Below are 54889 nucleotides of genomic sequence, written 5' to 3'. Positions count from 1 at the left end.
GTAACACCCTGACCGGCCCGCGCACCTCCGATCTCCGCCGCGCGCAATTCGTAATGCTGGCGACTGTGCTCGCTGGCTTCTGGAGCCTGATGTCCGGAACGGTGGTGCTGATGGCGCTGCAGACTCTCGGTGTGTTCGCCTGAAAACCATTGCGTCGCCGGCTTCGCGTTGTCATGACGGAGCCGAAGACAGGAGACTGCGATGGCGATCTACGAACTCGACGGGCAGCGGCCCGAGCTTCCGGCGGATGGAAATTACTTCATTGCCGATAGCGCGTCGGTCATCGGCAAGGTCCGGCTCGGCGCTTCGGTGTCGGTCTGGTTCGGTGCTGTGATGCGCGGCGACAACGAGTGGATCGAAATCGGCGAGGGCTCCAACATCCAGGACGGCACCACCTGCCACACCGACCCCGGCTTTCCGCTCAAAGTCGGCAAGGGCTGCACCATCGGGCACAACGTCATCCTGCACGGCTGCACCATCGAAGACAGCGTGCTGATCGGGATGGGCGCGATCGTGATGAACGGCGCCAAATTGGCGCGCGGCTGCGTCGTCGGAGCCGGTGCCGTGGTTACCGAAGGCAAATCGTTCCCGGAGAATTCACTGATCCTCGGCGCGCCCGCCAAAGTCGCGCGAACGCTGACACCGGAACAAGTCCAGGCGATGCTGGCTGGAGCCGGGTTCTACGTCGCCAACGGCCAGCGTTATGCCAAGGTCCTGAAGAAGGTCGGGTGAGCGAGCGCGGGCGCAGCGCTCACGTTCCTTCCGCTTCGCGGGCCTCAATCGCGGTTGCGATCCGCTCGTGGCCGGCGGCCCACAGCGCGTGCTCTTCGCTGCCGTCGTGATACGGGTTCGCCTCGGCAGGAATGTTCTGGCGCGCGGCGCGTTCGCCCAGCATGAACGGGTCCGGATCGGCTGACATCGACTGCTCCTCAATGTTTGCGATGCGGAGCGGTCGCCGCGCTCTTGCGCAGCGCGTCCTTCAAATCGATCGGAACGCCGTGCTTCTTCAGCAGGTCGGCGAAGGCTTCGTCGGCGAGCTCCTGAAGCGTCGCCATCCGATCGCGGCCGAGCTGAGTCAGCTTGTCGAGAGTGTCGTCGTCGAAGCCGATCAGCTTGCGCATCGCGTGGTCTCCGCGACGTCAAGTTCCGACGCGGAAAAACGTTCCGGGAGCGCAACGGCGGAGCTGCGAGGTGAGGTGATTGTTGACCAAGGGCGCGGCCGCGACCGTCGAAGCGTGGAAACCAGCTCGACGCACTGAGTGATGCTCAAAAAGGAAAACCTCCGGCGGGGCATCGCCGGAGGTTCCTTGGAGGTTTACAAGTTTCGTAGGACTTAGAAGGTGCGCTGAACGCGAACCGCGCCCACCACAGTGTCCTGATCCTTGAACTGGTAAACCGCGGCCGGCTTTGTGCCGCCCGGCGACACCGGGGTAGTCGCGTTGGTGAAGCCAGTGTAGTTCTGATCGAGATGCATCCACATCACTTCGCCCGAGAACGTCAGGTTCTTGACCGGGGTCCACGAGGTGCGGGTACCGATCTGAGCGATGCTGAAGTTCGGGTTGCCGGTGAAGGCACCACCAACCCGATTGAACAGCGCGGCGGTATAAAGCGCGCCACCTGTGCTGCCGTAGTCAACGGAAGAATAGGCACCGAAGATCGAGGTCGCCCAGTTCTTGTTCCAGTTGTGGTTGAACGCACCACGGATACCCCAGGCCTTGGTGGTCTCGATGCCGCCGCCATTGACGAACACGCCGTCGACGGCCGTACCGAGGGCTACGCTCTGATAAGCAATGCCGTCGGCGTTGTTGCCGAACATCGAGAAGTAGTTCGGGCTGGTTCCGCCGATCACGTAACGGATCGCGCCGTCGGCGTAGGTGGCGTCGAGGTTGATCGAATCGCCCGGGCCGGTCGGTAGATTCTTGAGTGACAGGCCAGCAAGAACCGCGTAGCCCCACTTATCGCTCGGGTGGCCAGACCATTCGTTGGACGGGTTGTAGTAGCCGGCGCGGATCTGGTGCGCCGCAGCCGACACCTGGAACAGACCCCAGGCTTGGTCGACGCGGATCTTGCCGACGATGTCCGGAATGCTGGTGCCGGCCGCGTAGCTGGTGCCGGTGTAGCTGCCAAGGCCGCCCAGCCAGGACGCCGGAGTGCCGTTGCCGGGCGTAACGTTCAGCACGGAAATGTTGCCGTTCGAATTGCCCTGCGCCCAGCGATAGCTGCTCTGGTCTTCAAGGCTGAACGACGCCGAAACGCCGTTGCCGAATTCGGCAGTGTAGCTCACCTGATTGATGCCGGTCGAGGTGTCGTCGCCGCCGAGCAGGTTCGAGGTGATGTTGCCCGGACCGCCGTGCCACGGGGTCGAGAACGCCGAGACCGCCTTACCGAAGGTGAAGCCGGCAAACTGCACGAACGCGAAATACACGCCAACATTGCCCGCAGCCGTAGTGTCGCTGCCAGTGGTCCAGGTGAACACAGAGTCGAAGTAGGTGCGGACCACGCCGTATTCGGTCGCCGTGCGGGTGTCGATGTTCAGGTCGGCGCGCGAACGATAGATGGTGTTGTTCGACAGCCGGTTGCCCTGACCGGCGGGGCCGTTCCACGACGGGGTTTCCGTCATCCCGCCGGCATTGAACGCGTACTCGGCGCGGATGTAGCCGCCGAGCTTGATGCAGGTGTCGGTGCCCGGGATGTAGTAGAAGCCGGCGCCGTACAGCGAGCAGACCTTCACATACTCGACCGCCTTGGCCTTGAGCGGAAGATCGGCCGCCTGCGCACCAGCGGTGGCGACGAGAAGCGCCGCACCACCGAGCATAAGGCTCTTCGCAAAATTCATCGTAAACCTCCAAGTTTGCCTAGAAGGGCATGCCGACCGGTGCTGAGCGCCGGAAATGGCCCGCCCGTGAACCCGACTGTCCGTTGCCTTGGCGCCGGACAGCTTTGAGCCGGGACGACTTCGAGGTTGCCCCCCTCCGTCAGGGAACTAGATACATAACAAAAATAGCTAACGAAAGGATCGAACGATGATGCGTCGCGTCATCGGCCGAAGCTGTGGTATTGCAGCAACAGAGCGTCATGATTCTGTCATGACCAAATTCCGTGTGTCGGACTTGCTCGACGCCGCTACGGCTCGGGTCGGAAAACGGCGACAGGTTTGAATCCAATGAGCTTTCCGGCCGCCGGAAGACCTATTCGAGACGTTTGCGATGAACAACGGTACGACAGGAACAGAAATTGGTACCTTTGGTCCCAGCTCAGGATTGCGTACATAGCGCAGTCCCGGCTGCGCCGCGATTTCGGGTTCGTCCGAGTCGACAAACAACAAAAGACTGTTCGGGCATGATTCGGAGGGCGCGGCATGCCGCATCGGAGCAGGGAGCAGCGTCACGGCGAGCCCGCTGGGCGGGCGTCGGCAGTGCCATCGTCATCTCAGGAGGCTGAGGCTGCCGAGCCGTTCGAATCTCTGCAGCCCTGTGCGCATCGGGATTTCGGGCTATCTTACCAGGTGATCTGGGATTTCGTCTCGATCAGCAACAATCTCGAGGACATGCGACGGGCGTGGGCCAAGCTGTTCGGGATCAGCGGCTCGCAATGGCTGATTCTGATGGCGATCGCCGATCTCGATCAGGGCAATGGAGTTTCGGTCGGCGAGGTGTCGCAGAAGATCCACGCGGTCTCGACCTTCGTGACCACCCAAACCAAGATCCTGGAGCGGCTCGGGCTGCTCAATCGCGTGCCCTCGACCGCGGATGCCCGCGTCGTGCTGATGTCGCTGTCCTGTGAGGCGCGGGCCAAGATCGAACGTCTTTCGCCGCGCTGGGAAGCGTTGCACGAATACATCTTCAGCGACTTCGACGCCGAGGCGCTCAACGACGTCAAAGCCAAGCTCGAGCGGCTGAAGCACCGCACCAAGCAGGCGATGCAGCGCGTGGTCGACGAGTCCTGAGCCAGCCTTTCGCGCCGCTTTCTCAGGTCCCCCAAAAAGTTGTGGCCAGCCTTGGGGGAGGCTGGCCACGCACGATCCGGTCTGGGACGGGGAGGGGTGGGGATTCGACCGGGTCGCGTTTCTCCTGGTGTGTCGTTCGTGGTCAGCGCTGTCTGGCGCTGGCGGTTGCCACTGCCGGACGGCCGTCGCCGAGTGCGACCCAGGTGTTCGGATCGCTCTGAGACTGCCGCTTGACGAAGCGGTAGCCGGTCTCGGTCCAGGCGACGACGTCCTCGTTCTGGTTGTCGAGGATGAATTCGCCCTTGTCGGTCTTCACCGTTAGCACCGCGTGGCCTTCGTTCTTCTTGTCGCGGACCACGGTGATCAGCAGAGCTTCGCGCGGCCAGCCGGCATCGATCAGCATCTTGCGCTTCAGCAGCACGTAGTCTTCGCAATCGCCGTAACCGTCGGTCGGCAACGACCACTTTTCGATCACGCCCCAATGGTCCATGTCGGTCAGCGGTTTGACGTTGTCGTTGACCCAGCGATTGACCTTCAGCAGATCCTGCCAGGCGGTCTGCGTGAGAACGATGTCGCGAGCCTGGCTGCGGCCGCCCCGGCACTCCACCGGATTGTCCGAGCAGAAATCGATCCAACCGATCGGCGCGCGCGCCTCGTCGCCGACGCTGGCGTAGCGAACTCTGTTTTCAGCTTGCGCCGTCGCGGTCAGCGCGACGACGGCGGCGATCACCGCAAGCCCCCGAAATCCCCTGTTGCCCGACATTGTGGCCCCCGTTTTCTTGTTGGGACCATCATTTGCACAGACGATTTGCAGGGCCGCTAAGTCGACTAAGTAAAGTCGAGGCGAATACTCGTAAAACTAGCCGCGAATTCGATCTATACTTGAATCGAATTTGACTAAAATTCGAGATATCGGGATTTGATTCAAATTTGAGGAATTAACGCGGAAATTGCTGCGGGACACGGTTTGGTCACACGTCCAATTGCACGCGTTAACCGTGTCGCTTAGCGCGCATACGGGTCCGATGATGGCGTCGAGGGGGAATTATCGCTCTGCTGGAGCGCCGAAACGGCGTCCGCCGCGGGTGATTTCGTTCACCGCGCGGTAACGTTGTCTTCGAGGGTTTCCTCGAGCTGCTCGTGAGTGAACTCCAGCGCAAAGCCGTCGTCGAGATGACGGACGACGTGAGCGGCGACACGGCCGAGCAGGACTTGTGAGTTCAGCGCCGGGCGTTGCTCGGCGGCGATCGCCGCGCCGGAGCGCGACATATCGATGATGCGGCAGCTCATCCGGCTGCCGTCGTCGAGCGTGAGCACGGCAATCGGGTTGCGCGGCACGATGCGGTCGTGACGACGGTCTTCCGGCAGATTGAGAATGTCGCGATTGGCGAGCCAGGTAAGTTGCGCGGCGAGCTTGTCGCGCTTGCGTGGGGTCGCCGCCAACGTCATCGCGAAGCCGTTGTCGATGATGCGTGTGATCTTCCCTTCGACGCGACCGATGTGGTCGAGATAAGCGATCACCCGGTCCCCGACATTGCCGATCCCCGGTGCCAGCAACGCCAATCCGCCGGGCGACATGTTGACGACCTGGCACGGAAACTCGCGGCGATCGGGCAGCATGTAGCGGCCGAGCAGGTGAACTTTCACCCGCTGGAAGCGGCGCCGCTCGAGCGAGGCCGGCTGAACCGTTGGTTTTTGCCACAACAAAACTGAAATTCCGATAGCCGGTCGCGCTGCCGTCACATGCAGCCTACGGCCGTCACGGTTAACGCCCCGTTAGCTCTCTGCCGCGCTGGTTGCAGACGCGGCGCCGGTCGCGCTGCGCTGAGTGCTGCGGTGCGGGAGAAATCTCGCGGCGCACCGCATTGCGATGCAGCTCAGCGCGTAGTTGTACGAAGTGGACTTTGCTCGTGTCTCAACCGATTAAGGTGCATCGGGTGCCGCATTTGCAGCGGCGGAGTCGAGGAAACGGGGCGGAGGGCGTCGCGCGGTGTCGTGCGTAGTCCCGGGGCGGGGATCATGGCGATCAGTCAACCAGCCAACGAATTGCTTGCGGCGTTACAGGTTGCGGATCTGGATCTGCTGCGGCCGCATTTGCGGACGATCGATCTGAAGTTCGGTCAGGTCCTGGTCGAGTCCGGGGCACCGCTGGAGCGGGTGATTTTCCCTCATGGCGGCATCGTGTCCAGCATGATTCACCTGAGCAAGGGGCAGGACATCGAGGTCGCGGCGATCGGTCGGGACGGAGTCATCGGCGCCGAGGCGGTGAACGAGACGGTGGCGGTAGCCACGGCGGTCGTTCGATATCCGGCGACGGCATCGGTGATCGACTGCGCGCATTTCCGGCATGTCGTCGACGTCAGCCCGACGCTCCGCAGTTTGTTGCTTCGCTATCACTGGGTGCGATCGGTCAGGGCCGAACAGATCGCAGGATGCAATGCGGCGCATTCCGCCGAGTCGCGGCTGTGCCGCCGTCTGCTGCAATCACGCGACCTCGCCGGCAGCGACTGTATGCAGCTCGGCCAGGACCTGATGGCGCAGATGCTCGGCGTGAAGCGCAACACGATCTCGCTGATTGCGCACGCTCTGCAGCAACAGGGGCTGATCCGCTACAGTCGTGGCCGGCTGGCGATCACCGACGTCAACGGACTGATCCAGCGCTCCTGCGAGTGCTACCGGGCCGATCGCGGCGGGTTTGCAGCCTCGCCGGTCGAACGTCGTTCCAGCGTGATGATGCCCCGGATGGGAACGGATTGCGCCGAGTCTCAGCGGCTGCCTTCATAAACCGTCAGGCCGCGTACTACCTGCAGCTTGCGCAATTGGCGCGGCGCGAAGCGGCGCGGCTGCTCGCCGGCGGTTCGCCATGAGTTCAACCGCAGGCCGGTGAGCGGCCCGATCACCCGGTCACCGAGCGGCGCAAGCAATCCTGTCATGCTCAGCGGCGTATGGGCGCGCGGCGCGAACGGCAGAAGCAGGAGTTCCAGCGCGACCGGCGTGGTGTTGGGCGCAGTGGCGGTGACGCCGGCGACCACCGCAATGGTGTCGCCGGCAACGATATCCAGCACCTGCTGCACTGCGAGCCGCTGCTCGAGCACGAACTGCGTCGTCAGCTTTTCGCCCTTCAGGTCCTGGCCGAGCAGGGCATTCAGCCGGGTGCCGGCGAACCGGAACGGATAGCCGGTGGCGTCGCAGGACACCACGAACATGTCCCCGAGCAGGCTGCGCAGAGCGTCGGGCTCGACCGCGCTGCGATCCGGGGCGGGGGCGCCGTCGCGTTGCTTGTCCCAATAGGCGAAGAACGCTTGGCTCGACGGATGCTTCATGGACGACCTTGGTTCGCGGTTGTCGCGACCGGACGGCATTGGGACAGGACTGTCCTGAATTCGCCCGGCGCGACGCTCCTGGAGTGTTGTGCAGGAGGCTCGTTGCAGCGTCCATGCCGGCCAGCGAGAACGGCGGCGTCATGCCCGGCTTTGCGTCGTTAAGGTTAAATTAACTATGGCGTTGCCCCCGGAGGAACGGCGGCTAGGGTATCCGCATTGCTGCGTCGGACGGACTCCAGACCTCCGGCGCTGGTGATGACAGGGTGGCCGAAAAACAGGCCGGCCGCGCACCGGAGAGGCGAATGCCGTCGTGGTGCGAACGATGTCGGCACGGACCAGGGGAGGGCTTTCTCAGAGCCCTCCCTTTTCCGTTGATGCGAATGCATCCTATCCTCAAATCTTTGAAATTGCGTGATTATTGACCCTCGCGGGTGGACGAACTACCGTCGCGGCATCGGGGAGTAGCGGCGCGCTGAGGCGCGCGGTCGTATCAACAGACTCGCGACAAGGTTCGCGTGGTGCGATCAACCGGATGAATCCGGTGCAGCGAGACCGTGACGGCAGGCGGCTGTTCCGGACAAGGCCCCAATTCCGTCCGGTCTCGACGTCCGCTGATGGGGCTCACCGATGTCTCCCGTATCTATTGCGGTGCTCGCCGTGGGCATGTCTGTCGATGCCCTGCTCGCATCGCTCGGCCGCGGCGCCGCGATGCGGCAGGCGCGGTGGTCCGAAGCGCTGCGCACCGGCGTCGTTTTCGGCATTGTCGAAGCGATCACCCCGCTGATTGGCTGGGCTGCGGGATTCGCCGCCAGCCAGTATGTCGCCGCGATCGACCATTGGATCGCGTTCGGTCTGCTGGCGATCGTCGGCGGCCGGATGATGTTGCATTCGTTCAAGCCGGCGAACGAGCGCGCCGCCGCTGTGGCCGGCGGTTCGCTGTGGGTGCTGATGGCCACGGCCGTCGGCACCAGCATCGACGCGATGGCGGTCGGCGTGTCCCTGGCGTTCTTGGACGTGAACATCCTCGTGATCGCCGCGGCGATCGGGTGCGCCACCTTCGTGATGTCGACCGGCGGCATGCTGGCGGGCAGGCTGATCAGCGGATCGTTCGGGCGCTGGGCCGAGCGGGCCGGGGGGCTGGCGCTGGTCGGCCTCGGGTTGTCGATTCTGGTGAACCACCTGAGCGCCGGGTGAAGTCCGCGACCTTGCCTCTCGCGCTTGGTGCCGGTTTTCCGTGTTTGCGAAAAGTGCTCTAAGGGATCGGCGCCTCCGTCCCGCGTCTCGCATCAGGTCGTCTGCTTTGGAAGCTCCGCTCGAACAGAACCAATTGTCGCCGCCGCAGCCGCCACGCGAGCCCATCCTGACCCTGCCAGGGGCGGTCACGGCCTATATCGCGTTGCTGGCGGTGATCCATCTGCGCACGCTGCTGTCGCCGGAATTCGAATACTGGACGATCGAAGTCTTCGGGTTCATCCCGATGCGCTACGATCAGACGCTGCTGGACTCGCCGTTTCCCGGTGGCACCGGCGCCAAGATCTGGACTTTCGTCACCTATTCGCTGCTTCACGCCAATCTCAGCCACATCCTGTTCAACGTGCTGTGGCTGCTGCCGTTCGGCAGCGCGTTGGCGCGGCGGTTCGGCGCCGTGCGGTTCTTCGTGTTCATGGCGGTGACCGCCGTGGCCGGAGCGTTCGCGCATCTGCTGACGCACGCGCACGAGATCGCGCCGATGATCGGGGCTTCCGCGTCGGTGTCGGGCGCGATGGCGGCGGCGATCCGCTTCGCCTTTGTCCGCGGCAGCTTCCTGTCGCTGCGACGGGGCGATGCCGATGCCGCGGCGCGGGTGCCGGCGCAGCCGCTGACCCGCGCGCTGCGCGACCCGCGGGTGCTCGCCTTCCTTGGTATCTGGTTCGGCATCAACATCATCTTCGGTGTCGGGTCGATCGCGATCGGTAACGAAGGCGCCAGCGTCGCCTGGCAGGCGCATATTGGCGGCTTCTTCGCCGGCCTCTTGTTGTTCTCGTTGTTCGATCCGGTGCCGCGCGCGCCCGATGCCGCGACCCCGTGATGCGCTGCGGTCATCGTTCGCAGTTGCGAGAGTTTTGATTCATCGCTGAAACGCCGCAATCTTGCGGTGTCATTGCACCCGGCGCCGTTGAGCGCCGGGCTCGGAATGGGGATTGGCGTGAAGAGTACGCCGATCTGGTCGAGCGCCCGTTCCGCCCATCGCCGTGACTGATCCGCTGCAAGTGTCACAACGAGAGCCGCCCGGCTCGGCCGGCGGCCTATGGGAGGCGACCATGACCGTGCTTGCGATTCTGGAATCCAAGGGGCGTTACATTCACACTGTCGAGGCCGATGCTCGGCTCGCGGTCGCGGTGAAAACGTTGGCCGAGCGCCGCATTGGGGCGGTGCTGGTCATGAACGGCGCTCGGCTCGAAGGAATCTTGTCGGAGCGCGACGTGGTTCGCGTACTCGCCGACCGCGGCGCTGCGATGCTGGATGCGCCGGTCGGCGCGGTGATGACGCGGGACGTGATGACCTGCCGCCAGGACGACACCGTCGGTCAGATCATGGAGCGGATGACGGCGGGCAAGTTCCGGCATCTGCCGGTGATGGAGCAAGACCGCGTCGTCGGACTGATCTCGATCGGCGACATCGTCAAATCGCGACTGACCGAATACGAGCACGAGCAGCAGGCGCTGCACGACTATATCAAATCGGCCTGACGGCAGCGGCCTGACTGTGGCTCAGGCGCGCGCGCCGTCGAGAAACAGCGTCCAGGCCTTGTCGAAATAAGCGTTCTGGGCGCGGGACGACGCATAGGTCGTGCCGCCCAGCATGGCGTTGAGCATCGGCCCGACCGCGATGCAGTTGATGAGCTGTGCTGCGAGAAAGCGCGCGTCGCCGCGGGCGAGGGCGCCGGCGTTCTGTGCGTCGTCGATCAACCAGAGCAACCGATCCATGATCGGATCATCGGTCCGGCTTGCGACGGCCTGTCCGACCACCAGCGCCTCGCTGAACGCGATCCGCTTGAACGCGATTAGCGTCGGATCGAGATTGACGGCCAGTAGCCAGCGCGCCGCGGCGCGGAGCTGCGTCAGCGCGTCGCCGGTCTGTGTCGCCATCGCGGTCTGGAAATGCGCCAGCGTTTGCACGCGGGCATGCTCGACCACGCCCTCGAACAACGCCAGTTTCGACGGGAAGCGCCGATACACCGTGTCCTTGCCGACGCCGCATGCGGCCACGACCTGCTCGACCGAGGTCGCGGCGAAACCCTGCTGCGCGAACAGCCGCGACGCCGTCTCGATGATGTGAAGCGACTTGGCTTCGACATCGCTTTTGCGCGGGCGGCCGCCTTTGGAAGTGATCGTCGAAGTCGGCATCGAGGTCCTTGATCGTCGGTGCGACGAGGCGAGTCTTTCGAGCAATTCCAATCCCAGATTTGCAATCGGTTGGCAATCGATCTGGACAGGACGGTCCCGTCCCGTTTATTTCCCCGCCCGCCTGTGAAGGCGAGGTATCTGGGGGAGAGCGGATGGGACACCAAAATAAGATCGTCGCCGGAGTCGCGGTTGCGCTATCGCTGTCGGGCGGACCGGAGGCGATGGCGCAGAGCGCCCAGGAGACGTCGGTGGCGTTGCCGCCGGTCACCGTGCAGTCCTCCGAACGTCGCGCGGTACGCCGGGCGCAGCCGACTCCCGCGGCTTCGCGCGCGGTGCCGGCGCGAACATCGGCGCGAGAACCTGCGGCGCCCGCGGCGCGGCCGGTCAACGCGAGCAACACGTCCGATCGCTATGCCGCCCGGACCTCGGCGACCGCCACCAAGACCGACACGCCGGTGCTGGAAACCCCGCAGTCGATCTCGACCGTCACCCGCCGCCAGATGGACGACCAGAACGTTCAGACAGTGGCCAACGCGCTGCGCTACAGCGCCGGGGTGCTGTCGGATGCCGACACCAATTCCCGCTACGACAGCGTCTTCATCCGTGGCTTCGGCGCGTTCGGCACCGCGACCAACTACGTCGGCTTCCTCGACGGGCTGAAGCTGCCGCGCGGCCAGGCCTTCGCCAACACCGCGATCGATCCGTTTCTGCTCGACCGCGTCGAGGTGCTGAAAGGGCCTTCGGCGGTGCTGTACGGGCAGACCAGCCCGGGCGGTCTCGTCAATCAGATCAGCCGGATGCCGAGCGCAGTGCCCTACAATGAAGTTCGCGTTGAAGGCGGCAGCTATGGCCGCTTCCAGTCCGGCATCACCAGCCAGGGCGCGCTCGATAAGGATGGGCATTGGCTGTACAGCCTGAGCGCGATCGGCCGCACCTCCGGCACGCGGTATGACAATGTCGACGAGCAGCGTTTCGCCGTCGCGCCGGCGCTGACCTGGGCGCCGGACATGGACACGCGTTTCACCATCCAGAGCTACTACCAAAAGGACCCGAAGGGCGGCTACTTCAACTCGCTGTATCCGACCTCGCTGGCGCCGCTGCAGTACCGGCCATACCTGAACTCCAAGCTCAATGTTGACGATCCCGGCTTCGACTCGTTCGAGCGCGAGCAGTACGGCATCGGCTATCAGTTCGACAAACGGCTCAACGAGGTCGTCAGCGTCAAGTCGAGCCTGCGCTATTCGCACGTCGACATCGATTTCAAGTCGCTGCAGATGAGCGGACCGCTCACCGCCACCGGCACGATCCCGCGCTGGGCGCTGCGCTCGATCGAGGACGTCGGCGGCCTCTCCACCGACAATCGCGTCCAGTTCGATTTCGCCACCGGCGCCCTGCAGCACAAGGTCATCACCGGCGTCGATTATCAGAACACGCTCAGCAACTGGACCTACCAGCTCGGCGGCGCGACTTCGCTCGACGTTGTCAATCCGCAGTACAATCAGCCGGTCGGTCCGCTCGCGTCGTTGATCGACAGCGGTCAGAAGCTCACGCAGACCGGGCTGTATGCGCAGGACCAGATCAGCCTGGGCGGCTGGCGCGCCACGCTAGGTGTTCGCCACGATTGGGCCGAGCAGAGCACCGAGAGCCGTCTTGCCGGATCGCGCTCCAATCAGTCGGACGACAAGACCACCTATCGGGCCGGCCTGCTGTATCTGTTCGATAACGGCGTCGCGCCCTATGTCAGCTATTCGACGTCGTTCGAGCCGGTCACCGGCGTCGGTGCCGACGGGCAGCCGTTCATCCCGACCACCGCCGAGCAATACGAAGGCGGCATCAAATATCAGCCGACTTTCCTGCCGATCCTGTTCACCGCGTCGGTGTTCGACATTCGCCAGCAGAACGTGCTGACGCCGTCATCGGTGCCGGGCTTCAATGTTCAGCAGGGCGAGATCCGCTCGAAGGGCGTTGAACTCGAAGCCCGCGGCAACGTCACCGACAGCCTCGAGCTGATCGGCGCCTTGACCTTCCTCGATACCCGTGTGGCGAAATCCACGACTGTGTCGATCATCGGCAACCGGCCGCAGGCCGTGCCGGACTTCTTCGGCTCGATGTGGGCGAACTACACGTTCCGGTCAGGCCAGGTCAGCGGTCTGACCTTCGGCGGCGGCATCCGCCATGTCGGCGCCAGCTACGGCGACGATGCCAACACGCTGCGCACACCGGCCTATACGGTGGTGGATGCGGCGTTGAAATACGACCTCGCGAACGTCGCGCCGCGTCTGAAGGGCACGACCCTGACGCTCAACGTCAACAACCTGTTCGACAAGGAATACTATTCGAGCTGCTCGTCGGGATTCTACTGCCAGTTCGGCAATCGCCGCACGGTTCTGGCGGGGATCAAGTACCGGTGGTGAGGATCGACGCCAGAGGGGCGCGCCGCCGATGACGCGGCGCGCCGTTAGGCTGTGGGTGTGGGTGCATCGCTGGAGCAGCCTTGTCTGCACGCTGTTCGCGCTGCTGCTTTGCCTCACGGGCCTGCCGCTGATCTTCAAGGACGAGCTTGGTCCTGATCTGCAGCTGGCGGCCACGACGGCGGCGCCCGGCACGGTCTCGGTGGATTCGATGATCGCGCGGGCCTTGGCGGCGCGGCCCGGCGAGGTGGTGCCGTATCTGTTCTACGATCGTGATCATCCGATTCTGAAGGTGCCGACCGCAGTCTCGATGACGGCCGATCCGGCCACGTTTCACTATCAGGTGTTCGACACCCGCACCGGGCGGCAGATCGAGATCCCGCAGCCGAACGAGGGCTTCCTCTATGTGATGACGCGGCTGCATCTTGATCTATTCGGCGGTGTGCCGGGCACGCTGTTTCTCGGCTCCATGGGCCTGCTGCTGGTGATCGCGATCGTCTCCGGCGTCGTGCTGTACGGTCCGTTCACGCGGCGTCTTGCGTTCGGCGTCGTCCGGACGGACGGCAGCCGCCGGCGCACATGGCTCGACCTGCACAATCTGCTCGGCATCGTGACGCTCGCCTGGTTCGGCGTCGTCAGCTTCACCGGCGTCATCAACACGCTGGCGGCGCCGATCGAACTCGCCTGGCAGGCCAATCAGCTCGTCGAGATGGCGGCGCAGGCGAAGCCGGCCGAGATCGAAGGACAGCGTGCATCGATCGACGCGGTGCTGCGCGACGTGCGCGCCGCGGTGCCCGGCATGAACGTGATGACGGTGGCGTTTCCGGGAACGCCGTTCGCCACCCCGTCGCACGTCGCGATCTTTCTCACCGGCAACACGCCGATCACGAGCCGCATCCTCAAGCCGGCGCTGGCGGATGCGTCGACCGGGCAGGTGGTTTCGGTGCGCGACATGCCGTGGTACGCGACCGCACTGTTCATGTCGCAGCCGCTGCATTTCGGCGACTATGGCGGGCTGCCGCTGAAGATCATCTGGGCGTTGTTCGACGTCGCCACCATCGTGGTCCTGATCAGCGGCCTGTATCTGTGGTGGGCGAAGCGCCCGCGCCGCGGCGATGTCGAGCCTGCCGGAAGCGCCGCATCATGAGCGCATTGCGACGACAATGGCTGTGGCCGCTCGCGCTCGCGGCTTCGACCGTATTCGGATTGCTGTCCGCCCTGATCGGGGAGGGCGGCCTGTGGTGGCTGCTGTGCTGGGGCGCGCTGGCGTTGCCGCTGGTGACGATCGCGCTGTGCGTCGTCAGGCGTGGCCCCTGCGGCGGCCATTGATCGGGTCGCCGCTCAGGTTTCCACCGGCACCGTCGCCTTGGGCTGCGGAACGGCTTCCTCGATCGTCTCGCGGATCGAGTCGATCGCCCGCTCGGCGGCGCGGGCACCGTGCGCGATGATCTCGTCGGCACGGTGGAAATCGAACCAGCCGATCCGGCCGACCCGCGGCGAGATCAAGAGATCCGGCGGATCGCCAGCGAGCCTGGCCCGGGTGATGCGGTCCTGCATGATGTTGAACGCGTCGGTCATCACCTTGGAGATGCCCGGACGTTCGGGGCTGCCGAACAATTCCTGTTTGACGAACCGTTCCGGCGAAAAGAACCGCGTGAAGCCGCGCTTCGGCGATACCGGTTCCTCGGGTTCGGGCTCCGGCGGTGCCGGCATCGCGTTGCCGTGAGAGAAGATCGTGGTGCCGTGGCCGAACACGTCGCTGGAGACGTTGGCGGCGATCACGATTTCGGCGCCGAGCGCGCGAGCCGCCGACACCGGCACCGGATTGACAAGTGCCCCGTCGACCAGCCAGCGGTCGCCGATCAACACCGGCGAGAAGATGCCGGGCAGGGCGTAAGAGGCGCGCACTGCGTCGACGATGCGGCCATGCGTCAGCCAGATCTCGTGACCGGTCGCCACCTCGGTCGCGACGCTGGCGAATTTCTGCGTCAGATCCTGAATCAGGATCTGGCCGAGCGTGGCGTCGAGCTGCGCGGCCAGTTTGCTGCCGCCGATCAGGCCGGAGCCATTGAGCCGGATGTCGAGATAGCCGAAGATGTTGCGCGGCTGCAGTCGCCGTGCCCATTCCTCCAGCGTGTCGAGATGACCGGCGACATACGCGCCACCGACCACCGCGCCGATCGACGTGCCGACCACCACGTCGGGCGTAATGCCATTGGCCAGCAGGGTGCGCAGGATCCCGATATGAGCGAAGCCCCGTGCCGCGCCGCCGCCCAGCGCCAGCCCGATCACCGGCCTGCGGATGCTGTCGAGGCCGACCTTGTCCTGTGCCGGCGGGTTCGCATGCCCGCGTCCGATCAGATTTTCCAGCACGGCTCTCTCCTGAACTCGTCGTCCATTGCAGTCATTGCAGTCCGGGCCGATCCGGCTCGCGACTCGCGTCGCTTCATCGTGCCACGGCGTTCTGAAAGCATGAATAATGCCTTGGGCGGCTGGGACTAGGGGAGAATCGTGACGCAATCACGAGCAACACGCCCATACCGCCCAGTTCAGTGCCGGCTCGGCCCGGCACCGGACCGGCTTGAATTTGCCGCGTTTTCGGTGAAAACCATCGCGATGGATTTCAGGGGTAACATCATCGGGAGCTGGCTGCGCAGGGCGGCCCGTTGGGGAATGGTCGGCGTGTGCGTGCTGGCGCTCACCCAGCCCGCCGCCGCGCAATTGTTCGGTGAACGGCCGCCGCCGGTGCCGCCGGCCTCGGTCCCCGAGCCGCCCGCCGGTGGAGCGATCAGCCTGGCGCCGCAGGGCGGCCCGGCCGCGGTGCCGAATCTTCCGGCGCCGCTCACCCAGCCGCCGGTCGCCGCGGTCACGCCCCCGGCGGTGTCTCCGCTGCCTCCGGTTACCGCCGCGCCGCAGGGCGTCTTGGCGCTGACCGCGCGCTACGGCAAGGACCAGCCGGTGATCAACAGCGGCTTGGTGTGGCGGGTGTACTCCGATCGTCCCGACGAGAGCGGTTCGATCAAGCTGGTGCGCGAGGACCACGGCGCCAACCCGAACATCCTGCTGCCGCCGGGCAACTATGTCGTGCACGTCGCGCTCGGACTGGTCAGCGCGGTGCGGCCGGTGACGGTGAAGGCCGATACCGAACGTGAGAATTTTGTGCTTCCCGCCGGCGGTCTTCGGATCGAAGGCAAGGTCGGCAGCTCGCGAATTCCGTCCAATCAGATCTCGTTCACGATCTACAAGGGCAGCCAGTTCGACAACGCCCAGCGCGCGCCGCTGCTGCCGAACGTCGCCGCCGGCGACGTCGCGCTGGTGCCCGAAGGCACCTATTACATCGTCTCCAACTATGGCGACGCGAATTCGGTGGTGCGCTCCGACATCCGCGTCCAGGCCGGCAAGCTCACCGATGTCACCATCACGCACCGCGCCGCGGTGATCACCTTGAAGCTGGTGGGCGAGAAGGGCGGCGAGGCGCTCGCCAACACCTCCTGGTCGGTGCTGACGCCGGGCGGCGACGTCATCAAGGAATCGATCGGCGCCTTCCCGCGCGTGGTGCTGTCGGAAGGCGAGTACCGCGCCATCGCCAAGAACGAAGGCAAGGTGTTCGAACGCGGCTTCAACGTCGTCAACGGCGTCGACGGCGAAGTCGAGGTGCTGGCGCGCTGAGACCTCGCGGCCACAATGGGCGCAGCGTCACAGTCCTGAACGCGAAATAACCATTCCGCGACTTAAAACCTTCATAATCAGGGGTTTGCGCCTCGCGGCGCGCTGCGTTTACATCGTCTTAATCGGGAATAGCTCGACTGCGCCGCAGTTCTCATCCGCGGGGCGCTACTCGTGTCGGCTGCCGTCACTCAACTTTCCGAAAATTCGACCAGTCAGCTTGCTGCCGATTTAACCGTGCTGCAGCGCAAGTGGTATGCTGCGATCCAGCCCGGACAGTCGCTGCCGAGCTACGAGGAGGTGATGCTCGGCAGTCTCGGCCGGCTCGCCGATCATCTGGTGCTGCTGGAGATCGACGGCGAGACACCCGAAGTCTCGCGCACCGGCCGCTACGCGCAGCAATGGCTCGGGGACGAGCGCTGGGACATTCCGCTCGATGCGCTGTCACCGGATTGCGGCACCGCGCTGGCGCAGGCCGCCTCGGGCGCGCTGCAGAACAAGCGGCCGCATATCGGCACCGCGCATTGCGTTCGCGACGGCATCGTGCAGCGCTACACGCTGCTCGCGCTGCCGACCGCCTCGCGCTGGGGCGGCACGCTAGTCGGCGTCTATGTCAACGAAGAGGCGCAGCGCTACAATCTCTTGGATGCGATCTTCTCCTCCACCGACGACGGCATCGTCGCGTTGACCGCGATCCGCGGAGCCGATCGCCGCCCGTTCGATTTTCAGATTGTGCACGTCAACCAAGGCGCGTCGCAATTGCTGCGGCGAACGGTGAGCGAGCTGCGCTGGAGCCGGCTGTCGGTCGGGCATCATCTGCTTTGCACCCCCGACGTCGCCGGCCGACTGATCGACCTGGTCGATGCCGACGCCTGCATCACCTTCGCGGTCGACAGCGGCGATCGCAATCTCAGCCTCAGCGCCACCGCGTTCGGCGACGTGGTGTCGGTGACGATCTCGGACGTCACCTCGCTGAAGAAGCGTGAGGAGTCGTTCCGTCTGCTATTCGACGGCAATCCGATGCCGATGTGGGTGTTCGACGCCCAGACCTTCGAATTCCTCAGCGTCAACGACGCCGCGGTGGCGCATTACGGCTATCCGCGCGAGCGGTTCCTGCGGATGTCGCTGCGCGAGATCTGGCCGCGCGAGGAGTGGATCGCGCACGGCCAGACGCTGCTGGAGATGCGCGACAGCTATCAGTCCGAGGGCAATTGGCGCCATATCAAAGCCGACGGCTCCGAGATCCATGTGCTGACGTTCGGTCGCCGCGTGATGTTCGACGGCCGCGACGGCTTTCTGGTCGCCGTGGTCGACGTCACCGAACGCCGCAAGGCCGAGGCCAAGATCGCCCACATGGCCCATCACGACGGGCTCACCAATCTGCCGAACCGCGCGCTCTATCAGCAGCGGCTGGAGCAGGCGCTGGCGCAGGCGCGCGGCAGCGGCACGATAGTCGCGGTGATGTGCGTCGACCTCGATCTGTTCAAGAACGTCAACGACTCGTTCGGCCATCCGATGGGAGACCGGCTGCTGCGCTGCGTCGCCGAACGGCTGCGGCAACAGGTCGGCGACGGCGATCTGGTGGCGCGGCTCGGCGGCGACGAGTTCGCGATCGTGCTGACCTCGCTGCCGACGCCGAACGAAGCCAGCAGTTTCGCGGCGCGACTGATCGAGATCCTCAGTGCCCCTTACGACATGGACGGCCTCGAAGTGGTGATCGGTGCATCGGTCGGCATCGCGCTGGCGCCGTCCGACGGCGACGAATGCGAGGCGCTGTCGCGCAATGCCGACATGGCGCTGTACCGGGCCAAGGCCGCGGGCGGCGGCTGCCATCATTTCTTCGAGAAGGAGATGGACCGCCAGGCGCAGATCCGGCGCGATATGGAGCTCGACCTGCGGCAGGCGTTCGCGCGCGGCGAGTTCGAACTGCACTATCAACCGCTGATCGACCTGGCCGAAGACCGCATCGGCGGCTTCGAGACGCTGCTGCGCTGGCGCCATCCCGAGCGCGGCATGATCTCGCCGTCCGACTTCATCCCGGTGGCCGAAGACATCGGACTGATCGTCGGCCTCGGCGAATGGGTGCTGCGGCAGGCGTGTCTGGAAGCCGCGTCGTGGCCGTCCGACGTCAAGGTCGCGGTCAATCTGTCGCCGGTGCAATTCCGCAGCCGCAACCTGGTGCAGGTTGTGATCTCGGCGCTGGCGCAATCGAGCCTGGTGCCGCACCGGCTCGAGCTGGAGATCACCGAGTCGCTGTTTCTCGCCGACAGCGAGGCGAACCTTGCGACCCTGCATCAGCTCCGCAGCCTCGGGGTGCGGATCTCGATGGACGATTTCGGTACCGGCTATTCGTCGCTCAGCTACTTACGCAGTTTCCCGTTCGACAAGATCAAGATCGACCGTTCGTTCGTGAAGGATCTGACCGAGCGGCCGGATTGCCTGGCGATCGTCCGGGCCATTGCCGGCCTCGGGCGGAGCCTCGACATCACCACGCTCGCCGAAGGTGTCGAGACCATCGAGCAGCTCGATGCGCTGCGCGCTGAAGGCTGCCACGAGGTGCAAGGATTCCTGTTCAGTCCGGCGCGGCCGGCTGCGGAGATCTCCGGGCTGCTGATGCGGTTTGGACGACGGGCCTCGCAGGCGGCGTAGAACTCACCAAACCGTCAGCCGACGCCGTCGCCCTCTTTGCCTGCGCGCGGGGAGGGGTGCCGTCGAGGCTCAGAACCTCGTCACCACCTCCGACAGCGTCGGGCGCGGCCGATCCTCGATGTCTTTCTGACGGGTGCCGATGTGGATGAAGCCGGCGAGCTTTTCGTCGCCGCGCAGGCCGAGGCCGCTCAGCACTTCGGGATCGAACGCGATCCAGCCGGTCAGCCAGTTGGCGCCGTAACCGAGCGCGGTGGCGGCCGAGACGATGTTCATGCAGCTCGCGCCGGCGGACAGCTCCTGCTCCCAGACCGGCACCTTGGGGTGCGGCTTCGGCGACGACACCACCGCGATCACCAGCGGAGCTTCCAACAGTCGCGCCTTCTCGGCGGCGATCTCGGCCGCGGTTGCGCCAGGGTTCTTGCGGGCGAACACGTCGGCGATCACCTCGCCGGCGCGGGCGCGGGCATCGCCTTCGAATACGATGAACCGCCACGGCGCGATCTTGCCGTGGTCCGGCACCCGTGCGCCGATCGTCAGGATCGTTTCGAGCTGGTCGGGCGAGGGACCAGGGCCAGTCATCTCGCGCGGTTTCACCGAGCGGCGGGTTTCGAGGAAGGAAATGACGTCCGACATGGCGTGGCTCCGGCGATCGGGTCGCATGATGATCGGTGGACCTTCTAGCAGAGAATACGCGTCCGATCGACTGTCGGAGCGCGTTTCAGAGAGCTTCCAACAAGTCGCGATGCCGTTTCACGGATCGCGCGCGGTGGTTGGCAGTGCCTGCGGCACAAGGATTTCCGAAGTTTAATGAAACGCGGCCGGTCGTCCGGCCGTTGTCCGGGCGAACTCGACATCGTGGGTTCTGCCGACCGATCACCGGAAGTCGATGACCGCGTTCGACAGCTAATTTGAGGAGAAACGATCATGCTTCGTGTCAGAACAACGCTCATCGCCATCGCTCTCGCAACCACCGCCCTCTGCGGCGCCGTCTATGCGGCGGATCACCAGGCTGCTCCGGATCAGGTCGCCGCGCAGGACTTCTCCAAGCTGTCGAAGGACGGCTTCAACGCATTCCAGGACATCCGCGAGGCGCGGCTGGCGCTGTTCAACGGCAAGCCCGAGGCGGCGCGCAAGGACGTCAACAAGGCGATGGAGTCGCTCGAGAAGAGCAAGACCGACGACTCGGTGTTTCTGAAGGCCGAGGCCGACATGAAGCTGATCCCGCCGAACGCCGACAAGTCGCAGCAATCCGATCATCAGAGCACGGCCTCGACCACGCCGGTGAAGTGGCTGCCGATCAACGGCACCATCACGGTGCAGGAGGACTACTCGGCCGTACCCGCCAAGGTGGCCGCGATGAAGACCGCGAATTCGCAGCTCAAGGCCGGTAAGCAGAAGGAGGCGCTCGAGACGTTGAAGATGAACGACGTCAACGTCGCGGTCTCGCTCGAAGTTGCTCCGGTCGACGCCACCCTGAAGGGTGTCGATCAGGCGTCCAAGCTGCTCGATGCCGGCAAGTACTACGCGGCTAACGGCGCGCTGATGCAGGTCGAGAACGGCGTCCGCTACTCGGTGGTCGATATCCAGGACAAGGCGCAACCGCATACGGCGGCCAACAGTTCGGCTCCGGCCGCGAAGGCCGCGCCGACCACCAGCGGCCAAGCGAGCGCCAAGCCCGCGGCGGCTAGCCCGTCCGCGACCACGCCGTCGCCGGCAAGCTCGCCGACCCATTGATGATCGTTACGGTCGAAGCGACGGATGATCTCCGGCCGTCGCTTCGGCCGGCCCCGGCAGGCGGCGGCATTTGCAGGGACGCGAATTGCTTCTGCAATGCCGCTGCCGCCGGTCGGGTGAGCGAGGGCAGGTCGCCCCCGCTCGAGGCAGTCGGCCTACTCGGCCGCGACGGCAGGTGAGGCGTGCATCCGCTTGACGTCCGGCGGGGTCGCCTCGTCCACCAGCGCGGCGATGGCTTCGTCGGTGGGCATCACCTTCTGACCCTCGCTGCCGAGCCGGCGGACGGAGACCGAGTGGCTCTCGGCTTCCTTCTTGCCGACCACCAAGAGGGCGGGGACCTTGGCGAGCGAATGCTCGCGCACCTTGAAGTTGATCTTCTCGTTGCGCAGATCGATGTCGGCGCGCAGGCCGGCCTTGCGCAGTGCCGCCAGCACTTTCTTGGCGTAGTCGTCGCCTTCCGACGTAATCGTGGTGACGACGACCTGCACCGGCGCCAGCCAGAGCGGGAAGTTGCCGGCGTAGTGCTCGATCAGGATGCCGGTGAAGCGCTCCATCGAGCCGCAGATCGCGCGATGCACCATCACCGGCGCCTTCTTGGCGCCGTCGGCGTCGATGTAGAACGCGCCGAACCGCTCCGGCAGGTTGAAGTCGACCTGCGTGGTGCCGCACTGCCAGTCGCGGCCGATCGCGTCGCGCAGCACGTATTCGAACTTCGGCCCGTAGAACGCGCCTTCGCCCGGGTTGATCTCGGTCTTGATCCGGTTGCCGCCCTTGGCCTTGATCTCGCTCAGCACCGTGGCCATCACGCGCTCGGCGTGATCCCACATCTCGTCGGTGCCGACGCGCTTCTCGGGGCGGGTCGACAGCTTCACCGTCAGTTCGCCTTCGAAGCCGAAGTCGGAGTAGGTCGACAGGATCAGGTCGTTGATCTTGATGCATTCCTCGGCGAGCTGCGCCTCGGTGCAGAACACATGCGCGTCGTCCTGGGTGAAGCCGCGCACCCGCATCAGGCCGTGCATCGCGCCCGACGGCTCGTAGCGATGCACCACGCCGAACTCGGCCATCCGCAGCGGCAGGTCGCGGTAGCTCTTCAGGCCGTGCTTGAAGATCTGGACGTGGCCCGGGCAGTTCATCGGCTTCAGCGCGAACCAGCGCTTGTCCTCGGCGTCCTCGCCGGCGGACTGCGCTGCGAACATGTTCTCGCGGTACCACTCCCAATGGCCCGAGGTCTCCCACAGCACCTTGTCGAGGATCTGCGGCGCGTTGACCTCGTCGTAGTCGCCGGCGAGGCGGCGGCGCATATAGCCGACCAGCGACTGGAACAGGCTCCAGCCCTTGGCGTGCCAGAACACCACGCCCGGACCTTCCTCCTGGAAGTGGAACAGGTCGAGTTCACGGCCGAGCTTACGGTGGTCGCGCTTCTCGGCTTCCTCGATCTGATGCAGGTAGGCGTCGAGGTCTTCCTGCTTGGCCCAGGCAGTGCCGTAGATGCGGGTCAGCATCGGGTTGTTGCTGTCGCCGCGCCAATAGGCGCCGGCCACCTTCATCAGCTTGAAGGCGGTGCCGATCTTGCCGGTCGACGTCATGTGCGGGCCGCGGCACAGATCGAACCACTCGCCCTGCTTGTAGATCTTGATGGTCTGGTCTTCGGGAATGGCGTCGACCAGCTCGACCTTGAACGCTTCGCCGTTGTCGGCGAACACCTTCTTGGCTTCGTCGCGGGTCCAGACTTCCTTGGTGAACGGTTTGTCGCGCGCGATGATCTCGCGCATCTTCTTCTCGATCGCGGCGAAGTCTTCCGGGGTGAACGGCTCGTTGCGGAAGAAGTCGTAGTAGAAGCCGTTCTCGATGGTCGGGCCGATGGTCACCTGGGTGCCCGGCCACAGGCTCTGCACCGCTTCGGCGAGCACATGGGCGCAGTCGTGCCGGATCAATTCCAGCGCGCGCGAATCGTCACGGGCCACGAAATCGATCGCGGCGTTGTCGTCGATCGGATCGGCGAGATCGGTCAATGCGCCGTTCAGCGCCATCACGACGGTGCGCTTGGCGAGTGAGGGCGAAATGCCCTTAGCGATATCGAGCCCGGTGGTGCCGCGCGGATATTCGCGGGTTTTGCCGTCGGGGAAGGTGATGGTGATCTGGTCCATGGGGGCTACCGGCTTGAGGTTGGAGAGGGTGTATTGGAAGCCGGAGGTGGACGCGGAAGGCTTGTCGCCCGAAAGCTTGTCGCCCGAAGTCTTATCGGTCATCGGAAGGCTCCTCTGGCTCACTCCTGCGTACGAGCGCAGGTAAGCGGAAAGAGGCTGTATAGCAGGGGAATCGGACGATTCAAGGAACCAGGTCCGGTCGCCGGTTCGCAACGGCCGGGCCGATCCCGCGCGTGATGCCCACACGCTTGCGAAATTTTAATGCATCTGCATGAAAATCCTGCTAGCGTTTGCAGGGTGTCCCGCTCGTTCGCCCCCACCGCCCTGATGCTCGGCAATTTCGTCACCGGAACCTCGGTTCTGGCGCCGGCCGGCATGTTGCCGGATCTGGCGTCCGGGCTCGGGGTGACGATCCGTGACGCCGGGCTGCTGATCACCTTCGGGGCGATCGTGCTGTGCATTGGCTCGCCGCTCACCGCTTGGCTGACCAGCCGGATCGATCGCCGGCTGCTCTTGACCACGACGCTGGCGGTGCTGGCGCTCGGCAATCTCGCTTCGGCGTTTGCGCCGAACTATGCGGTGCTGCTGGTGCTGCGGCTGGCGATGCTGTCGGTCGGGGCGCTGTACACGCCGCAGGCCGCCGGCGCGGTGGCGCTGATCGTGCCGGCCGAGAAGCGCGGCGGCACGATGGCCTATGTGTTTCTCGGCTGGTCGCTGGCGGTGGCGCTCGGCGTGCCGCTGGTCACCTTCGCGGCCGATCATGCCGGCTGGCGCGGCGCCTATCTGACGGTGGGCTGCATCGGCCTGATCAGTTTCATTTTGCTGTGGTTGCGATTGCCGGGCGGCTTGACCGCATCGCCGGTGAGTCTGCGCACCTGGGCCGCCGTGGGGCGCAGCCGCCGCATCCTGACGCTGCTCGGGGTATCGTCACTGCAGACCTCCGGGCAGTTCGTGGTGTTCACCTTCTTCGGGCCGCTGCTCACCGGCTTGACCGGCGCCGGGCCGGGGGCGATCGCGTTGGTGTTCGCGATCTACGGCGTCTGCGGCTTCGCCGGCAACGTCATTGCCAGCCGCATCGTCGATGGCTGGGGCGCGTATCGCACCTCGGCGCTGTTCACCTCGCTGATGCTGGCGGGCGTCGCCGGTTGGACCTTCGGGGCCGGGCATTTTGCCGTGATGGCGGCGGCTGTCGCGGTGTGGGGGCTCGGCTTTGCGGCGTCGAATTCGATGCAGCAGGTCCGCCTGGTGACGGCCGATCCGATGCTCGCCGGCGCGACGGTGTCACTCAACACCTCGGTGCTGTATGTCGGCCAGGCCGTTGGTTCGGCGATCGGCGGCGCGCTGTTCGCGGCCGGGCTGCTGCACGTCAACGGTTACGTCTCCACCGCAGTGCTGGGGCTGGCGCTGTGCATGGTGGTGCTTGCGACGCGCGACCGCAACGCTTGAGTGCGCAGAAGCCGCATTTCCTCGCGATCCGCATTCGCACGTAGTTCGCTCCGGTCAGCAGCAGGCGGGTGCCGATCAGCATCGGTGCGCTGGTCGGCGAAGCGTGGGGCGGGATCAGCGCCGCGATCGCAGTGAACAACAGGCAGGTGTGCAGCGCCAGCCTGTGGTGCAGCGGCAGCGCGGAGGCGGGCGGGGCGTCGATCGAACGGGCGGCCATGAGATTCTCCAGGCGGATCCGTGATCGGCGGCGTCATCAGCGCACGCCGATCGCGATGTATCGGGACGTGCGTTGATTGACGTTGAACGCTTACGGCCGGCGGCACCGGCGCAGGACGGCGGGGCACGCGGCCCCGTCGGGGTCTCAGGCGAGTCGCATCGACAGCTCGACATCGCCGGCGAACGGCACAGACAGATAACCGTTCGCCGGATCGCGCACGCGGGCGAGGTAGTCCGGGCAGTGATCGGCATTGTCGGCCACGATCAATGCGCCCGTCGCGAGTCGGCTTTCGAGCCGGTCGAGGACGTCGGCATACAGCGCCTTGGCGCCGTCGAGCAGCACGAGGTCGATGCGATCCGGCAGATCTCTGCTGAGCGTCTGCAGCGCATCGCCTTCGCGGAACTCGACCAGATCGACAAGGTCGCCGGCTTCGAGGTTGGCCTCGGCTCGGACCAGCTTGGCGTGTTCGAACTCGGTGGTGATCAGCCGGCCGCCGCCATTGTCGCGCAGCGCTGCGGCCAGATGCAGTGTCGAAATTCCGAACGAGGTGCCGAACTCGACGATCGTCCGGGCGCGGCAGCTTCGCGCCAGCATGTAGAGCAGCACGCCGGTCTCGGGCGACACCGCCAGCGCATAGTCTTTCAGCCGGCCGTACAAGGTGGCGTAGTCGGTCTTGCTGCGCATCATCTGCATTGTGCCCGGCGGGAGCTGGTCGAGCTGCGGTGGGGCCGCGTCGGCTTCGTCGAACAGCCGCGCCAGCAGCGGTGCCAGCGGTGGGGTGGTGAGGGTGGTCATTCCGAACTCCGAGGAGAGTGGTCCGCGCGATATTGCGCGCTCTCAGAAATACGAATAATTATTCGCATTCGCTAATCGCATTCCCCGAGGGGCCGATGGCCGAACGCCGAAGTGGTTCAATTTTCTCGCGAAAACAGCCGAAACAGGCGCGCTCGACCGAGCTGGTCGCGGCCATTCTGCAAGCCGCTGTTCAGGTTTTGGCGAAGGAGGGCGCGCAGCGTTTCACCACCGCGCGGGTCGCCGACAAGGCCGGCGTCAGCGTCGGTTCGCTGTATCAGTACTTCCCCAACAAGGCCGCGATCCTGTTCAGGCTGCAGAGCGACGAGTGGCGGCAGACCTCGCAGATGCTGTGCGACATTCTGGAGGACCGCAGCGATCCGCCGCCGCAGCGGCTCCGCCGGCTGGTACACGCCTTCATCCGCTCCGAGTGCGAGGAGGCCGAAGTGCGCGGCGCGCTCGACGACGCCGCGCCGCTGTATCGCGACGCGCCGGAAGCCCGCGCGGCGCGCAGCGCGATGGACGGCACCATGGCGGCATTTTTGCTCGAGGCGGCGCCGCACAGCTCAGAGGCCGCACGCCTGCGGGCGGCGGAGCTGATCAGCCGCACGATCGCCGCGCTCGGCAAGGACTTCTCCAGCCGCCCGCGCACGGCGGCCGAGATCACGGCGTATGCCGACGCCGTTGCCGATATGCTGTGCGCTTATCTGAAAACCCTGCGGCGAGGTTGAGATGACAGCGACATCGATGCTCGTGCGGCTGTCGATCGCTTGCGGGACCGCGGCGACGCTCGCCGGCTGCGCGGCGATGCCGGCGCCGACCTGTGTGCCGCCGTCGCGACCGATGCTGAGCGCGGAGCTGGCGTTCGGCCGCAATATCGGCGACCGGCTCGGCGTCAGCGATGCGGAGTTCACGCGCTTCACCGCCGAGGAAATCACCCCGCGGTTTCCGGATGGGCTGACGGTGGTCGACGGCGCTGGGCAGTGGCGCGACAGCGAACGCGGCGCCATCGTCCGCGAGAAAGCCAAGCTGGTGACGCTGGTGTTCGGGGAAGATCCGGCCAAGCGCGTCGCGCTGCGCGAAATCACCGAGGCCTATAAGCAGCGCTTCAAGCAGCAGGCCGTGATGGTGGCGGTGCGGCCGAGCTGCGTCAGCTTCTGAGCGCAGCGGCGGTGCCGCGGTCGGTGATCTGATAATGCGTCGCGCGGGAATCGACCGAGGAGCGTTTCAGCCAGCCGAGCGTGACGAGGTCTTCGAACGGCTTCTGCTCGCGCGTGCCGAACACCTGACGGCGGCCGCCGGTCGTATGGATGTCGCGGATGAGCTTGAAATCGTCGGCGGTCGCCATCGTCGTCTCCAGCCGGGACCGCGCAGCCAGCGCTCCGCACGCTTCAAGTTGTGGAGGTCTTGCGGGCTCGCTTCTTCGGCGCTGCCGGCGGGGCGGCCAGAGCCGCGGCGGCCTGTTCGGCTTCGCGCGCGAGTCGCAGTTCGCGCAGCCGCGCCATGTTCTTGCGCGCGGCAACCGCCTCGCGTTCGATCTCGGCCATCCGTTGTGCGCCGTCCTGCTGCTCGACGAGCTTGCGGCGGGCCCGTTCGATGCTGGTCGGGGAGGGCCCGGTGGTCTTGTTTTCGCTCATATCCGCCTCGTTTCGGTACGCGCGACAAAACCCGCTCGATCGCAAGGATCGAACGGGCCCATCTTCCGTTTCAGTACATCCGTGAAACGGAGACGCTGGATCAAGCCAGCGTGAGGTTCTCGGCGCTGCTCTTGCCGCGCATCTTGTCGACCTTGACTTCGAACGAGACCTTCTGGCCTTCGGCGAGGCCCGACAGTCCGGCGCGCTCAACTGCGCTGATGTGCACGAACACGTCGTTGCTGCCGTCGCTCGGCGCGATGAAGCCAAAACCCTTTTGGCCGTTGAACCACTTTACGGTACCTGTCGTCATTTCCGTTCTCCAAAGCATATCGCCCGCGCCAACATGGCCCGTGACGTTTCAACTAATCGATGACTTTGGGAAGGAGCCCGCGGGCGCATTCAGAAAGGCACAGCGGCTAATCGAATGATCAGCACCGTATAGCATATGCGCCCGGCATACAAGGACTATATTGCCGCGCGCCGTGTGGATGGGCTGCAACCGTACCGATAGAGACAATCGCAGCGTCTTCGCCTATCGGTTAGTTCCGCTTCCACAGCACGCGTTTCACCTCGCTATGCCAAGCTTCATGCTGTCCCACGATCCGATTTTGACCTGGAGTATCGTCGCTCTCGCCACCGCAGGCGTGATCATTCGTCCGCTGCGCTGGCCCGAGGCGGTGTGGGCGGTGGCGGGCGCGCTGGCGCTTGTCGTGCTCGGCCTGCTGTCCTGGCAGGATGCGCTCGCCGGCGTGCGCAACGGCATCGACGTGTATCTGTTTCTGATCGGCATGATGCTGATTGCGGAACTGGCGCAGCGCGAGGGGCTTTTCGATTACCTCGCGGCCTACGCGGTCGAGCACGCCAAGGGCTCGCCGCAACGTTTGTTCCTGCTGGTCTATGCGGTCGGCGTTCTGGTCACGGTGCTGCTGTCCAACGACGCCACCGCGATCGTGCTGACGCCGGCGGTGTACGCCGCGACGCGTGCTGCCGGCGCGACGCCGCTGCCGTATCTGTTCGTCTGCGCCTTCATCGCCAATGCGGCGAGCTTCGTACTGCCGATCTCCAATCCGGCCAATCTCGTGGTGTTCGGCGAACACATGCCGCATCTCGGCGGCTGGCTGCAGCAGTTCACGCTGCCGTCGCTGGCGGCGATCGTCGTCACCTATCTGACGCTACGGTTCGCGCTGAGCCGTGCGCTCGCCGGTCAGACGATCGAAACCCAGGTGGCGACGCCGCATCTGTCGCGCGGCGGCAAGCTCGCCGCGGTGGGTATCGGCGCGATCGCGATCGTGCTGCTCACCGCCTCGGCGCTCGACGTCGCGCTCGGCCTGCCGACCTTCGTCTGTGGTCTCGTCACCACCGCCGCCGTCCTCGCAGTGGCGCGACAATCGCCTGTTCCCTTGCTGAAGGGGGTGTCGTGGAGTGTGGTGCCTTTGGTCGCTGGTCTGTTCGTGATGGTCGAGGCCCTGAGCCGCACCGGGGTGATCGGCGCGCTCGGCGGCCTGCTGCGCGAGGCCGTCGCCGACGCGCCGCGGCTCGGCTCGTGGGTGGCCGGCATCGTCACCGCGATCGCCTGCAACATCGGCAACAACCTGCCGGTCGGCCTCGTCGCCGGCTCGGTCGCGGCCGACAACCACCTGCCGCGCGAGACCATCGCGGCGCTGCTGATCGGCGTCGATCTCGGGCCGAACTTCTCGGTCACCGGTTCGCTCGCCACCATCCTGTGGCTGGTGGTGCTGCGGCGGAACCAGATCGAAGTCACTGCCTGGCGGTTCCTCAAGCTGGGTCTGATCGTGACGCCGCCGGCGTTGATCGCCGCGCTCGCCGCGGCCGTGTGGTGAGCGTAGTGCCGCGCTGATGACGTCGCGCGCCGTTCCAGCACGAGCGCGTGATCGGTTCTGGCGAGGGCAGGGGGGGTATCTATATTCCCAGCATCCTCCGTCGTACCGACCATTCCCGCGTGAGACGTTTTGTGCTGATCCTGTTGGTGTTGCTGGTCGTGCCGATCGCCGTGTCGGCCGGAAAATACTGGGTGGGCGATCGCGGCGTCGATTGGCAGAGTGCCGACCGCTCCAGCGCAGGGCTGTTGCCGCCGGCCGTGCAGCATCCGGACGCGATGGTGCGGGTGTTCGCCGCGCGCACCGTGCGGTGGCGCGGCATCTTCGCGGTGCATAGTTGGATCGTGGTCAAGCCGGCGGGCGCGTCGCGTTACACCCGCTACGACTACACCGCGTGGGGCATGCCGATCCGCGTCAACGGCTTCGTCGCCGATGGTCGCTGGTTCGGTGACGAGCCGCAACTGATCGCGGCGGCCGATGGCGAAGCGGCGGCGGTGATGATCCCGAAGATCGAAGCCGCGGTGAAAGGCTACAGGCTCGCCGCCTATGGCGACTATCGAGCCTGGCCGGGACCGAACTCCAACACCTTCGTCGCCGCGGTGCTGGCGGCGGTGCCGGAGCTGCGAACGACACTGCCGCCCACCGCGATCGGAAAGGACTATCCGTGGGACGGCGATTGGATCGCTGTGACGCCGTCCGGCACCGGCATTCGCGCTACGCTCGGCGGTTATTTCGGGCTGACGCTCGGCTGGATCGAAGGCGTCGAACTCAACGTGCTCGGCGCGGTGCTCGGGCTGGACCTGCGCCGGCCGGCGATCAAGCTGCCGGGGCTCGGCCGGATCGGCCTCAGTCCGGCCTAACCGGCGGATGCGCGTCGCAGCCGCATGACGGGGCATGCTCCGGTGGCGGCGCGTTGACGCCGCGCCAGCGGGCATAGCGCCAGGGCAGATACCAGCGCGCGCCGGGCGGTGTGGCCTGCGGAACTAAGTCGATTCCCGAGGTGCCGAACGGCTGGCAGCGCAGCAGCCGCGCCAGCGTCATCCAGCCGCCGGCCCACAACCCGAACCGGCTGATCGCCTCGTCGCCGTACATCGAGCACGTTGGCCAGTGCCGGCAATTGTAACCGACCAGCGGCGACAGCGTGTGGCGGTACAGCCAGATCAAGCCACGGCCGGCGTTGCGCGGCAGTCGCAGCAGGGCGTCGATCCAGTTAGTTGCGCCAGTTGGTAGTTGCATGAGCAGATGCCGTTTCGACGAGCGGCGCTTTGCCTGGTTCCTTTGCGGGGAACTGCAGCGCACCGACATTTGCGCAACACTTCACCTGAAACTCGCGCCCAGTTGAGCGCAACGCAGCAAAACGCGGTGGTGTTTGGGTCTGAACGAAGTTAGCTTTTTCACAACGGTTCGGTAACAGAGGCGTGACAGATTCGGGTTGGAACTTGTCACGCGGTGCTGCTGGAGACGAGGGAAGCTAGGTTGGAACGCGTGGTTCTCTCCTGTTTGACCGGTTCGGCGCTGTGGCGGGTCGCAGTGCTCGGGCTCGTTCTACTGGGGTTCGCGGCCGACAGCAGCATTCCCGTCACGGCAGGCGCCGCGAGTCTCGAAGCCCGGCGGCAGCCGATGAAGTTCGGCTGGGTCGCCTGCGATCCGGATTGCGGCGGCTGGATCAGCGCCGTCGGCATCGTCACCACCGACACCCCCAAGGATTTCGAGGACTTCGCCCGCGACCGCAATCTGACCGGCGCGACCGTGGTTTTGGATTCGAGCGGCGGCTCGGTCAACGACGCGATCACGCTGGGGCGGCGCTGGCGCAAGCTGGGGCTGGCGACCACGGTCGGGACCAGCGTGCCGGCGGCGTCGCCGCTCGGCAACCGGCCGCGGATCGACGGCAAAGCCTATTGCGAATCCATGTGCGTGTTCCTGCTGTTGTCCGGGCAGGCCCGATACGTGCCGGAAGGCGCCCGCGTCCGGGTGCATCAGATATGGATGGGGGACCGCGCCGAGGATGCGCGTGGCGCCAGCTACACCGCGCAGGACATGTCGATCGTCGAACGCGACATCGGCCGGCTGGCTAAGTTCACCTTCGAGATGGGCGGCACCGGCGATCTTCTGTCGCTCGCGCTCAGCGTGCCGCCGTGGGAAGATCTGCACGAATTGTCGCGGGCCGAGCTGCAAGATACCAATCTGATCACCACACAGGCGATCGCCGATCTGTTGCCCGGGCTCGGCAGCGAACCGGCCAGGACGGTTGCCTCGACCATGCCGAAGCCGGTGCAGGACCGGTTCGCGTCCCAGCCGGCCCCTGCCACCAAGACCGCCGAAGCGCTGCCCACCGGCGGCACGGCCGCCGCGCAGCCGGGGCACTGATCCCGAAACGTCATTCCGGGCGCGCGAAGCGCGAACCCGGAATCCCGAGATTGTTGTGCGTTGTTTTTCACAACGTCGAGATTCCGGGTTCGCGAGCTGCGCTCGCGCCCCGGAATGACGCTTGTGGTTCGAGATCGTTGGGGCTGAAGAGCCTCCGCCGAGCAGCGATTTAAGCCGTCGCCTTGGCGCCGTCGCGCTCGGCTTCGATCTGGCCGATCGCGTCGACCACGGCGTCGAAGGTCAGCAGCGTCGAGGCATGGCGGGCCTTGTAGTCGCGGACCGGCTCCAGCATCGCGATGTCGGCCCATTTGCCGTCGGGCGGAGCGCCGTTCTCTTTCAGCATCTTGCGCACGGTCTCGCGCAACGCTCTGAGTTCGTTCGCGCTCGAGCCGACCACATGGCTCGCCATGATGGACGACGAGGCCTGGCCGAGCGCGCAGGCCTTCACGATGTGGGCGAAGTCGGTGACGGTGTCGCCGTCCATTTTGAGGTCGATCGTCACCGTGGAGCCGCACAATTTCGAATGCGCGGTCGCGCTGGCGTCGGGATGCTCCAGTCGTCCGATCCGCGGAATATTACCGGCCAGTTCGATGATGCGCTTGTTGTAGACGTCGTTGAGCATGCCGCGAATTCCGTGCCGGCGCTCGACACGCCGGTCGCCCGGAGGCGGCGACCTTGGCGGTTCCGGCTTGTCGTCTTATATAGGAAGCGTGGCTTTCGAAATGAAGCCTCACCGTGCGGCCGACTCTGCCGCGCGGAGGTTGCGAGCCGAAATCGGTCAGACACTTGGCCGGTCGGGCTCGCCGAAGGGATCAAGACGACCGGCTGTTGTCCGCCCGTCTGCCCGGTGACACATCCGGCCCCCGAAGGCCGGTCGAACGGAGAGAAGATGGACGCCAAAATCAAGCCGATCCGCGGCAACATGCCGGCCGAGGGCCGCCCCGACTTCCAGCCCGCCGAGCTCGACCCGTCCGAGTTCCTTGAAGTTGCGGTGCAGCCCGACCAGCCACGCCCGTCGCGCGCCGAAGCCGAGGCCGCGGTGAAGACGCTGCTGTCCTATATCGGCGAGAACACCGATCGAGAGGGGCTGGTCGACACCCCGCGCCGGGTGGTCGAAGCCTATGACGAGTTGTTCCAGGGCTATCATCAGTGCCCGAAGGAAGTGCTGGAGCGCACCTTCGGCGAAACCGCCGGCTACGACGACTTCGTCCTGGTCCGCAACATCAGCTTCACCTCGCATTGCGAGCACCATGTGATGCCGTTCTACGGCAAGGCGCACATCGCCTATACGCCGGTGGAGCGCGTGGTCGGGCTGTCGAAGCTGGCGCGACTGGTCGATATTTTCGGCCGCAGGCTGCAGACCCAGGAGCATCTCACCGCGCAGATCGCCGCAGCGATCGACGAGGTGCTGAAGCCGCGCGGCGTCGCCGTACTGATCGAAGCCGAGCACACCTGCATGTCGGTGCGCGGCATCGCCAAGAAGGGCGCCACCACCTTCACCAGCCGCTACACCGGCGTGTTCCGCGACAATCCGGCGGAGCAGGCGCGGTTCATGACGATGGTCAGGGACCGCGGCTAACACGCGAATCCTGCAAGGCAATTCAATCGTGTCCAGTGAAACGCGTTCAACTTCTTCACCCGTTGTAGCCGATGACATCGAGGAAGGCGTTGTACTGCGCCCGAAATTCGATTCGCACGGGCTCGTCACCTGCGTCGCCACCGACGCGCGGACCGGCGACGTGCTGATGGTCGCGTTCATGAACGACGAAGCGCTCGATCGCACCATCCAGACCGGCGAGGCTTGGTACTACAGCCGCTCGCGCAAGCGGCTGTGGAAGAAGGGCGAAACCTCCGGTCACGTCCAGAAGGTGCTGGAGATGCGGGTCGACTGCGATCAGGACGCGGTGTGGATCAAGGTCGATCAGACCGGCGGCGCGGCCTGCCACACCGGCCGACACTCCTGCTTCTATCGGCGCATCGACCGCGGCGGCGACGGCGTGCCGGTGCTGATCGAAACCGACGGCGAGCGGAAGTTCGACCCGGACAAGGTCTACGGCAAGTAGCCGAGCGGATCAGGCGAGCCGGCTGGCGATCTCGCGCTGCTGTTGCACCAGGTCTGGACCGGCCTTCGCGTCGGTCGGGTCGGCGATGCTGTCGATGTAGTCCATCGCCGCGGATCGCAATTCGCCGTCCTTGAGGCTGATCACGCCCGACAGCGTCTGAATATTCATCGAGCGGATGTTGTAGTTGGTCCAGGCGCTCTGCTGTTGCTTGCTGCCCGGAGCGCTGGAGCCTTTTTCCTTGTTGTAGAGCTCCAGGGCGGCGTTGGCCGCCTTCAGCGAATTGAGCCCGGCGATCGCTTTCAATTCCTTGGCGAGATCGGGATTGTCCGCGAAGAACTTCTCGATCTTTTCTTTCCACGGCCCTTCGGTGGTGACCTTGCCGAACTTGTCGACCTGCAGCCGGACCGCCTCGTCGAGATTGACGTTCATGCCCTTGAATGCGTCGGTCAGCTTGGCGGTCAAGGCGTCGGTGCGCTGCAGCAACATCTCGTCGAACGACAAGGAAAGCTTGGCGGTGGCCGCCTTGTCGGCATTGGCCTTGTCGAGGATCGCCTGGGCGCGCTCGGACAATTGCACCGTATCGGTGGACGCGGGGGTCGACTGACCAGCCGCCGTTCCGGAGCGGTTGGCGCCAGTACCGGCGGCGCCGGCCTGCAGGAGATTCGTCGTCTGCGCCCAGCTCGATGTCGCGGTGGAAGAATTGGCGATCGCGGTCATGGCAGCCTCGCGCGTCCGAGTCCGGGAAGAATCTCCAGACGACCACCAGGAATAGAACCAACTGCCGAGTTAAGACAAAGTTAAACGCCGGCTGTTCGGGCCGACACCGCTCACGCTTGGCTGCTTTAACTCCTCGTTAACCATGATTGCTCAAGGTTGCTCACGGTGGAATGGGCGCTTCCGCGCGCGAGTGGCGCATTGGAGCGGGGCAGGGCGATGGCGGCTGAGGTCTCAAATCCGGCGGTGATGATCGTCGATCCGGCGCGGACCAAGGTCGCCGGCGCGATCAAGCAGGCTGCTGGCCAGACTGGCACCAGCTTTCAGTATCTGCTCGCCACCGCCAAGATGGAATCGGACTTCAACCCGAACGCCCAGGCCAGCACCTCGTCGGCGCAAGGCCTGTTTCAGTTCATCGAGCAGACCTGGCTCGGCACCGTGAAGGAAGCCGGCGCCCAGTTCGGCTACGGCCAGTATGCGGATTCCATCACCCGCTCGGCTTCCGGCAGCTACTCGGTCAGCGACCCGTCGGCGCGCGCGGCGATCATGAATCTGCGCAACGACCCGGTGGTGTCGTCGGCGATGGCCGGCGTGCTGACGCAATCGAACAGTTTCAAGCTGACCGGCGAGATCGGGCGTCGTCCGTCGGACGCTGAACTGTACATGGCGCATTTCATGGGCGTGGCCGGTGCCGCCAAGCTGATCAACGCTGCGAGCGACACGCCGAACGTCGCCGGCGCCGCGCTGTTTCCGTCCGCCGCCGCCGCCAACCAGTCGATCTTCTACGACCGATCAGGCAACGCCCGCAGCGTCTCGGAAGTGTATTCGAATCTGACCTCGCGCTATCAGGCCGCCGCCAATGCGCCGGCGACCCAGAGCGCGATCGCGTCCGTTGCCGGCCTGCCGGTGACGCTGGCCTCGGCCGCGCCGCCGGCGCCGGTCGACAACGCTGCGTATCTGGCGAGCTTCCCGGACGTGCGCAACGTGACGCCCGCCCAGGCCGGCGATGCGGCGCGGACTGCCACGCAGCGCGGTAATGAACCGATCTTCCGCTCGCTGTTCCTCGGCGGCGACCGCGCCGAGCCGGTCTCGCCGGCGGTGCAGTCGTTGTGGACGTCGCCGCCGCAGAGCCAGATCCAACCGCAAACCCAAACCCAGACGCCGGATCTGTCGCGCACCCCGGAAGTGCGCAAGCCGTCTCCGCTCGATCTGTTCAGCGACCGCAACGGTACGTTCGCGAGCTGAGCGCTGGTTAGCCGTTCCGCTTCCGGCGGCTGCGTTGATGTTGCACCGAGTTGAGAAAATCCTTGTCGGCCTCGATCCGCTTTTCCAGATAGCCGACGACGGCTTTGATCCGCGCGACGTGCAGCAGGTCCTCGTGAACTGACAGCCAGACGTCGCGGGTGGTGAAGAGCTCGGGCATCACCGGCATCAGCTCGGTGTTGCCCGCCGCCACGTAGGACGGCAGCATTGCGATGCCTTGCCCGGCCGAGACGGCGATCGACTGCGCCACCAGGCTGGTGCTGCGAAACACCGTGTGCGGCGGTCGCAGCACGTCGGACAACCAGCGGTTCTCCTTGCTGTAGATGTAGTCCTCGATGAAATCGATGAAGGCGTGGGTCTCCAGCTCCTTCACCGTCGTCGGGGGACTGCGTCCGGCGAAATACGCATCGGTGGCGTACAGCGAGATTCTGAATTCGCCGACCTTCTTGATCGACAACCGTTTGCCGTGCGGCCGGAAGAAGCTGACGAAGACGTCGGCCTCGCGCCGGCTGAGGTCGAGCAGCCGCGTATCGGTGATCAGCTCGATCTGGATCGACGGGTAGATCCGGTTGAAGTCGGCGATACAGCGCGTCAGATAGAAGCTGCCGATCCCTTCCATCGCGGCGATCCGCACCGCGCCGCCGGCGTCCGCAGTGTCGGTCCCGATCGCTTCGACGATGGAGTTCGCTTGGCTTTCCATGCTTTCGGCGTATTGCAGCAGCCGCATGCCGATTTCGGTCAGCGTGAAGCCCGCCTTGCTGCGCTTGAACAGCGTCGAATTCAGGCTGCGTTCCAGTTCGCGGATGCGGCGGCTGACGGTGGTGTGATCGACCTTCAGCTTGGCGGCGGCGCGCACCAGACTGCGTTGCCGAGCCACCTCGAGGAAGTAGACGACATCGTTCCAGTCGTAGCGGATCTTGCGCTGAGCCTTGGCCACCGTCTCCTGCCGTCCCGCGGGCCGACCGGCGCTGCTGCGCCGGTCCCGCACCTTGATCGGCCGGTCACTGGTCAAGTGGGCTAGGCCGCGACGATCGGAGCGTAAGTCTCCACCAGGCGGTTTGCAAACATGTCGACCTTCGGGATCATCAGCTTCTGCCGGCAGACCGCCAGATCGATGTGCTTGGGCATCACCGCGCCGAGCTTCATCACCCGGGGCGCGGCGATATTGATGTCCCATTGCGGAAAGCCGGTCGGCGGGATGACGACGCTGCCGCCGGGGTAGGGGCTGTCGACCCGGTTGGCGAGCACGACCGCCACACGGTTGTCCTCGGCGCGCGGCACGGCGAGCAGCTCGCGCTCGAACGGCTCGCGCAGCGCCGCCGGCCACAGGATGATGTCGGCCGCGCCGATCCCGAGGCTGCGCGAGGTCTCGGGAAACACCGCGTCATAGCCCGACATCACGCCGATCCGTCCGAACTGTGTGTCGAACACCGGATAGTCGTGGCCGGCGACCGCCCATTTGCGCTCCTCGGCGGTGAGATGCGTCTTGCGATAGCGGCCGATCTCCTTGCCGTCCGGCCCGACCAGCACCGTGGTGACGTAGAGGCCGGCGGCGGCGCGCTCGACGATCGGCGCCGCAATCAGGCAGCCGTAGCGGGCTGCGATCTTGGACACCGCGGCGAGGTTCGCTGCGGCCTCGTCGGCCGCCGCCGCTGCTTCGGCCGGCGTCAGGATGTACTGCGCGCTGAAGGCGTATTCGGGCAGCGTGATCACCTTGGCGCCGAGCTTGGCGGTGTGGTCGACCATGTCGAGCACGTCGGCGACGCTGCAGTTCTCCGTGACGTGGATCTGCACCGCCGCGACCTTGGTGACCGATTGCGACGGGATCAGCGGGCGGTCGGCGATGCCGGCGACCGGCGTCTTCTCATAGGGCAATGCCATGATGCCGTAGGTCTCGGGGCGGCGATCGGCGATCTTGTCGTTGGCGGTGTAGATCGACTTGTCGGCCGCGGCGTCGAGGTCGATCGTGGCGATCGACAGGCCGTGGGTGTCGTAAGGCACCTTCGACAGCACGCGTCCCTTCGGATCGACGATCATGCTGCCGCCCGGATAGTAGATCGAGCGCTCGTACCCGGCCTTGGTGGCGGCGACCAGCCAGACGCCGTTCTCGTAGGAGCGCGCCGGACCCCACATGTCGGCCTGGTCCATCGCGAAGAAATTCGCCATGTCGACGATCACTTCGGCGCCCTGCATTGTCATGGCGCGGAAGATCTCGGGGATGCGGCCGTCGAAGCAGATCAGCAGGCCGATCTTGCCGAGGTCGGTGTCGACCACCGGGCAGCCGCGCTCACCGAACGCGAACCAGTTCTGGTCGTGGGTGGCGAGGAACTGCTTGTGATAGTGGCAGGCAACCTCGCCGTTGCGGTCGAACATGATGCCGGTGTTGAAGATCTTCTGTTTGGCCGGATCCCATTCGGTGATGCCGCTGGCGATGTAGACGCCGTGCTTGCGGCTGAGAGCCGCGAGCGCCTTGACGAACGGGCCGTCGGTCAGCGTTTCGGCGAGTTCGCGGCAATGCTCGGGCGAGTCGAACAGATAGCCGGTGTCCATGCATTCCGGGAACACGATCAGCTCGGCGCCCTGGCGGACCGCGTCCTCGACGTAAGCCGTCGCCAGCGCGATGTTGAAATCGAAATCGCCCAACTTGGCGAGTGTCTGCACCGCAGCGGCGCGAAACCGGCGCTTCGTCATGTCAGTCTCCAGATTGTAGGGTTGGTTTGATCGATCGGAAGCCGGCTCAGCCGGCGCCGGTCATTTCTTGACTTCCTGCCAGAAGCGATCGAGGCAGTGGCGCTTGAGCGCCATGAACGCATCGCCGGTGGTCACTTCGAGATTGCGCGGCCACGGCAGATCGATGTCGACGATCTCGGCGACCTTGGTCGGCCGCCGGGTCAGCAGCACCACCTTGTCGGCCTGTTCGATCGCCTCGTCGAGGTCGTGCGACACCAGCAGCATCGTAGTCTTGGTCTTCATGAAGATCTTCTGTAGCTGCTCGCGCATCGACATCGTCATCTCGTAGTCGAGCGCCGAGAACGGCTCGTCGAGAAACAGCACCTCCGGCTCGGTCACCAGCGCGCGCAGGATCGACACCGTCTGCTGCTGACCGCCCGACAGCGTGTAGGGATAGGCGTTCAGATCGATCCGGATCTCGAACTCCGCCAGCAGCTTCTCGATCCGCCGGTTGCGCTCGGCTCGCGGCACGCCCATCACCTTGAGCGGGTAGTGGATGTTGTCGATCGCCTTGAGCCACGGAAACAGCGCCTCGCGATAGTTCTGGAACACGTAGGAGATCCGCGTCTCGGCGATGCGCTGGCCGTCGTACAGCACCTCGCCGGAGTCCATCGGCATCAGCCCCGACACCATGTTGATCAGCGTGCTCTTGCCGCAGCCGTTGGGGCCGAAGATCGAGATGAAGTGCCCGAGCGGCAGCTCCATCTCGAAATCGTCGTAGACCACCGCGTCGTTGAAGGTCTTGCGCAGGCCGCGGATCGTCATCAGCGCCTGCCGTCCGCCCGGCCGCGCAGACGGCGCGGACGAATCCACCGCGGTCATGGCCGGCCGGGCCCTGGAGACGCTGCTGCTGTTCATTCGCCGAGCTCCGCCTTGGTCAGCAGCTTCTCGCGGACGTTCAGCGGCCCGGCCATCACGCCTTCCTTGATGAAGATGTCGACCAGCGCCTGGTAGGACTTGATGTCGGTGTCGTCGAGCTCCTTGAAGCCGCGCAAGTAAGGCTGCGCCACGAGGTCGAGCTGATCGGCCTTGATCGCCGTGTAGTGCGGCAGCACCGCCTTGTACTTGGCGAAGTCGGCGTTCACCAGGTCGGTGGCCTGATCGATCACCGCGACCACGCGCTTGGCGACGTCGGGGCGCTCCTGCAGAAACTTGGCGGTCATCACCGAGGCGCCGGAATAGAACGGGTCGGCAATCACCACCGAGCACGGATTGGTCATCGCGCGCTTGGCCTTGCCGGACGCCACCGCGATCGAGCCGACCGGCTCCAGCGACAGCGTGGCGTCGACCGTGCCGCCGACCACTGCCGGCACCTGCATGGCGACCGCGAGATCGACCAGCTTGACGTCCTTGTCCGGATCGAGGCCGGCGGCGCGCACCATGTGACGGGAGATCGTTCGCCACTGGATGCCGGGGACGTGGCCGAGCGTCTTGCCCTTCAGGTCGGCGAACGACTTGATGGTGCTGTCCGGCTTGACGATCAGCCCGTCGTTGATCCGGTCGACTTTGATGCCGCCGCCCTGCAGCCCGAAGACCTTCAGCTTGCCGGGGAATTTCGACTCCGCGATCATCGCGATGCCGGCGGCGGCGCCGGGCGGTCCGAAATCCGCGCGGCCGGCGATCAGCGCGTCGATGATCTGGTTCGGCGACTCCATCTTGTTGGAGTCGATCTCGATGCAGGCCTTCTCGAATAGCTTCTGGTCGAGCGCGACGTAGTAGGCGGTGGTCTGCATGATCGGCAGCCAGGCCGCCGTCACCTTGTCCATCTTGTCGCAGGCCGCCTGCGCGCCGCTCGTGGCGGAAAGGGTGGCCGTCACCGCGGCGGCGAACAGAAGTGATTTCGACATCGTTGTCTCCTTGTGAACGGGGGCAGCGGGGCGGGTCATTTGCCCGACCAGTGGATGATCGAGCGCTCGAGAAACAGCAGGATCAGATTGAGGCCGTAGCCCATCGCGCCGGCGATCAGGATCGAGCCGTACATGTCGGTGAGCGAGTACGAGATCTGCGCGTCGATGATGCGGTGGCCCATGCCGTCGGTGGCGCCGATGAACATCTCGGCGACGATGATCACCACCAGCGCCAGCGACACCGCGGTACGCAGCCCGATGAAGGTCTGCGGCAGGGTCTCGAAGAAGATCACGTCGCGGAAGATGCGGAGCGAGGAGGCGCCCATCGAACGGGCGGCGAGGATTCGGGTCTGCCGCGCGTTCATCACGCCGTAGGCGACGTTGAACACGATCACCAGCCAGGCGGCGAACGCCGCCACCGCGATCTTGGCGAGGTCGCCGAGCCCGAACAGCAGCAGGAACAGCGGGAACATCGCGGTCGCCGGCGTCGAGCGGAAGAAGTCGACGATGAACTCGACCGAGCGATACACCGCCGCCTTGGCGCCGAGCACGATGCCGATCGGCACGCCGGCGACGATTGCGATCGCGATCGAATAGGCGACGCGGACCATCGTGTACCAGAAATCCTTGGTCATGCTGCCGGACCAGATCGCGGCTGCGGTGTCGCGCAGGGTGTCGGTGGGCGAGGGCAGCAGGTCCTTGTTGACCCAGCCGGCGCGCGCCGCGATCCACCAGACGCCGAACAGCAGCAGCGGGCCGATCGCGAGCTCAGTGGCGCGCCGCAGCCGCGCCGTGGCGGCTTTCGAGATCACTGACTGCACAACTATCTCCGGATGGTTGGGCTGATGTGTTGGTGGGCCCATCATCGCCGAGCGGAGCGGGCTGAAAAGGACGAATTGTGCAACGCAATGTGCAAAAATGCATATCCAACCGGTCACGGCTGGCGATTAATTTGTAATCATACACTGTCGCGTTTGTGGGCGGCCGCCATCGTCCGGCGTCCGGCGTCCGGCGATGTGCTGGATCGACCATGATCGCGTACTAACAACCCCGCGTGCGGATGCCGTGGCCGGCGGGCCGCTCCGCTGGTGCGGAGGGCCGTGGCTGCTGGCGGAATTGAAGGAGCGGAGGCGCGCGGCCGCGCCTCACTCGGTCAGAATGGCCGGATACAGCGTCTTCCAGAACGCGCAGTGGTGCTGTGCTGCGGCGTCGAACGGGCCGAGCTGGCCGGGCGTGAGATTGAGCACCTGGGTGTCGCCGGTGAACTGCGGCCACGCCGGGGCGCCGTGTGCGGACGGCGTGCCCTTCTTGGCGAAGCTGGTCCAGTACGCCACCATCTGGTCGGCCAGTGCCTGCGAGGCCGGCTTCAGATCGGGGCCGGCCAGCGCGCGGGTGTTGTCGTAATGCGGGAACAGATACGGCAGTTCGGAGGAATGCACCGCGCCCATCTCGAAGCCCGGATCGGCGGTGACCGGCGGCGCGTCGCGGTCGCCGAACACGAATTCGTACACCGGCACCGATTTGCGCAGCAGCTTGGCGGTCTGCAGATAGATGCAGTTGTTGATGCCGACATCGGCGCGGAAGTCCGACCATGCCGTGCCGAGCGCGCTCGGCGCCGACGTGTAGTTCGCCAGCGGGTACTGGGCCAGCACCTTGTCGGTGTGCTCGCCATACACCGCCTTGAGCTGGTCGGCGTAGGTGTCCGCGGTGATCTTGTCGCCGGCCTGCACCGCATAGGCGACGTAGAGCCGGAGTTCGTCGCGGGTGCCGCCATTGATCATCGGCACCTTGACGAATTTGCCGGCGGGCAGCGCCTCGGCGCCCGGCAGCGGCACGGTCTTGGCGCCGATCACCGGCAGGAAGGTGACGATGCTGGAGCCGGCCACCTTGGTGCCGGCGTCGAGCAGTTCGTCCACACTCTTACCGCGCAGACAGGACAGCGCCGTCGCATTGTCGCTGCAGCCGGCTTGCGCGGCGACTTTCTCGCCGACCTTGTTGCCGTCGGCGACGCTCGGCAGCGGGGTGACGCAGCCGGCGCTCTGCACGATCGCCTTGTTGAACAGGCCCGCGGTCTCGTCCGGCGCCAGGATGTGCATGCAGACGCTGGCGCCGCCGGCGGATTCGCCGGCCAGCGTGACGTTGTCCGGATCGCCGCCGAACGCGGCGATGTTCTGCTTCACCCAGCGCAGCGCCAGCCGCTGATCCTCCAGGCCGTAGCCGCCATTGTGATCGGCATCGAACGCCGGATGCGCGGTGAAGCCGAACACGCCGAGCCGGTAGTTCATCGACACCACCAAGACGTCGCCCTGGCGCGCCAGATGGTCGAGCGGATACAGCGCGCTGGAGCCGCCGACGAAGGCGCCGCCGTGAACCCACACGATCACCGCGCGCTTGCGCGCGGGCTCGCTCGCCGGCGCGGTGACGTTGAGATACAGGCAGTCCTCGTTGTTACTTGATTCCGGAATGCCGTAGCGCTTGGCCTGCGGGCAGGCGCTGCCATAGGCGGTGGCGTCGCGCGTGCCCTGCCACGGCGCGGCCGGCTGCGGCAGCGCAAAGCGCAATTCGCCGACCGGCGGCTTGGCATAGGGGATGCCCTTGAACTCCCGCACGCCGTCGTGGACCGCGCCGCGCACCGTGCCGAGCGTGGTCGTCACCAGCGCCGGATCGCTGGTGGTTTCGGCTGCGACCGCAGCGGTCGACCATCCCGTGCCGACAAGGAGCAGGGCCATCGCCAGCGTTTGCGGGCGTATCGTTCGGGCGATGTCGGGCAAGGCGATCCTCCGGGATGACGCGGCTGCAATGTCCGCTGCCGTGCTGTTAGCAAGCGGCGGTTCTTGCGAGGTTAAGTCCGAGGAGCGGTCGCCGCTGCGCCACGCGTGATTAACGAAACGTCAACATTCGCAGCCGGTTATGGTGAACCCTTTGTTAAGAGGCATGGTTTATTGATCGTTGACGAGAGGCGTCCTCTGGGCGTGGGGTGAAGTTGCGTCGGCCGGAAGTGTCATGATTGTTCGGCAATTCATCAGTTGGATCCGTCACGCACCGGCCGGCGAACGCGCCGAAGCCACCCGCGCTCTCGCCCGAGCCTGGTTGATTTCCGATCTTTCGATCGATGACCGTATCGCCGCCGAAGGCGCGCTGCTGTTGATGCTCGACGATCCGGCTGCGCAGGTGCGCAGGGTGATCGCCGAAGTGTTCGCGTCTAGTCCTGATGCGCCGCCGACGATCGTGCGGGCGCTGGCCGCCGATCAGGCCTCCGTGGCGCTGCCGGTGCTGGAAGCCTCGCCGCTGCTGCTTGATGCCGATCTGGTCGATATCATCGCGACCGGCGACAACGCGGTGCAATGCGCGGTGGCGCGCCGCTTTCAATTGCCGGCCGCGGTGTGCGCGGCGATCGCCGAGGTCGGCTCGCCCGCAGCGGCGCTGGAGCTGATCGAAAATCCGCACGCCGAGCTGGCGCCGTTTTCGTGGGACCGCATCGTCGAGCGCCACGGCCATCTCGCCGCGATCCGCGAGTCGATGCTGGCGCTGCCCGATCTGCCGGCCACGACGCGGCTGGCGCTGGTGGCGAAGCTGTCCGACACCTTGCAGCAATTCGTGGTGGCGCGGGGCTGGCTCAGCGCCGACCGCGCCGCGCGCGCGACCGGCGAGGCGATGGATCGCTCGACCGTGGTGATCGCCGCGGGCGCCCGCGGCGCCGACATGGCGGCCTTGATGCGGCATCTGCGCCAGACCCGCACGCTGACCGCCGGACTGATCCTGCGCGCCCTGCTGTCGGGCAATCTGCCGCTGGTCGAGCACGCGCTCGCCGAACTCTCCGGCACCGCGCCGTCGCGGGTCGCGGCGTTGCTCGCCGATGGCGGCCGCACCGCGCTCAACGCGCTGCTCGGCCGCGCCGGCCTGCCGGAGACGGTGTTTCCGGCCTTCCGCGCCGCGCTCGCCGCCGAGCGCGAAATCGGCTTCGTGGCCAATGAATCGGGGGCCGCCCGGCTGCGCCGCCGCATGGTCGAGCGGGTGCTGACCCAGTGCGAGACCGATCCCGACGCCGCCGGCCCGCTGCTGATTTTGCTGCGCCGCTTCGCCACCGAATTCGCCCGCGAAGAAGCCGCCGCACTGCGCGACGAAGTGATCGCCGAACAGCAAGCCTGGACCTACGCGCCGGTCGCGGCGTAGCGCGGCCCGCAAGCCAACGATGAGTCATTCCGGGGCGGTTGCGTAGCAAGCGAACCCGAAATCTCGCGCTGTTGAGCGCTCGGCGTTGTCACAACCTCTGGATTCCGGGTTCGCCGCTGCGCGGCGCCCCGGAATGACAGGCTCTCGGCGAACCTACTCCTCCGGCACCAAGCTCGGTGCGAGGATGGCTTCCAGGTGTTCGGGGCGGTCGCGGTTGACGGCGGCGAGGTAGTCGTCGGCGACGCCGCGCAGCTTGCGGTTCAGCGCGCGCTGAACTTCGGATTTCTGGCCGCCGGCGCCTTCGCGGACGATCGCCTGGATCGCGGCGACATGGTTGGCGATCAGTTCGTCCGGCACCTTGGCCAAATCAGGCGCGTGCTCGATGATCCGGCACAGGCTGGCGGCGGTCGCGGCCGCGGCCGGAAAGCCGAAGGTGGTAGCGTCGCCCTTGATGTCGTGCGCGGCGCGGAACAGCGCGGCGCGGTTGTCCTTGGTGACGCCGTCGTGCAGCAGCGCGGCGTGAGCGGCGGCGAGCCGCTGGCATTCCTCCGCCATCCAGTCGCCGAACTCGCCGGACAGCGAGGCCAGCGCCGCTTCGGCGCGCGCCACCGGATCGTCGGCGGGCTCCGCCGGGGTGTCCTCGGCCAGCCGCCGCATCGCGCGGCGCAGCGGGTTGGCCTGGGTGATCACCTGGTGGGTCGGGAAGGTCGCGACCTGAATGTCGCCGGGGCGTGGCTTGCTCATGGCTCTCGATCGCCTGCTAGGTGTTGACCCGGGCTTTGTCGAGCAGCGACGGCTGCTGGATGATGTCCGCTTCGCCGCCGTGGCGCCGCTCCGGGCCGATATAGCCGGCGGTGTTGTTGCGGCGGCGGTCTGGGCCGAAGTAATTGCGGGTGCGGATGAACGGGCGCGGGCTCGCCACCACGTTGAGGATGCGCTGATACAGCCCCTTCGAGGAGATCGGCTTGGCGAGGAATTCGGTGACGCCGGCATCGCGCGCCAGCGTGACGCGGCGCTTTTCCGAATGCGCGGTCAGCATGATGATCGGCGCATACGGATTGCCCTTGGCTTCCGGCTGCCGGATCATCTGCGCCAATTCCAGCCCGTCGAAGATCGGCATTTCCCAATCGGTGATCAGGATGTCGGGCGAATAGTGGCTGTACATTTCCAGCGCGGTGGCGCCGTCCTCGGCCTCGTAGACTTCGCGGGTGCCGAACGAATGCAGCAGCGTGCGCAGGATGCGCCGCATGTGCGGATTGTCGTCGACGATCAGGAAGCGCAGCTTGTTGAAGTCGATCCGGTACATGGCACGGCCCGGGCGCGCTTTGCGCCGATAAACGTTGCGTTAACGATAGCGGTGCGTCGTTAAGGAAGAGTTGAGGGGGAAGCGGCCGGCGCTGGCCGGCGAGGGAGTGCGACTTTCGGCTGCGACTGCGTGGCGCAGCCTTGCCGAATCCGCCGCCGCCACAACTTAGTGGCGATGGAACCCGAAATCGGGCCGACTAGGGGTTCTCCTGATTCGGATGGCGCGCATGACCACGACCACCCCGCATTGCCCGGCCTGCAACGTTCCCTTGGAGCTCACCGCCAATCGCCCGCTGGTGCAGGGCTATCAGGTGCGCGAATACAAATGCGCGACGTGCGAGACGATCACCCACCGCGCCACGCCGTGGGACCACTCGCTCACCGAGCCGCACGGGCATTTCTATCACGAGTAGCTCGTGCTGCACTGCACAGGCCGCTTCATCAAAGATTAGCCATCGCGCACGACAGACGCCCGCATGCGCCGGCCGGTTGTCGCCGGTCATTTCTGGTTATGACTCCGGCGCCTAGCATCGTGTATCGTTCGCACAGCGACGCAGTCGGCCCGCCGTCCCGGCACCGGCCGCGCGCCAATCGAGGAGAGGAACGACCATGGGTGACGATGTCGTCGCGTTCGCAGTGTTCACGCTGATCTGCAGCGCCTTCCTCGCCGGGCTGATGCTCACCTACACCCGCCGCATCAACCGCCTCCGCAACACCGTGTCGGCTCTCACCGAACTCGTCCCGCAACCGGTCCCGGTGCGCAGCAAGAAGGGCTGAGCGCTCAGGCCTCTCCCCACGAGTCATTCCGGGGCGCTTGCGCAGCAAGCGAACCCGGAATCTCGCTCTGCGAAGCGACCCGCCATGTCGTGAAGCGCGCGCCGGTCGTCTCTGATCGCCTCGTGATCCTGCGCTGCGCCGCGCAGCCGTTCGCGCGGCGCGCCATTGCTGCTATCACGCGTGGGGCAGGCCAGTGCCGGCCCGCTGGAGCAGCAGACGGAGGCAAGCATGGCAGTCGAGAAAGTCGCCCTGATCACCGCGGGCGGCAGCGGCATGGGCGCCGCGGCGGTGCGCCGGCTCGCCGCGGACGGTTTTCACGTCGCGGTGCTGTCGTCGTCCGGCAAGGGCGAGGCGCTGGCGCGCGAGCTCGGCGGCTTCGGCGTCACCGGGTCGAACCAGTCGAACGACGATCTGAAGCGCCTGGTCGATCAGGCGATGGCGCAGTGGGGCCGGATCGACGTGCTGGTCAACAGCGCCGGCCACGGGCCGCGCGCGCCGATCCTCGAGATCACCGACGAGCAGTGGCATCAGGGGCTCGACGTCTATTTCCTCAACGTCGTCCGCGCGACGAGTCTGGTGGCGCCGATCATGCTGCAGCAGAAGGCCGGCGCCATCATCAACATCTCGACCGCCTGGGCGTTCGAGCCGAGCGCGATGTTTCCGACCTCGGCGGTGGCGCGGGCGGGGCTCGCCGCCTACACCAAGATCTTCGCCGACCAATACGCCGCCGACAACGTCCGGATGAACAACGTGCTGCCGGGCTGGATCGACAGCCTGCCGGCCACCGAGCAGCGCCGCGACACCGTGCCGATGAAGCGCTACGGCACCAGCGCCGAAATCGCCGCCACCATCGCCTTCTTAGCTTCCGACGGCGCCGCCTACATCACCGGGCAGAACATCCGCGTGGACGGCGGCCTGACGCGGGCGGTGTGACGGCGCGGCGCCCGCGGACCGCAGGCCATTCAGGGGCGACAACACAAGCCACACCTCGCGGCCTCTCCCCACGTCATTCCGGGGCGCGAGCAACGCTCGCGAACCCGGAATCTCATGCAGCGAAATTTGCGTTCGCCGGCAGATCAATCGTTCGGCCGCAGCCTCCGCAACGAGTCGTCCCCGCGCAGGCGGGGACCCATATCCCCTGGCTTTGCAGATGAGGGAAGGCGTTTGCCGCTGGACTTCTCAATCGAGATGCTGCGTCGTCCCCGCCTGCGCGGGGACGACAGGTTGATAGGTCGTAGCTGTGGTCATTGAGGCCCGGCCGTTCAGTTCGGACGGGAGCGCTATGCGACCTTACGCAACGCGAAGCTGATGCCATCGGTCGTGCTGACGTAGCCGAGCCGCGCCAGCGATGCCAGCACATCGGCGACCTTCTTCTCGGTCGACTTGGTCCGCCGGAACTGCGCAGCAAGGCTCTTGGCGTCGAGCGGGGCGGCGGCCGCGGCAAGTGCGGCAAACACCGCGGCGGTCTGCTCCACGGCGCCGGCCGGGAACGACGGCTTCTGCTGGGTCTGGCCGAGATCGAGCGTGGCCGCGATCTGCGCGCCTTCTTCCTTCGCCGCCTGCTGGTCGACGCCCTTGGCGAACCGCGGGATCTGATAGTCCGGCCGCAGCCAGCGCACCAGCCCGCGCTTTTCCTCGGCGGCGCGCTCTTTGTTCAGCGCGACAAGCCGCGCCAGGATCTCGTCGTCGGACAAATCTGCCGGCCAGCCGTAGGCCTCGGCCACGGCCACATCGAGCCTGTCGTGCAGCTCTTTGAGGATCAGCACGAGCCCGTCGTCAAAGATGCGCTGCTCGTCCGGCGTCAGCACATTGCTATTTCCATCCTGCCCCAGCACACTTCTCTCTCCGTCATGGCCGGGCTCGTCCCGGCCATCCACGTCTTTCCTGGCTCTGCGGCCGGAAGGCGTGGATCCCCGGGACAAGCCCGGGGATGACGGCTGTGCGTGGGGCACCGCGCCCGCCCTGATCCGCTCCAGCACGTTGTACAGCCCGGTCAGCGTCAGATGCGGATGCTCCGCCAGCACGCGCTTGCGATGCGCGTCGAGTTCTTCGGCGATCAGGCGAATTGTCTGCTTTTGAATCGGATTGGCGTCGGGGAAGGGGAAGGGATCGAAGACTTTGGATTTATTCCAACGCGGATCATTTCCAACGCCTAACCAGCCACCAGCAGCCAGCGACCAGACAACATGGATCGTTGAGCTCAGAACGCCAAGAAGAAACGGATCGGATGTCGCAACGATTACCAAGCCATCGTCGCATACTATTTTCGAACTGACGAACTGGAAAACGCGGTGCTTTGCGGTATCAACCGTAGCAACATAACGTTCAAGGTCCTCAAGGGCGGGCCTTAATTCTCTTCTCGGCTCGCCGAATATCCACCAATTCTCGCGGTAAGTAGCTCTATTGTTGTTGTCTCTCTCGGGTTTCACTCTAAGCGATAGATGTTGATAGGCCTCGGGGAAGTCTCGGCGGATTTCGTCTACAGTTCTGCCGAAAAAGTCGATCACTCGAAGGTCGCGGGATACTTGCGCAAAGTCGCGACCATTTCGATATGGACGAATGAACTGGTCTAGTCCCTTACGCGTCCCAAGTCCCAGTTGAATTGCTTCTTTCTCTGTAACAACGAAGCCGCGACCGTGAAGTTTGACGCCATCATGAGCAAGTCCTTCATTGGCGAGTAGCTTGGCTGCTGAATTGACGTCGGTTCCGACCGTCAGATCGGAGTGGATCGTTCCAACGCGTTCAGTGAACTTGATCTCTGGCTCATCAGTTTCAAGTCGCGCTTCGGACATGACTTCTCTGAGGAGACCGGCATGTCTCCCTGGTGTCACAACCGTCATAGCGATTCTTACGGCTGCTGCTCCCTGTGTCGCCTTTGTCCATGGATGGTCAGGAACTGCCATGGCGATTGAGATCGGTACCTTTCCATCAAGGTGCTGCTTAATAACTCGTCGAGAAAACTCTTGGGTGATGGAGTTCGTGGTCACGAAGCCGAATCGTCTAAGGAGCGCTCCTTTTCGCACCAAGACCCCCGCTGCGTGATCCCACCAGTAAACTACAATATCTGCACCGCCGTTGATGTGTTTGTGCGAGGCCCATACTGCTTCTGCGTACTCGTCCCCAAATTCGCGTCTGAAGTCTTGGCCTGCAGTAAAAGGCGGATTCCCGACGATGAATTCCGCCGCCGGCCATTCCGGTTGGCGCGGGTTAGGATAGGTCTCTTTGCCGTCCACGATTTTTGGCAGCGGCGCGCCGTCCCAGTCGAGTACGGCATTCTTGACCTTGATGTTCTTGAATGCGCGCAGGATCGGTTCGTCTGGCGGGGCGCCCTTGGTGCGGAAGTGCCATTGCAAGTAACCGATCCAAAGCACCAGCTCGGCGATCGCTGCGGCGCGCGGATTGATCTCGAGGCCTAGGAACTGGTGCGGATCGACCGTGTGCGTGTCGAGCCAGTCGATTGCCTCCTGACCTCCGAGTGTCTCCAGCGTTTCGATGACTTCGCCTTCGAGCTTCTTCATCTGCTCAAGGGCGACATAAAGAAAGTTTCCGGTTCCGCAGGCCGGGTCAAGTACACGCGTTAGGCAAAGCTTCTCGTGAAACGCCTTAACGACTTCTCGGGCGCTCTTGTAAAGCGGATCAGCTGAGCGACGGTCGTTCTGCTGTACCAGCTCTTCTGCCTGCCGCCGGAAGTTATCGGCCGTGGCCACGACGAATTGCCAATCTTCACGCAGTGGCTCGACGATGGTGGCGATCACCAGCCGTTCGACATAAGCGCGCGGCGTGTAGTGCGCGCCCAGCTTCTTGCGCTCGCCGGGGTCGAGCGCCTGTTCTAGCAGCGTGCCGAAGATCGAGGGATCGACCTCGTTCCAGTCGTATTCGGCGGCGCGGCGCAGTTCGCCGATCTCCTCGCGGCCGAGCGGCAATGCGGCGCGGCTCTTGAAGAACTCGCCGTTGAATTTCTTCACCTTGGCCTTGAGCGCGTGCGCCCATTGCCCGGTGTCCATCGCCTCCCAGAGCTGACCGACGTCGTGGACGAAGGCTTCGGGATTGCGCTCGCATTCCTCCAGCAGGTCCTTGAACGATTTCTCCGGCAACAGGCCGACGTCCTCGGCGAACATCGTGAACAGGCAGCGCATCAGGAACATCGCGACGTCGTCGGCCGGATAGGTCAGCTTCTCCAGCGCGAGCGAGACCTGTGCGAGGCGCTTGGCGATGTCGCGCGTGACCTTCGCCGATTTCTGCGCCGGATCGAGCGCTTGCGGCTCCAGCCAGATCTTGCGCAGCCGCTCGCGCACGGCGTCGTCGCGCAGATCTTCCAGATAGATGCGGAAGCTCTGACGATCCGGAAACTGGGTGTAGTTTTTGCCCTGTCCGCTGAAGTCGGCATAGACCTCGATGCAGTGGCCGACGTCGCACACCAGGATGAAGGGCGGCCAGCCGTGCGAGGCGGGCAGGGCGCGGGCGTATTCCTCGGCCTGCCGCTTGGCGTTGAGCATCAACACATCCCAGGCGCGATCGGCGCCGCGACGGCCACGCGTTGCATGAGCTTTATCGGGATGGAACAGCTCGGTCTGGTTCTTGATTTCCTTCTTCTGCCCTTGCCAGCGACTCTGCTTGGCTTCGAGCACGAAGCTGTTCTTCTTGTAGAGGTCGATGCGGCCGTAAGACGCCGAATCCTCGGCGGTTTTCTTCACCACGCGTTCGAACACGTAGTCGTTGTGCTCATGCGTTGCATCCGCCGGGTCCGGCTTAGGCAGCCCCAGCAACGCGATCAATTCGGTGAGAAACGAGACGTAGTTCGCGCGCTCCTGCCCGCCTTCACGGCCTTGCCAACGCGCGATGAACTCCTCGATAGACGTAACGCTTGTATTCCCCATGAATGCAACTTAGCGAGGCCAAGTGGGTCCGTCCACGACAGCGTGGAAACGAAAGCGCTGCGCCCCGTCGCCCCCTCAATACCCAAACTGCTCGCTCAAGATCCGCTCCTCCAGGCTATGTCCCGGATCGAACAGCATCCGCATCGCGATGGTTTTGTCGGAGATCACTTCGACGCGGCGGACGTCGCGGGCTTCGTCGTGGTCGGCGACGGCGGCGACCGGGCGTTTGTCGACTTCGAGCACCTCGATCACCACGAAGGCGCTGTCGGGCAACAGCGCGCCGCGCCAGCGGCGCGGGCGGAACGGCGAGATCGGGGTCAGTGCCAACAGGTGCGCGTTGATCGGCAGGATCGGGCCCTGCGCCGACAGATTGTAGGCGGTCGAGCCGGCCGGGGTCGCGACCAGGATGCCGTCGGCGACCAGCTCGCTCATCCGCTCGCGCTCGTCGATGATGATGCGCAGCCGCGCCGCCTGATGGGTCTGGCGAAACAGCGACACCTCGTTGATGGCGTGATGGATGTGCACCTCGCCGTAGATGTCGGTGGCGCGCATCAAGAGCGGATGAATCACGGTCTCGCGCGCGGCGGCGAGGCGGGTGCGCAGATCGACCGTCGAATACTCGTTCATCAGAAAGCCGACGGTGCCGCGATGCATGCCGTAGATCGGTTTGCCGCTGCGCATTTGCTGATGCAGCGTCTGCAGCATCAAGCCGTCGCCGCCGAGCGCGACCACGATGTCGGCGTCCTCCGGCTCGGCGTTGCCGTAAAGCTGCACCAGCTGTGCCAGCGCGGCCTGCGCCTCGGCGCTGGTCGAGGCGACGAAGGCGATGCGGTCGGTCGCGATGCGCGGCGTTGCGGGGCGGGACGAAGGGGTGCGGTCTTGCCGCGCGGAGTTGCTCATCGAAGGCGGCCTCTGACGGCGGCGGACGGCGCGGTGCGGGCCGCCTGTCACCGCCGCCGGTCTATACGAGGTGTCCTGGCATTGTCGAGCCGGGCAGGCGGGGGAGCGGCTTTGGTGCATGACCAACAATTCATGCTGATGAACGGAAGCCGACGGCTGCCGTCAGGTGCGGTTCAGTGCCGCAGCTCTAGGGTCGGCACCGTGATCGAGCACCCGGCCGCTCCGGCCCCGCGCTCCGATCAAGCGAATTTCGACCCGACCCTCGAGGAGATTTGCCATGATCAAGACCGTGTCCGCTGCGCTCGTTGCCGTTTCGATGCTGGCCGCCCCGGCGCTCGCCGCCTCCGCCGACAAGACCCCGGCTGCGCCGGCCACCACTCAGACCGCGCCGGCCGGCAACACCGCGCAGGCCGCGCCGATGCAGAAGCAGGCCGGCAAGCATGTGCAGCGCCAAGTCGGCAAGCATCATGTCGGCAAGCATCATGCGGCCAAGCATCGCGCCAAGCACCAGGCGATGCAGGCGCCGGCCGCCAAGCAGCATCTGTCGAAGGCGTCGATCCGCCACATCGCTCCGAAGCGCGGCTGATCGCCTCCGCGCATCGATGCCCGCCGTGCCGCGTTTCCCCCCGCGGCACGGCGGGCAATTGATTTCGCCGCGCGGCGCGCTATTGCATCAGGTCATGCGCCGTCCTGCGATCCCGTTGCCGACCTCACTGCTGCCGCTGCGTGCCGTGCTGATGCTGCCGCTCGCGGCGGTGCTCGGCGCCTGCGCGATCGGCGGCTCGGCGTCGTTCGACAGCGATCCGCCGCAGCCGTTTCCGCAGAACTATCGCAGCGAGATCCCGGCCTTCCTGCGCACCTATCTGAACCAGCCGGCGGGGCTGCGCGATGCCGCGATGGCCGAGCCGGTGCAGCGCCCGGTCGACGGCCGGACGCGCTGGGTGTCGTGCCTGCGCTTCACCCCGCGCGGCGGCGCCCCGCAGAGCATGGCGATCGTCCATGTCGACGGCCGGCTCGACCGGGTCGCGCCGGAGGACGGCGAGCTGTGCGCCGGCGTCGTTTATGCGCCGTTTCCCGAGCTGGAAAAATTGTCGCGCTGATCCCGACCGGATCGCAATCCGCAGCGACTCATCTGATGCGAGCACCGGCATGGCCGGGTTCCCGAGTGTTGCGGCGTCGTCACAGTCCTGCTGAATGATTGCTACGCCGTCGCCACCGGGCAACCAAACGATTGCCATGCTGTTTTGAGCACATCGGAACGCATCGAAAGAGGGACGACGATGAAGACGATGAAGAACACTCTGCTCGGCGCAGCGGCGGTGATCGCGCTTTCCGCTCCCGCATTCGCCGCCGATCTGCCGCCGCGGCCCTACACCAAGGCGGCGCCCGCCTATACGGCGCCGCAGGTGGTGTACAACTGGACCGGCTTCTATGTCGGCGGCCATGTCGGCGGCGCCTGGGCCGGCGACAACAACATCACCGGCAATTCCGGCCGCTTCTTCGGCGGTGTCCAGGGCGGCGCGGACTATCAGTTCGCCACCAACTGGGTGATCGGTATCGAGGCCCAGTATAGCTGGATGTCGTCGAACAACACCGGCGTGATCTTTCCCGGCGGCAGCACCGCCACCGAAGACACCCGCGGCCTCGGCTCGGTCACCGGCCGGCTCGGCTACGCTTGGGGGCCGACGCTGGTCTACGCCAAGGGCGGTTACGCCTGGCGCGACAGCGACCTCAGCGTCGCCTCGCTCGGCGGCGTGCCGTCCGGCTACACCACCAGCGGCAGCCGCAACGACGGCTACACCGTCGGCGCCGGCCTGGAATATCTGTTCGCGCCGAACTGGTCGGCCAAGGTCGAGTACCAGTACTACAAGTTCGGCGACACCACCTTCACCGGTGGCCCGGCCGACGTGGTCGGGACTTCGTTCCGCAACGACGAGCACACCGTCAAGGCGGGTATCAACTACCGCTTCGGCTGGGGCGGCCCTTCGGTCGCCAAGTACTGACCGACGCCCAACTCCGTCGCACCCATTCTCGCTTGAGGGCCGGCCGTCGCGCCGGCCTTTTTGCGTGCGCGCCGAAGGGCTTAGCGAAGCGGGAATCGAAGGTTAACGAGGGTTAAATCCGGCGAAAAATATCGCTTGGGACTCTGGAGCTAGAATCACCCGATGGTCCGGTCATGACATCGGGTTCCAACATGACGACGATCCTGAAGACCCGCATCGACAGTGCGCCGTTCGGCCTCACTCTGGCTCTGCTGGGAGCCTGTGCGGTCAATCTCACCGTGCTGATGCGATGGCTGTGAACGCCGCAAACGCCAGCGGCAGCCGCATTGACCGGCATCAAGGCCGGGGCGTGGCGTGCGGCCGATAATCGCGCAAGTTGCGGTGCCGCTAATGCGGCGCCGCGGGCCGCGGGCGGCCTTGCTGGAGCCGCTGCGCCCGTCCCTTGCGGAGGACCGATCCGATGAGCGAGAGCGACGTACTGGTGGTGGCTGCGGCCGGCCTGTCGACTGTGGTGATCTGGCTCGGCGTTGTGATCCAGGGGCGGATCTCCGCCGCGCTGGCGTCGCGGCACTGATCGGGCGCAGTCAGGCGACCGGCGAGCCTTCGATCACGATCCACGGCAGCTTGCAATCGGCGGCGACGTCGTAGACGTCGACTTGGCCGCAGCGGCGGCACTCG

General features: G+C 65.5%; 60 protein-coding genes (2 of these 60 cut by a window edge). 32 read left to right on the top strand and 28 right to left on the bottom strand.

What is annotated here, in order from left to right; all coding sequences use genetic code 11:
- Positions 1 to 143: the 3' portion of a DUF6949 family protein gene (locus tag M9H71_RS00565; protein ID WP_455403181.1), read on the top strand. Its footprint begins 190 nt before the window's first position; 143 of the gene's 333 nt are visible here — the last part of the coding sequence; its start codon lies beyond the left edge, outside the window; the stop codon is at positions 141 to 143.
- Positions 144 to 201: 58 nt separating this feature from the next.
- On the top strand, positions 202 to 732 hold the full coding sequence (locus M9H71_RS00560; protein ID WP_455403180.1) for a gamma carbonic anhydrase family protein: 531 nt from the start codon (positions 202 to 204) through the stop codon (positions 730 to 732).
- A gap of 19 nt (positions 733 to 751) precedes the next feature.
- Here M9H71_RS00560 and M9H71_RS00555 read toward each other — a convergent pair whose 3' ends face one another.
- From M9H71_RS00555 to M9H71_RS00545, 3 genes are all read right to left on the bottom strand, one after another.
- The gene (locus M9H71_RS00555; RefSeq protein WP_455403179.1) at positions 752 to 919 is read right to left on the bottom strand and encodes a hypothetical protein; all 168 of its coding nucleotides are present in this window, start codon (positions 917 to 919) and stop codon (positions 752 to 754) included.
- A gap of 10 nt (positions 920 to 929) precedes the next feature.
- Positions 930 to 1121 carry a hypothetical protein gene (locus tag M9H71_RS00550; RefSeq protein WP_455403178.1) on the bottom strand — a complete coding sequence of 64 codons (192 nt, stop codon included), beginning with the start codon at positions 1119 to 1121 and terminating at the stop codon, positions 930 to 932.
- A 212-nt stretch (positions 1122 to 1333) separates the two neighbouring features.
- On the bottom strand, positions 1334 to 2836 hold the full coding sequence (locus tag M9H71_RS00545) for a porin (RefSeq protein ID WP_455403177.1): 1503 nt from the start codon (positions 2834 to 2836) through the stop codon (positions 1334 to 1336).
- A gap of 579 nt (positions 2837 to 3415) precedes the next feature.
- Here M9H71_RS00545 and M9H71_RS00540 point away from each other — a divergent pair.
- Entirely contained in the window at positions 3416 to 3946 is a 531-nt protein-coding gene (locus M9H71_RS00540; RefSeq protein WP_455403176.1) for a MarR family winged helix-turn-helix transcriptional regulator, read from the top strand.
- A gap of 142 nt (positions 3947 to 4088) precedes the next feature.
- Here M9H71_RS00540 and M9H71_RS00535 read toward each other — a convergent pair whose 3' ends face one another.
- Both M9H71_RS00535 and M9H71_RS00530 read right to left on the bottom strand, forming a co-directional pair.
- Complete coding sequence (locus tag M9H71_RS00535) at positions 4089 to 4709, bottom strand: transglutaminase-like cysteine peptidase (protein ID WP_455403175.1); 621 nt, start codon at positions 4707 to 4709, stop codon at positions 4089 to 4091.
- Positions 4710 to 5041: 332 nt separating this feature from the next.
- The gene (locus M9H71_RS00530) at positions 5042 to 5653 is read right to left on the bottom strand and encodes a PilZ domain-containing protein (protein WP_455403174.1); all 612 of its coding nucleotides are present in this window, start codon (positions 5651 to 5653) and stop codon (positions 5042 to 5044) included.
- Between the two features lie 312 nt (positions 5654 to 5965).
- On the opposite strand from M9H71_RS00530, the gene M9H71_RS00525 reads away from it, so the two are divergent.
- Positions 5966 to 6730, top strand: a complete 765-nt coding sequence (locus M9H71_RS00525; RefSeq protein WP_455403173.1) for a Crp/Fnr family transcriptional regulator — start codon at positions 5966 to 5968, stop codon at positions 6728 to 6730.
- Here M9H71_RS00525 and M9H71_RS00520 read toward each other — a convergent pair.
- The gene (locus tag M9H71_RS00520; protein ID WP_455403172.1) at positions 6712 to 7269 is read right to left on the bottom strand and encodes a PAS domain-containing protein; all 558 of its coding nucleotides are present in this window, start codon (positions 7267 to 7269) and stop codon (positions 6712 to 6714) included. The genes M9H71_RS00525 and M9H71_RS00520 overlap by 19 nt on opposite strands.
- 627 nt (positions 7270 to 7896) lie before the next feature.
- On the opposite strand from M9H71_RS00520, the gene M9H71_RS00515 reads away from it, so the two are divergent.
- The 3 genes from M9H71_RS00515 to M9H71_RS00505 all read left to right on the top strand — a co-directional run bounded on the left by M9H71_RS00515 (position 7897) and on the right by M9H71_RS00505 (position 9998).
- Positions 7897 to 8463, top strand: a complete 567-nt coding sequence (locus M9H71_RS00515; protein WP_455403171.1) for a manganese efflux pump MntP — start codon at positions 7897 to 7899, stop codon at positions 8461 to 8463.
- 106 nt (positions 8464 to 8569) lie between these two features.
- Positions 8570 to 9337, top strand: a complete 768-nt coding sequence (locus M9H71_RS00510) for a rhomboid family intramembrane serine protease (RefSeq protein ID WP_455403170.1) — start codon at positions 8570 to 8572, stop codon at positions 9335 to 9337.
- Between the two features lie 232 nt (positions 9338 to 9569).
- On the top strand, positions 9570 to 9998 hold the full coding sequence (locus tag M9H71_RS00505; RefSeq protein WP_455403169.1) for a CBS domain-containing protein: 429 nt from the start codon (positions 9570 to 9572) through the stop codon (positions 9996 to 9998).
- Positions 9999 to 10019: 21 nt separating this feature from the next.
- Here the strand turns inward: M9H71_RS00505 and M9H71_RS00500 are convergent, their stop codons facing one another.
- Positions 10020 to 10655, bottom strand: coding sequence for a TetR/AcrR family transcriptional regulator (locus M9H71_RS00500; protein ID WP_455403168.1), 636 nt, complete (start codon positions 10653 to 10655; stop codon positions 10020 to 10022).
- Positions 10656 to 10807: 152 nt separating this feature from the next.
- Between M9H71_RS00500 and M9H71_RS00495 the strand changes: the two genes are divergently transcribed.
- Genes M9H71_RS00495 through M9H71_RS00485 form a run of 3 tightly spaced genes read left to right on the top strand, consistent with a single transcriptional unit; the run spans position 10808 to position 14395 of the window.
- Complete coding sequence (locus tag M9H71_RS00495; RefSeq protein WP_455403167.1) at positions 10808 to 13069, top strand: TonB-dependent siderophore receptor; 2262 nt, start codon at positions 10808 to 10810, stop codon at positions 13067 to 13069.
- Positions 13070 to 13097: 28 nt separating this feature from the next.
- Complete coding sequence (locus M9H71_RS00490; RefSeq protein WP_455403166.1) at positions 13098 to 14213, top strand: PepSY-associated TM helix domain-containing protein; 1116 nt, start codon at positions 13098 to 13100, stop codon at positions 14211 to 14213.
- Positions 14210 to 14395 carry a hypothetical protein gene (locus M9H71_RS00485; protein ID WP_455403165.1) on the top strand — a complete coding sequence of 62 codons (186 nt, stop codon included), beginning with the start codon at positions 14210 to 14212 and terminating at the stop codon, positions 14393 to 14395. Before M9H71_RS00490 ends, M9H71_RS00485 begins: the two co-directional genes overlap by 4 nt.
- A gap of 12 nt (positions 14396 to 14407) precedes the next feature.
- Here M9H71_RS00485 and M9H71_RS00480 read toward each other — a convergent pair whose 3' ends face one another.
- On the bottom strand, positions 14408 to 15439 hold the full coding sequence (locus M9H71_RS00480) for a patatin-like phospholipase family protein (protein WP_455403164.1): 1032 nt from the start codon (positions 15437 to 15439) through the stop codon (positions 14408 to 14410).
- Between the two features lie 243 nt (positions 15440 to 15682).
- Between M9H71_RS00480 and M9H71_RS00475 the strand changes: the two genes are divergently transcribed.
- On the top strand, positions 15683 to 16735 hold the full coding sequence (locus M9H71_RS00475; protein ID WP_455403163.1) for a hypothetical protein: 1053 nt from the start codon (positions 15683 to 15685) through the stop codon (positions 16733 to 16735).
- Positions 16736 to 16906: 171 nt separating this feature from the next.
- Positions 16907 to 19381, top strand: coding sequence for a putative bifunctional diguanylate cyclase/phosphodiesterase (locus M9H71_RS00470; protein ID WP_455403162.1), 2475 nt, complete (start codon positions 16907 to 16909; stop codon positions 19379 to 19381).
- Between the two features lie 69 nt (positions 19382 to 19450).
- Here M9H71_RS00470 and M9H71_RS00465 read toward each other — a convergent pair whose 3' ends face one another.
- Positions 19451 to 20014 (bottom strand): nitroreductase family protein, encoded by a 564-nt coding sequence (locus M9H71_RS00465; protein ID WP_455403161.1) that lies wholly within the window; start codon positions 20012 to 20014, stop codon positions 19451 to 19453.
- A gap of 291 nt (positions 20015 to 20305) precedes the next feature.
- Between M9H71_RS00465 and M9H71_RS00460 the strand changes: the two genes are divergently transcribed.
- Positions 20306 to 21115 carry a YfdX family protein gene (locus M9H71_RS00460; RefSeq protein ID WP_455403160.1) on the top strand — a complete coding sequence of 270 codons (810 nt, stop codon included), beginning with the start codon at positions 20306 to 20308 and terminating at the stop codon, positions 21113 to 21115.
- 155 nt (positions 21116 to 21270) lie between these two features.
- On the opposite strand, the gene thrS is transcribed toward M9H71_RS00460, so the two are convergent.
- Positions 21271 to 23364: a threonine--tRNA ligase gene (thrS, locus tag M9H71_RS00455; RefSeq protein WP_455403159.1), complete on the bottom strand. Its 2094-nt coding sequence runs from the start codon at positions 23362 to 23364 to the stop codon at positions 21271 to 21273.
- A gap of 225 nt (positions 23365 to 23589) precedes the next feature.
- Here thrS and M9H71_RS00450 point away from each other — a divergent pair, with 225 nt between their 5' ends.
- Together M9H71_RS00450 and M9H71_RS00445 are read left to right on the top strand one after the other, a co-directional pair.
- Positions 23590 to 24708 (top strand): MFS transporter, encoded by a 1119-nt coding sequence (locus tag M9H71_RS00450; RefSeq protein WP_455403444.1) that lies wholly within the window; start codon positions 23590 to 23592, stop codon positions 24706 to 24708.
- A 68-nt stretch (positions 24709 to 24776) separates the two neighbouring features.
- Complete coding sequence (locus tag M9H71_RS00445; protein WP_455403158.1) at positions 24777 to 25001, top strand: hypothetical protein; 225 nt, start codon at positions 24777 to 24779, stop codon at positions 24999 to 25001.
- Between the two features lie 68 nt (positions 25002 to 25069).
- On the opposite strand, the gene M9H71_RS00440 is transcribed toward M9H71_RS00445, so the two are convergent.
- Entirely contained in the window at positions 25070 to 25720 is a 651-nt protein-coding gene (locus M9H71_RS00440) for an O-methyltransferase (RefSeq protein ID WP_455403157.1), read from the bottom strand.
- A gap of 95 nt (positions 25721 to 25815) precedes the next feature.
- On the opposite strand from M9H71_RS00440, the gene M9H71_RS00435 reads away from it, so the two are divergent.
- Both M9H71_RS00435 and M9H71_RS00430 read left to right on the top strand, forming a co-directional pair.
- Positions 25816 to 26448, top strand: a complete 633-nt coding sequence (locus tag M9H71_RS00435; RefSeq protein WP_455403156.1) for a TetR family transcriptional regulator — start codon at positions 25816 to 25818, stop codon at positions 26446 to 26448.
- 1 nt (position 26449) lies between these two features.
- A complete protein-coding gene (locus M9H71_RS00430; RefSeq protein ID WP_455403155.1) occupies positions 26450 to 26878 on the top strand; it encodes a DUF3574 domain-containing protein in 429 nt (142 codons plus the stop codon).
- Here M9H71_RS00430 and M9H71_RS00425 read toward each other — a convergent pair.
- From M9H71_RS00425 to M9H71_RS00415, 3 genes are all read right to left on the bottom strand, one after another.
- Entirely contained in the window at positions 26868 to 27065 is a 198-nt protein-coding gene (locus M9H71_RS00425) for a TenA/THI-4 family protein (protein ID WP_455403154.1), read from the bottom strand. The two genes, M9H71_RS00430 and M9H71_RS00425, sit on opposite strands and share 11 nt — an antisense overlap.
- A 43-nt stretch (positions 27066 to 27108) precedes the next feature.
- Complete coding sequence (locus M9H71_RS00420; protein ID WP_455403153.1) at positions 27109 to 27354, bottom strand: transcriptional regulator; 246 nt, start codon at positions 27352 to 27354, stop codon at positions 27109 to 27111.
- A gap of 100 nt (positions 27355 to 27454) precedes the next feature.
- Complete coding sequence (locus M9H71_RS00415; RefSeq protein WP_455403152.1) at positions 27455 to 27664, bottom strand: cold-shock protein; 210 nt, start codon at positions 27662 to 27664, stop codon at positions 27455 to 27457.
- A gap of 277 nt (positions 27665 to 27941) precedes the next feature.
- Here M9H71_RS00415 and M9H71_RS00410 point away from each other — a divergent pair, with 277 nt between their 5' ends.
- The gene (locus M9H71_RS00410; protein WP_455403151.1) at positions 27942 to 29195 is read left to right on the top strand and encodes an arsenic transporter; all 1254 of its coding nucleotides are present in this window, start codon (positions 27942 to 27944) and stop codon (positions 29193 to 29195) included.
- A 119-nt stretch (positions 29196 to 29314) separates the two neighbouring features.
- A complete protein-coding gene (locus M9H71_RS00405; protein ID WP_455403150.1) occupies positions 29315 to 30052 on the top strand; it encodes a DUF3750 domain-containing protein in 738 nt (245 codons plus the stop codon).
- On the opposite strand, the gene yidD is transcribed toward M9H71_RS00405, so the two are convergent.
- Positions 30039 to 30428 (bottom strand): membrane protein insertion efficiency factor YidD, encoded by a 390-nt coding sequence (gene yidD, locus M9H71_RS00400; RefSeq protein WP_455403149.1) that lies wholly within the window; start codon positions 30426 to 30428, stop codon positions 30039 to 30041. The genes M9H71_RS00405 and yidD overlap by 14 nt on opposite strands.
- A 240-nt stretch (positions 30429 to 30668) precedes the next feature.
- Here yidD and M9H71_RS00395 point away from each other — a divergent pair, with 240 nt between their 5' ends.
- Complete coding sequence (locus M9H71_RS00395) at positions 30669 to 31559, top strand: hypothetical protein (protein WP_455403148.1); 891 nt, start codon at positions 30669 to 30671, stop codon at positions 31557 to 31559.
- Positions 31560 to 31728: 169 nt separating this feature from the next.
- On the opposite strand, the gene M9H71_RS00390 is transcribed toward M9H71_RS00395, so the two are convergent.
- The gene (locus M9H71_RS00390; protein ID WP_455403147.1) at positions 31729 to 32181 is read right to left on the bottom strand and encodes an iron-sulfur cluster assembly scaffold protein; all 453 of its coding nucleotides are present in this window, start codon (positions 32179 to 32181) and stop codon (positions 31729 to 31731) included.
- A gap of 267 nt (positions 32182 to 32448) precedes the next feature.
- Between M9H71_RS00390 and folE the strand changes: the two genes are divergently transcribed.
- Entirely contained in the window at positions 32449 to 33138 is a 690-nt protein-coding gene (gene folE, locus M9H71_RS00385; RefSeq protein WP_455403146.1) for a GTP cyclohydrolase I FolE, read from the top strand.
- Between the two features lie 28 nt (positions 33139 to 33166).
- Positions 33167 to 33622, top strand: coding sequence for a phosphoribosyl-AMP cyclohydrolase (gene hisI / locus M9H71_RS00380; protein WP_455403145.1), 456 nt, complete (start codon positions 33167 to 33169; stop codon positions 33620 to 33622).
- Between the two features lie 9 nt (positions 33623 to 33631).
- Here the strand turns inward: hisI and M9H71_RS00375 are convergent, their stop codons facing one another.
- Positions 33632 to 34339 carry a hypothetical protein gene (locus M9H71_RS00375; protein WP_455403144.1) on the bottom strand — a complete coding sequence of 236 codons (708 nt, stop codon included), beginning with the start codon at positions 34337 to 34339 and terminating at the stop codon, positions 33632 to 33634.
- A 216-nt stretch (positions 34340 to 34555) separates the two neighbouring features.
- On the opposite strand from M9H71_RS00375, the gene M9H71_RS00370 reads away from it, so the two are divergent.
- On the top strand, positions 34556 to 35581 hold the full coding sequence (locus M9H71_RS00370) for a transglycosylase SLT domain-containing protein (protein WP_455403143.1): 1026 nt from the start codon (positions 34556 to 34558) through the stop codon (positions 35579 to 35581).
- A 7-nt stretch (positions 35582 to 35588) separates the two neighbouring features.
- Here the strand turns inward: M9H71_RS00370 and M9H71_RS00365 are convergent, their stop codons facing one another.
- The 6 genes from M9H71_RS00365 to M9H71_RS00340 all read right to left on the bottom strand — a co-directional run bounded on the left by M9H71_RS00365 (position 35589) and on the right by M9H71_RS00340 (position 42947).
- Positions 35589 to 36536: a LysR family transcriptional regulator gene (locus M9H71_RS00365; protein WP_455403142.1), complete on the bottom strand. Its 948-nt coding sequence runs from the start codon at positions 36534 to 36536 to the stop codon at positions 35589 to 35591.
- Between the two features lie 80 nt (positions 36537 to 36616).
- Positions 36617 to 38290 (bottom strand): carbon-nitrogen hydrolase family protein, encoded by a 1674-nt coding sequence (locus M9H71_RS00360; RefSeq protein ID WP_455403141.1) that lies wholly within the window; start codon positions 38288 to 38290, stop codon positions 36617 to 36619.
- 60 nt (positions 38291 to 38350) lie between these two features.
- Positions 38351 to 39187: an ABC transporter ATP-binding protein gene (locus M9H71_RS00355; protein ID WP_455403140.1), complete on the bottom strand. Its 837-nt coding sequence runs from the start codon at positions 39185 to 39187 to the stop codon at positions 38351 to 38353.
- Positions 39184 to 40176, bottom strand: a complete 993-nt coding sequence (locus M9H71_RS00350; RefSeq protein ID WP_455403139.1) for an ABC transporter substrate-binding protein — start codon at positions 40174 to 40176, stop codon at positions 39184 to 39186. The genes M9H71_RS00355 and M9H71_RS00350 overlap by 4 nt, the downstream gene beginning before the upstream one ends.
- 35 nt (positions 40177 to 40211) lie before the next feature.
- Entirely contained in the window at positions 40212 to 40997 is a 786-nt protein-coding gene (locus tag M9H71_RS00345) for an ABC transporter permease (protein ID WP_455403138.1), read from the bottom strand.
- A 324-nt stretch (positions 40998 to 41321) separates the two neighbouring features.
- Positions 41322 to 42947 (bottom strand): carboxylesterase/lipase family protein, encoded by a 1626-nt coding sequence (locus M9H71_RS00340; RefSeq protein ID WP_455403137.1) that lies wholly within the window; start codon positions 42945 to 42947, stop codon positions 41322 to 41324.
- Between the two features lie 232 nt (positions 42948 to 43179).
- On the opposite strand from M9H71_RS00340, the gene M9H71_RS00335 reads away from it, so the two are divergent.
- A complete protein-coding gene (locus M9H71_RS00335) occupies positions 43180 to 44349 on the top strand; it encodes a DUF2336 domain-containing protein (RefSeq protein WP_271100365.1) in 1170 nt (389 codons plus the stop codon).
- 153 nt (positions 44350 to 44502) lie between these two features.
- On the opposite strand, the gene M9H71_RS00330 is transcribed toward M9H71_RS00335, so the two are convergent.
- Positions 44503 to 45093, bottom strand: a complete 591-nt coding sequence (locus M9H71_RS00330) for an Hpt domain-containing protein (RefSeq protein ID WP_455403136.1) — start codon at positions 45091 to 45093, stop codon at positions 44503 to 44505.
- Between the two features lie 16 nt (positions 45094 to 45109).
- Positions 45110 to 45655 (bottom strand): response regulator, encoded by a 546-nt coding sequence (locus M9H71_RS00325; RefSeq protein WP_455403135.1) that lies wholly within the window; start codon positions 45653 to 45655, stop codon positions 45110 to 45112.
- A 226-nt stretch (positions 45656 to 45881) separates the two neighbouring features.
- Here M9H71_RS00325 and M9H71_RS00320 point away from each other — a divergent pair, with 226 nt between their 5' ends.
- The 3 genes from M9H71_RS00320 to M9H71_RS00310 all read left to right on the top strand — a co-directional run bounded on the left by M9H71_RS00320 (position 45882) and on the right by M9H71_RS00310 (position 47364).
- Positions 45882 to 46067 carry a hypothetical protein gene (locus M9H71_RS00320; protein ID WP_455403134.1) on the top strand — a complete coding sequence of 62 codons (186 nt, stop codon included), beginning with the start codon at positions 45882 to 45884 and terminating at the stop codon, positions 46065 to 46067.
- A 196-nt stretch (positions 46068 to 46263) separates the two neighbouring features.
- The gene (locus M9H71_RS00315; protein ID WP_455403133.1) at positions 46264 to 46431 is read left to right on the top strand and encodes a hypothetical protein; all 168 of its coding nucleotides are present in this window, start codon (positions 46264 to 46266) and stop codon (positions 46429 to 46431) included.
- 228 nt (positions 46432 to 46659) lie between these two features.
- Positions 46660 to 47364: an SDR family oxidoreductase gene (locus M9H71_RS00310; protein WP_455403132.1), complete on the top strand. Its 705-nt coding sequence runs from the start codon at positions 46660 to 46662 to the stop codon at positions 47362 to 47364.
- Positions 47365 to 47711: 347 nt separating this feature from the next.
- On the opposite strand, the gene M9H71_RS00305 is transcribed toward M9H71_RS00310, so the two are convergent.
- Together M9H71_RS00305 and M9H71_RS00300 are read right to left on the bottom strand one after the other, a co-directional pair.
- Entirely contained in the window at positions 47712 to 51308 is a 3597-nt protein-coding gene (locus tag M9H71_RS00305; RefSeq protein WP_455403131.1) for a class I SAM-dependent DNA methyltransferase, read from the bottom strand.
- A 75-nt stretch (positions 51309 to 51383) separates the two neighbouring features.
- Positions 51384 to 52208, bottom strand: coding sequence for an NAD kinase (locus M9H71_RS00300; protein WP_455403130.1), 825 nt, complete (start codon positions 52206 to 52208; stop codon positions 51384 to 51386).
- Between the two features lie 277 nt (positions 52209 to 52485).
- Here M9H71_RS00300 and M9H71_RS00295 point away from each other — a divergent pair, with 277 nt between their 5' ends.
- The 5 genes from M9H71_RS00295 to M9H71_RS00275 all read left to right on the top strand — a co-directional run bounded on the left by M9H71_RS00295 (position 52486) and on the right by M9H71_RS00275 (position 54785).
- The gene (locus M9H71_RS00295; RefSeq protein WP_455403129.1) at positions 52486 to 52794 is read left to right on the top strand and encodes a His-rich protein BRANT; all 309 of its coding nucleotides are present in this window, start codon (positions 52486 to 52488) and stop codon (positions 52792 to 52794) included.
- Between the two features lie 94 nt (positions 52795 to 52888).
- Positions 52889 to 53308 (top strand): hypothetical protein, encoded by a 420-nt coding sequence (locus tag M9H71_RS00290; RefSeq protein WP_455403443.1) that lies wholly within the window; start codon positions 52889 to 52891, stop codon positions 53306 to 53308.
- A 189-nt stretch (positions 53309 to 53497) separates the two neighbouring features.
- Positions 53498 to 54211 (top strand): outer membrane beta-barrel protein, encoded by a 714-nt coding sequence (locus M9H71_RS00285; protein ID WP_455403442.1) that lies wholly within the window; start codon positions 53498 to 53500, stop codon positions 54209 to 54211.
- Between the two features lie 173 nt (positions 54212 to 54384).
- Entirely contained in the window at positions 54385 to 54510 is a 126-nt protein-coding gene (locus M9H71_RS00280) for a hypothetical protein (RefSeq protein WP_455403128.1), read from the top strand.
- Positions 54511 to 54671: 161 nt separating this feature from the next.
- Positions 54672 to 54785 (top strand): sodium:solute symporter, encoded by a 114-nt coding sequence (locus M9H71_RS00275; protein WP_455403127.1) that lies wholly within the window; start codon positions 54672 to 54674, stop codon positions 54783 to 54785.
- A gap of 10 nt (positions 54786 to 54795) precedes the next feature.
- On the opposite strand, the gene M9H71_RS00270 is transcribed toward M9H71_RS00275, so the two are convergent.
- Positions 54796 to 54889, bottom strand: partial view of a hypothetical protein gene (locus tag M9H71_RS00270; RefSeq protein WP_455403126.1) — the final stretch only. 113 nt of this gene lie beyond the right edge of the window; 94 of the gene's 207 nt are visible here — the last part of the coding sequence; the start codon falls outside the window, past its right edge; it ends in the stop codon at positions 54796 to 54798.

This window comes from Rhodopseudomonas parapalustris, from assembly GCF_053772255.1.
The sequence above is the reverse complement of the archived record's forward strand: the minus strand, read 5'-3'. Positions and strand labels throughout refer to the sequence as shown.

Coding starts and splice junctions, on each gene's coding strand:
- M9H71_RS00560 (WP_455403180.1), top strand. CDS start 202: ATGGCGATCTACGAACTCGACGGGCAGCGGCCCGAGCTTCCGGCGGAT.
- M9H71_RS00555 (WP_455403179.1), bottom strand. CDS start 919: ATGTCAGCCGATCCGGACCCGTTCATGCTGGGCGAACGCGCCGCGCGC.
- M9H71_RS00550 (WP_455403178.1), bottom strand. CDS start 1,121: ATGCGCAAGCTGATCGGCTTCGACGACGACACTCTCGACAAGCTGACT.
- M9H71_RS00545 (WP_455403177.1), bottom strand. CDS start 2,836: ATGAATTTTGCGAAGAGCCTTATGCTCGGTGGTGCGGCGCTTCTCGTC.
- M9H71_RS00535 (WP_455403175.1), bottom strand. CDS start 4,709: ATGTCGGGCAACAGGGGATTTCGGGGGCTTGCGGTGATCGCCGCCGTC.
- M9H71_RS00525 (WP_455403173.1), top strand. CDS start 5,966: ATGGCGATCAGTCAACCAGCCAACGAATTGCTTGCGGCGTTACAGGTT.
- M9H71_RS00520 (WP_455403172.1), bottom strand. CDS start 7,269: ATGAAGCATCCGTCGAGCCAAGCGTTCTTCGCCTATTGGGACAAGCAA.
- M9H71_RS00515 (WP_455403171.1), top strand. CDS start 7,897: ATGTCTCCCGTATCTATTGCGGTGCTCGCCGTGGGCATGTCTGTCGAT.
- M9H71_RS00505 (WP_455403169.1), top strand. CDS start 9,570: ATGACCGTGCTTGCGATTCTGGAATCCAAGGGGCGTTACATTCACACT.
- M9H71_RS00500 (WP_455403168.1), bottom strand. CDS start 10,655: ATGCCGACTTCGACGATCACTTCCAAAGGCGGCCGCCCGCGCAAAAGC.
- M9H71_RS00495 (WP_455403167.1), top strand. CDS start 10,808: ATGGGACACCAAAATAAGATCGTCGCCGGAGTCGCGGTTGCGCTATCG.
- M9H71_RS00490 (WP_455403166.1), top strand. CDS start 13,098: ATGACGCGGCGCGCCGTTAGGCTGTGGGTGTGGGTGCATCGCTGGAGC.
- M9H71_RS00485 (WP_455403165.1), top strand. CDS start 14,210: ATGAGCGCATTGCGACGACAATGGCTGTGGCCGCTCGCGCTCGCGGCT.
- M9H71_RS00475 (WP_455403163.1), top strand. CDS start 15,683: ATGGATTTCAGGGGTAACATCATCGGGAGCTGGCTGCGCAGGGCGGCC.
- M9H71_RS00465 (WP_455403161.1), bottom strand. CDS start 20,014: ATGTCGGACGTCATTTCCTTCCTCGAAACCCGCCGCTCGGTGAAACCG.
- M9H71_RS00460 (WP_455403160.1), top strand. CDS start 20,306: ATGCTTCGTGTCAGAACAACGCTCATCGCCATCGCTCTCGCAACCACC.
- thrS (WP_455403159.1), bottom strand. CDS start 23,364: ATGACCGATAAGACTTCGGGCGACAAGCTTTCGGGCGACAAGCCTTCC.
- M9H71_RS00450 (WP_455403444.1), top strand. CDS start 23,590: ATGCTCGGCAATTTCGTCACCGGAACCTCGGTTCTGGCGCCGGCCGGC.
- M9H71_RS00440 (WP_455403157.1), bottom strand. CDS start 25,720: ATGACCACCCTCACCACCCCACCGCTGGCACCGCTGCTGGCGCGGCTG.
- M9H71_RS00435 (WP_455403156.1), top strand. CDS start 25,816: ATGGCCGAACGCCGAAGTGGTTCAATTTTCTCGCGAAAACAGCCGAAA.
- M9H71_RS00430 (WP_455403155.1), top strand. CDS start 26,450: ATGACAGCGACATCGATGCTCGTGCGGCTGTCGATCGCTTGCGGGACC.
- M9H71_RS00425 (WP_455403154.1), bottom strand. CDS start 27,065: ATGGCGACCGCCGACGATTTCAAGCTCATCCGCGACATCCATACGACC.
- M9H71_RS00420 (WP_455403153.1), bottom strand. CDS start 27,354: ATGAGCGAAAACAAGACCACCGGGCCCTCCCCGACCAGCATCGAACGG.
- M9H71_RS00415 (WP_455403152.1), bottom strand. CDS start 27,664: ATGACGACAGGTACCGTAAAGTGGTTCAACGGCCAAAAGGGTTTTGGC.
- M9H71_RS00410 (WP_455403151.1), top strand. CDS start 27,942: ATGCTGTCCCACGATCCGATTTTGACCTGGAGTATCGTCGCTCTCGCC.
- yidD (WP_455403149.1), bottom strand. CDS start 30,428: ATGCAACTACCAACTGGCGCAACTAACTGGATCGACGCCCTGCTGCGA.
- M9H71_RS00390 (WP_455403147.1), bottom strand. CDS start 32,181: ATGCTCAACGACGTCTACAACAAGCGCATCATCGAACTGGCCGGTAAT.
- folE (WP_455403146.1), top strand. CDS start 32,449: ATGGACGCCAAAATCAAGCCGATCCGCGGCAACATGCCGGCCGAGGGC.
- M9H71_RS00375 (WP_455403144.1), bottom strand. CDS start 34,339: ATGACCGCGATCGCCAATTCTTCCACCGCGACATCGAGCTGGGCGCAG.
- M9H71_RS00370 (WP_455403143.1), top strand. CDS start 34,556: ATGGCGGCTGAGGTCTCAAATCCGGCGGTGATGATCGTCGATCCGGCG.
- M9H71_RS00360 (WP_455403141.1), bottom strand. CDS start 38,290: ATGACGAAGCGCCGGTTTCGCGCCGCTGCGGTGCAGACACTCGCCAAG.
- M9H71_RS00355 (WP_455403140.1), bottom strand. CDS start 39,187: ATGAACAGCAGCAGCGTCTCCAGGGCCCGGCCGGCCATGACCGCGGTG.
- M9H71_RS00350 (WP_455403139.1), bottom strand. CDS start 40,176: ATGTCGAAATCACTTCTGTTCGCCGCCGCGGTGACGGCCACCCTTTCC.
- M9H71_RS00335 (WP_271100365.1), top strand. CDS start 43,180: ATGATTGTTCGGCAATTCATCAGTTGGATCCGTCACGCACCGGCCGGC.
- M9H71_RS00330 (WP_455403136.1), bottom strand. CDS start 45,093: ATGAGCAAGCCACGCCCCGGCGACATTCAGGTCGCGACCTTCCCGACC.
- M9H71_RS00325 (WP_455403135.1), bottom strand. CDS start 45,655: ATGTACCGGATCGACTTCAACAAGCTGCGCTTCCTGATCGTCGACGAC.
- M9H71_RS00320 (WP_455403134.1), top strand. CDS start 45,882: ATGACCACGACCACCCCGCATTGCCCGGCCTGCAACGTTCCCTTGGAG.
- M9H71_RS00315 (WP_455403133.1), top strand. CDS start 46,264: ATGGGTGACGATGTCGTCGCGTTCGCAGTGTTCACGCTGATCTGCAGC.
- M9H71_RS00310 (WP_455403132.1), top strand. CDS start 46,660: ATGGCAGTCGAGAAAGTCGCCCTGATCACCGCGGGCGGCAGCGGCATG.
- M9H71_RS00305 (WP_455403131.1), bottom strand. CDS start 51,308: ATGGGGAATACAAGCGTTACGTCTATCGAGGAGTTCATCGCGCGTTGG.
- M9H71_RS00300 (WP_455403130.1), bottom strand. CDS start 52,208: ATGAGCAACTCCGCGCGGCAAGACCGCACCCCTTCGTCCCGCCCCGCA.
- M9H71_RS00295 (WP_455403129.1), top strand. CDS start 52,486: ATGATCAAGACCGTGTCCGCTGCGCTCGTTGCCGTTTCGATGCTGGCC.
- M9H71_RS00290 (WP_455403443.1), top strand. CDS start 52,889: ATGCGCCGTCCTGCGATCCCGTTGCCGACCTCACTGCTGCCGCTGCGT.
- M9H71_RS00285 (WP_455403442.1), top strand. CDS start 53,498: ATGAAGAACACTCTGCTCGGCGCAGCGGCGGTGATCGCGCTTTCCGCT.
- M9H71_RS00280 (WP_455403128.1), top strand. CDS start 54,385: ATGACATCGGGTTCCAACATGACGACGATCCTGAAGACCCGCATCGAC.
- M9H71_RS00275 (WP_455403127.1), top strand. CDS start 54,672: ATGAGCGAGAGCGACGTACTGGTGGTGGCTGCGGCCGGCCTGTCGACT.